At 56.4% G+C, this 56,810-nt stretch carries 51 protein-coding genes and 1 tRNA gene (2 of these 52 running past the window's edge); 38 read left to right on the forward strand and 14 right to left on the reverse strand.

What is annotated here, in order from left to right:
* Positions 1 to 544: the final stretch of an exodeoxyribonuclease V subunit alpha gene (recD, locus tag GM298_RS06160; RefSeq protein ID WP_266153791.1), read on the forward strand. 1,277 nt of this gene lie to the left of the window's left edge; only the last 544 of its 1,821 coding nucleotides appear in the window; its start codon lies off the left edge, out of view; its stop codon occupies positions 542 to 544.
* A gap of 34 nt (positions 545 to 578) precedes the next feature.
* Here the strand turns inward: recD and argA are convergent, their stop codons facing one another.
* Complete coding sequence (argA, locus tag GM298_RS06165) at positions 579 to 1,910, reverse strand: amino-acid N-acetyltransferase (protein WP_014885072.1); 1,332 nt, start codon at positions 1,908 to 1,910, stop codon at positions 579 to 581.
* Positions 1,911 to 2,137: 227 nt separating this feature from the next.
* On the opposite strand from argA, the gene amiC reads away from it, so the two are divergent.
* On the forward strand, positions 2,138 to 3,391 hold the full coding sequence (amiC, locus tag GM298_RS06170; protein WP_025760261.1) for an N-acetylmuramoyl-L-alanine amidase AmiC: 1,254 nt from the start codon (positions 2,138 to 2,140) through the stop codon (positions 3,389 to 3,391).
* 88 nt (positions 3,392 to 3,479) lie between these two features.
* Here amiC and GM298_RS06175 read toward each other — a convergent pair.
* Positions 3,480 to 3,556, reverse strand: a tRNA-Met gene (locus GM298_RS06175).
* 209 nt (positions 3,557 to 3,765) lie between these two features.
* Here GM298_RS06175 and mltA point away from each other — a divergent pair.
* Both mltA and tcdA read left to right on the forward strand, forming a co-directional pair.
* Positions 3,766 to 4,863, forward strand: coding sequence for a murein transglycosylase A (gene mltA / locus GM298_RS06180; RefSeq protein WP_025757038.1), 1,098 nt, complete (start codon positions 3,766 to 3,768; stop codon positions 4,861 to 4,863).
* A gap of 76 nt (positions 4,864 to 4,939) precedes the next feature.
* On the forward strand, positions 4,940 to 5,746 hold the full coding sequence (gene tcdA, locus GM298_RS06185) for a tRNA cyclic N6-threonylcarbamoyladenosine(37) synthase TcdA (RefSeq protein WP_006811804.1): 807 nt from the start codon (positions 4,940 to 4,942) through the stop codon (positions 5,744 to 5,746).
* Here tcdA and csdE read toward each other — a convergent pair.
* Together csdE and csdA are read right to left on the reverse strand one after the other, a co-directional pair.
* A complete protein-coding gene (gene csdE / locus GM298_RS06190; RefSeq protein ID WP_045286497.1) occupies positions 5,737 to 6,183 on the reverse strand; it encodes a cysteine desulfurase sulfur acceptor subunit CsdE in 447 nt (148 codons plus the stop codon). The two genes, tcdA and csdE, sit on opposite strands and share 10 nt — an antisense overlap.
* Positions 6,183 to 7,388 carry a cysteine desulfurase CsdA gene (csdA, locus tag GM298_RS06195; protein WP_262783972.1) on the reverse strand — a complete coding sequence of 402 codons (1,206 nt, stop codon included), beginning with the start codon at positions 7,386 to 7,388 and terminating at the stop codon, positions 6,183 to 6,185. The genes csdE and csdA overlap by 1 nt, the downstream gene beginning before the upstream one ends.
* 192 nt (positions 7,389 to 7,580) lie before the next feature.
* Between csdA and GM298_RS06200 the strand changes: the two genes are divergently transcribed.
* The 4 genes from GM298_RS06200 to rlmM all read left to right on the forward strand — a co-directional run bounded on the left by GM298_RS06200 (position 7,581) and on the right by rlmM (position 10,603).
* On the forward strand, positions 7,581 to 7,808 hold the full coding sequence (locus GM298_RS06200) for a YgdI/YgdR family lipoprotein (protein WP_008499648.1): 228 nt from the start codon (positions 7,581 to 7,583) through the stop codon (positions 7,806 to 7,808).
* A 349-nt stretch (positions 7,809 to 8,157) separates the two neighbouring features.
* Complete coding sequence (gcvA, locus tag GM298_RS06205) at positions 8,158 to 9,075, forward strand: glycine cleavage system transcriptional regulator GcvA (RefSeq protein WP_008499647.1); 918 nt, start codon at positions 8,158 to 8,160, stop codon at positions 9,073 to 9,075.
* A 39-nt stretch (positions 9,076 to 9,114) separates the two neighbouring features.
* Positions 9,115 to 9,510 (forward strand): DUF423 domain-containing protein, encoded by a 396-nt coding sequence (locus GM298_RS06210; protein WP_008499646.1) that lies wholly within the window; start codon positions 9,115 to 9,117, stop codon positions 9,508 to 9,510.
* Positions 9,503 to 10,603 carry a 23S rRNA (cytidine(2498)-2'-O)-methyltransferase RlmM gene (gene rlmM, locus GM298_RS06215; protein WP_025757041.1) on the forward strand — a complete coding sequence of 367 codons (1,101 nt, stop codon included), beginning with the start codon at positions 9,503 to 9,505 and terminating at the stop codon, positions 10,601 to 10,603. The genes GM298_RS06210 and rlmM overlap by 8 nt, the downstream gene beginning before the upstream one ends.
* A 541-nt stretch (positions 10,604 to 11,144) precedes the next feature.
* Here the strand turns inward: rlmM and xni are convergent.
* The 5 genes from xni to queF form a co-directional block, all read right to left on the reverse strand.
* Positions 11,145 to 11,900, reverse strand: coding sequence for a flap endonuclease Xni (xni, locus tag GM298_RS06220; protein ID WP_266153792.1), 756 nt, complete (start codon positions 11,898 to 11,900; stop codon positions 11,145 to 11,147).
* A gap of 112 nt (positions 11,901 to 12,012) precedes the next feature.
* On the reverse strand, positions 12,013 to 13,380 hold the full coding sequence (gene sdaB / locus GM298_RS06225; protein ID WP_025757043.1) for an L-serine ammonia-lyase II: 1,368 nt from the start codon (positions 13,378 to 13,380) through the stop codon (positions 12,013 to 12,015).
* A 65-nt stretch (positions 13,381 to 13,445) separates the two neighbouring features.
* On the reverse strand, positions 13,446 to 14,741 hold the full coding sequence (locus GM298_RS06230; protein WP_025757044.1) for an HAAAP family serine/threonine permease: 1,296 nt from the start codon (positions 14,739 to 14,741) through the stop codon (positions 13,446 to 13,448).
* A gap of 515 nt (positions 14,742 to 15,256) precedes the next feature.
* Positions 15,257 to 16,621 carry a nucleotide 5'-monophosphate nucleosidase PpnN gene (gene ppnN, locus GM298_RS06235; RefSeq protein ID WP_025757045.1) on the reverse strand — a complete coding sequence of 455 codons (1,365 nt, stop codon included), beginning with the start codon at positions 16,619 to 16,621 and terminating at the stop codon, positions 15,257 to 15,259.
* Between the two features lie 116 nt (positions 16,622 to 16,737).
* On the reverse strand, positions 16,738 to 17,580 hold the full coding sequence (gene queF, locus GM298_RS06240; protein ID WP_059384981.1) for an NADPH-dependent 7-cyano-7-deazaguanine reductase QueF: 843 nt from the start codon (positions 17,578 to 17,580) through the stop codon (positions 16,738 to 16,740).
* A 69-nt stretch (positions 17,581 to 17,649) separates the two neighbouring features.
* On the opposite strand from queF, the gene syd reads away from it, so the two are divergent.
* The 8 genes from syd (at position 17,650) to GM298_RS06280 (ending at position 26,003) form a co-directional block, all read left to right on the forward strand.
* Positions 17,650 to 18,195: a SecY-interacting protein gene (gene syd, locus GM298_RS06245; RefSeq protein ID WP_266153793.1), complete on the forward strand. Its 546-nt coding sequence runs from the start codon at positions 17,650 to 17,652 to the stop codon at positions 18,193 to 18,195.
* A gap of 630 nt (positions 18,196 to 18,825) precedes the next feature.
* A complete protein-coding gene (locus tag GM298_RS06250; protein WP_025757048.1) occupies positions 18,826 to 19,155 on the forward strand; it encodes a YqcC family protein in 330 nt (109 codons plus the stop codon).
* Positions 19,152 to 19,928, forward strand: coding sequence for a tRNA pseudouridine(65) synthase TruC (gene truC / locus GM298_RS06255; RefSeq protein ID WP_047959379.1), 777 nt, complete (start codon positions 19,152 to 19,154; stop codon positions 19,926 to 19,928). Before GM298_RS06250 ends, truC begins: the two co-directional genes overlap by 4 nt.
* Before the next feature lie 24 nt (positions 19,929 to 19,952).
* Positions 19,953 to 20,402, forward strand: coding sequence for a flavodoxin (locus GM298_RS06260; protein ID WP_262783969.1), 450 nt, complete (start codon positions 19,953 to 19,955; stop codon positions 20,400 to 20,402).
* Positions 20,403 to 20,737: 335 nt separating this feature from the next.
* Positions 20,738 to 22,093 (forward strand): MFS transporter, encoded by a 1,356-nt coding sequence (locus GM298_RS06265; RefSeq protein ID WP_095449220.1) that lies wholly within the window; start codon positions 20,738 to 20,740, stop codon positions 22,091 to 22,093.
* Entirely contained in the window at positions 22,093 to 23,433 is a 1,341-nt protein-coding gene (locus tag GM298_RS06270) for an enolase C-terminal domain-like protein (protein ID WP_025757052.1), read from the forward strand. The genes GM298_RS06265 and GM298_RS06270 overlap by 1 nt, the downstream gene beginning before the upstream one ends.
* 15 nt (positions 23,434 to 23,448) lie before the next feature.
* A complete protein-coding gene (gene gudD / locus GM298_RS06275) occupies positions 23,449 to 24,786 on the forward strand; it encodes a glucarate dehydratase (RefSeq protein ID WP_095449222.1) in 1,338 nt (445 codons plus the stop codon).
* Between the two features lie 77 nt (positions 24,787 to 24,863).
* Positions 24,864 to 26,003 carry a glycerate kinase gene (locus GM298_RS06280; RefSeq protein ID WP_025757054.1) on the forward strand — a complete coding sequence of 380 codons (1,140 nt, stop codon included), beginning with the start codon at positions 24,864 to 24,866 and terminating at the stop codon, positions 26,001 to 26,003.
* A 91-nt stretch (positions 26,004 to 26,094) separates the two neighbouring features.
* On the opposite strand, the gene barA is transcribed toward GM298_RS06280, so the two are convergent.
* Complete coding sequence (barA, locus tag GM298_RS06285) at positions 26,095 to 28,854, reverse strand: two-component sensor histidine kinase BarA (RefSeq protein WP_266153794.1); 2,760 nt, start codon at positions 28,852 to 28,854, stop codon at positions 26,095 to 26,097.
* A 57-nt stretch (positions 28,855 to 28,911) separates the two neighbouring features.
* Between barA and rlmD the strand changes: the two genes are divergently transcribed.
* From rlmD to eno, 5 genes are all read left to right on the forward strand, one after another.
* Positions 28,912 to 30,210, forward strand: a complete 1,299-nt coding sequence (gene rlmD / locus GM298_RS06290) for a 23S rRNA (uracil(1939)-C(5))-methyltransferase RlmD (RefSeq protein WP_266153795.1) — start codon at positions 28,912 to 28,914, stop codon at positions 30,208 to 30,210.
* A 51-nt stretch (positions 30,211 to 30,261) separates the two neighbouring features.
* On the forward strand, positions 30,262 to 32,493 hold the full coding sequence (relA, locus tag GM298_RS06295) for a GTP diphosphokinase (protein WP_045286483.1): 2,232 nt from the start codon (positions 30,262 to 30,264) through the stop codon (positions 32,491 to 32,493).
* Positions 32,494 to 32,561: 68 nt separating this feature from the next.
* A complete protein-coding gene (mazG, locus tag GM298_RS06300) occupies positions 32,562 to 33,353 on the forward strand; it encodes a nucleoside triphosphate pyrophosphohydrolase (protein WP_047959371.1) in 792 nt (263 codons plus the stop codon).
* Positions 33,354 to 33,576: 223 nt separating this feature from the next.
* A complete protein-coding gene (pyrG, locus tag GM298_RS06305; RefSeq protein WP_025757058.1) occupies positions 33,577 to 35,214 on the forward strand; it encodes a glutamine hydrolyzing CTP synthase in 1,638 nt (545 codons plus the stop codon).
* A gap of 82 nt (positions 35,215 to 35,296) precedes the next feature.
* The gene (gene eno / locus GM298_RS06310) at positions 35,297 to 36,595 is read left to right on the forward strand and encodes a phosphopyruvate hydratase (protein WP_025757059.1); all 1,299 of its coding nucleotides are present in this window, start codon (positions 35,297 to 35,299) and stop codon (positions 36,593 to 36,595) included.
* Positions 36,596 to 36,648: 53 nt separating this feature from the next.
* Here eno and GM298_RS06315 read toward each other — a convergent pair whose 3' ends face one another.
* Positions 36,649 to 37,758 (reverse strand): SDR family oxidoreductase, encoded by a 1,110-nt coding sequence (locus GM298_RS06315; RefSeq protein WP_266153796.1) that lies wholly within the window; start codon positions 37,756 to 37,758, stop codon positions 36,649 to 36,651.
* A gap of 358 nt (positions 37,759 to 38,116) precedes the next feature.
* Entirely contained in the window at positions 38,117 to 38,941 is an 825-nt protein-coding gene (locus tag GM298_RS06320) for a MurR/RpiR family transcriptional regulator (protein ID WP_025757061.1), read from the reverse strand.
* A 165-nt stretch (positions 38,942 to 39,106) separates the two neighbouring features.
* Between GM298_RS06320 and GM298_RS06325 the strand changes: the two genes are divergently transcribed.
* The 3 genes from GM298_RS06325 to queE are packed head-to-tail and all read left to right on the forward strand — an operon-like array spanning position 39,107 to position 42,099.
* Entirely contained in the window at positions 39,107 to 40,666 is a 1,560-nt protein-coding gene (locus GM298_RS06325; protein WP_045286498.1) for a maltose/glucose-specific PTS transporter subunit IIC, read from the forward strand.
* Positions 40,666 to 41,373 carry an N-acetylmannosamine-6-phosphate 2-epimerase gene (locus GM298_RS06330; RefSeq protein WP_104557084.1) on the forward strand — a complete coding sequence of 236 codons (708 nt, stop codon included), beginning with the start codon at positions 40,666 to 40,668 and terminating at the stop codon, positions 41,371 to 41,373. The genes GM298_RS06325 and GM298_RS06330 overlap by 1 nt, the downstream gene beginning before the upstream one ends.
* Positions 41,374 to 41,427: 54 nt before the next feature.
* A complete protein-coding gene (queE, locus tag GM298_RS06335; protein ID WP_023309006.1) occupies positions 41,428 to 42,099 on the forward strand; it encodes a 7-carboxy-7-deazaguanine synthase QueE in 672 nt (223 codons plus the stop codon).
* An 88-nt stretch (positions 42,100 to 42,187) separates the two neighbouring features.
* On the opposite strand, the gene queD is transcribed toward queE, so the two are convergent.
* Positions 42,188 to 42,550: a 6-carboxytetrahydropterin synthase QueD gene (queD, locus tag GM298_RS06340; RefSeq protein ID WP_025757064.1), complete on the reverse strand. Its 363-nt coding sequence runs from the start codon at positions 42,548 to 42,550 to the stop codon at positions 42,188 to 42,190.
* A gap of 305 nt (positions 42,551 to 42,855) precedes the next feature.
* On the opposite strand from queD, the gene cysJ reads away from it, so the two are divergent.
* The 3 genes from cysJ (at position 42,856) to cysH (ending at position 47,207) form a co-directional block, all read left to right on the forward strand.
* Positions 42,856 to 44,661: an NADPH-dependent assimilatory sulfite reductase flavoprotein subunit gene (cysJ, locus tag GM298_RS06345; protein ID WP_266153797.1), complete on the forward strand. Its 1,806-nt coding sequence runs from the start codon at positions 42,856 to 42,858 to the stop codon at positions 44,659 to 44,661.
* Complete coding sequence (gene cysI, locus GM298_RS06350) at positions 44,661 to 46,373, forward strand: assimilatory sulfite reductase (NADPH) hemoprotein subunit (RefSeq protein WP_266153798.1); 1,713 nt, start codon at positions 44,661 to 44,663, stop codon at positions 46,371 to 46,373. The genes cysJ and cysI overlap by 1 nt, the downstream gene beginning before the upstream one ends.
* 99 nt (positions 46,374 to 46,472) lie before the next feature.
* On the forward strand, positions 46,473 to 47,207 hold the full coding sequence (gene cysH, locus GM298_RS06355) for a phosphoadenosine phosphosulfate reductase (RefSeq protein ID WP_025757067.1): 735 nt from the start codon (positions 46,473 to 46,475) through the stop codon (positions 47,205 to 47,207).
* Between the two features lie 105 nt (positions 47,208 to 47,312).
* Here the strand turns inward: cysH and GM298_RS06360 are convergent, their stop codons facing one another.
* A complete protein-coding gene (locus tag GM298_RS06360) occupies positions 47,313 to 48,356 on the reverse strand; it encodes an aminopeptidase (protein ID WP_025757068.1) in 1,044 nt (347 codons plus the stop codon).
* A 238-nt stretch (positions 48,357 to 48,594) separates the two neighbouring features.
* Between GM298_RS06360 and cysG the strand changes: the two genes are divergently transcribed.
* The 11 genes from cysG to GM298_RS06415 all read left to right on the forward strand — a co-directional run.
* Entirely contained in the window at positions 48,595 to 49,953 is a 1,359-nt protein-coding gene (cysG, locus tag GM298_RS06365) for a siroheme synthase CysG (RefSeq protein ID WP_095441262.1), read from the forward strand.
* 9 nt (positions 49,954 to 49,962) lie between these two features.
* Complete coding sequence (gene cysD, locus GM298_RS06370; RefSeq protein WP_006811770.1) at positions 49,963 to 50,871, forward strand: sulfate adenylyltransferase subunit CysD; 909 nt, start codon at positions 49,963 to 49,965, stop codon at positions 50,869 to 50,871.
* A 9-nt stretch (positions 50,872 to 50,880) separates the two neighbouring features.
* Positions 50,881 to 52,305 (forward strand): sulfate adenylyltransferase subunit CysN, encoded by a 1,425-nt coding sequence (cysN, locus tag GM298_RS06375; protein ID WP_025757070.1) that lies wholly within the window; start codon positions 50,881 to 50,883, stop codon positions 52,303 to 52,305.
* Positions 52,305 to 52,910: an adenylyl-sulfate kinase gene (gene cysC, locus GM298_RS06380; protein ID WP_021241908.1), complete on the forward strand. Its 606-nt coding sequence runs from the start codon at positions 52,305 to 52,307 to the stop codon at positions 52,908 to 52,910. Before cysN ends, cysC begins: the two co-directional genes overlap by 1 nt.
* Positions 52,911 to 52,968: 58 nt before the next feature.
* Complete coding sequence (locus GM298_RS06385) at positions 52,969 to 53,295, forward strand: DUF3561 family protein (RefSeq protein ID WP_266153799.1); 327 nt, start codon at positions 52,969 to 52,971, stop codon at positions 53,293 to 53,295.
* A 166-nt stretch (positions 53,296 to 53,461) separates the two neighbouring features.
* Positions 53,462 to 53,773, forward strand: a complete 312-nt coding sequence (gene ftsB / locus GM298_RS06390; protein ID WP_008499609.1) for a cell division protein FtsB — start codon at positions 53,462 to 53,464, stop codon at positions 53,771 to 53,773.
* Between the two features lie 19 nt (positions 53,774 to 53,792).
* Positions 53,793 to 54,503, forward strand: a complete 711-nt coding sequence (ispD, locus tag GM298_RS06395; protein WP_025757072.1) for a 2-C-methyl-D-erythritol 4-phosphate cytidylyltransferase — start codon at positions 53,793 to 53,795, stop codon at positions 54,501 to 54,503.
* A complete protein-coding gene (gene ispF, locus GM298_RS06400) occupies positions 54,503 to 54,982 on the forward strand; it encodes a 2-C-methyl-D-erythritol 2,4-cyclodiphosphate synthase (protein ID WP_008499607.1) in 480 nt (159 codons plus the stop codon). The genes ispD and ispF overlap by 1 nt, the downstream gene beginning before the upstream one ends.
* Positions 54,979 to 56,028, forward strand: a complete 1,050-nt coding sequence (truD, locus tag GM298_RS06405; RefSeq protein WP_025757073.1) for a tRNA pseudouridine(13) synthase TruD — start codon at positions 54,979 to 54,981, stop codon at positions 56,026 to 56,028. Before ispF ends, truD begins: the two co-directional genes overlap by 4 nt.
* Complete coding sequence (surE, locus tag GM298_RS06410) at positions 56,009 to 56,770, forward strand: 5'/3'-nucleotidase SurE (RefSeq protein ID WP_266153800.1); 762 nt, start codon at positions 56,009 to 56,011, stop codon at positions 56,768 to 56,770. Before truD ends, surE begins: the two co-directional genes overlap by 20 nt.
* Positions 56,764 to 56,810, forward strand: the 5' portion of a protein-coding gene (locus tag GM298_RS06415; RefSeq protein ID WP_025757075.1) for a protein-L-isoaspartate(D-aspartate) O-methyltransferase. The gene runs 580 nt beyond the window's last position; the window shows 47 of its 627 coding nt (coding positions 1–47); its start codon is at positions 56,764 to 56,766; its stop codon lies off the right edge, out of view. The genes surE and GM298_RS06415 overlap by 7 nt, the downstream gene beginning before the upstream one ends.

The following is a 56,810-nucleotide window of genomic DNA, read 5'->3' on the forward strand; positions in this document are numbered from 1 at the left end:
ACCGGAGCAGGTGATTGCCGCGTTTGGCGAATATCAGTTGCTCTGTGCGCTGAGGGAAGGGCCCTTTGGCGTCAGCGGCCTGAACGACAGGCTGGAACAGCTGCTGGCGCAAAAGCGTAAAATACACCGTACCCCGCATTCGCGCTGGTATGAAGGAAGACCGGTGATGATCTCCCGCAACGACAGCGCGCTGGGGTTGTTTAACGGGGATATCGGGATTGCGCTCGATCGCGGTCAGGGGCTGCGCGTCTGGTTCCAGATGCCGGACGGCAGCGTGAAGTCTTTCCAGCCGAGCCGTTTGCCTGAGCATGAAACCGCATGGGCGATGACGGTGCATAAATCCCAGGGCTCTGAGTTTAACCATGCGGCGCTGATCCTGCCCACGCAGCTTTCACCCGTCATCACCCGCGAATTGATCTATACCGCCATTACGCGCGCGCGTCAGCGCCTGTCGCTGTATACCGATGAACGCGTGCTGGTGCAGGCTATCGCCACCCGCACGGAACGCCGAAGTGGGCTGAGCGCGATATTTGAGTCCCTCTGAACGAAAGCCCTCACCGGACGGTGAGGGCGTCGTCTCACCCCAGATCCGCCATCAGCACTTTGGAGCGCCGCTGATAGTTGTACATCTCTTTCTTCGTTTCCGGCAGCGAATCAATATCCACCGGCGTGAACCCACGCTCCTGGAACCAGTGAATGCTGCGCGTCGTCAGCACAAACAGCTTGCTCAGGCCCATCTGGCGCGCCTGCGCTGCCACGCGCTCAAGCAGCATTTCACCGCGTGACGAGCTGCGGTAGTCAGGATGCACCGCCACGCAGGCCATTTCGCCGATCTTCTCTTCCGGGAACGGATAGAGCGCGGCGCAGGCAATGGTCAGGTTATCACGCTGAATAATGGTGAATTTGTCGATCTCCATCTCCAGCTGCTCGCGCGAACGACGCACCAGAATCCCCTGCTGTTCGAGCGGGCGGATCAGCTCCAGAATGCCGCCGATGTCGTTAATGGTGGCGCGGCGGATCTGCTCCGCACTCTCCATCACAATCTGGGTGCCGATACCGTCGCGGGAGAACAGCTCCTGCAGCAGGGCACCGTCTTCCTGATAGCTGATCAGGTGGCTACGGCGCACGCCGCTGCGGCAGGCTTTCACGGCGCCACGCAGAAAACGCACGGTGCCGGAGTGGTAATCGCCTTCTGCTTCCAGCGCTTCCACGCGGGCCTGGGCTTCATTCGGGAAGAGCTCTGGCACGATAACCCCTTCGTCGTTCACCACCCCCTGGGAGGAGCAAAACCCAATCATTTTCTCCGCCTTCAGTTTGATCGCCAGCTGCGTGGCAATCTCTTCTGAAGTGAGGTTAAAGCTTTCACCGGTCACGGAAACCGCCACCGGGCCCATCAGTACGATGGCACCGCTGTCCAGCTGGCGGTGAATGGCTTCTTCATCAATACGACGAATGCGTCCGCTGTGGCAGTAATCGACGCCATCGTCCACACCGAGCGGCTGGGCAATGATAAAGTTGCCACTCACGACGTTGATATGCGCGCCCTGCAGCGGCGTGTTGTTCAGGCTCATCGACAGGCGAGCCGTAATATCCAGCTGCAGCAGGCCAGCGGCCTGTTTCACCAGTTCAAGGGTTTTCGCATCCGTTACGCGGGTGTGTTTGTGATAAATCGGCTCGTGGTGATGAGCGGCCAGGTTGGCATCGATCTGCGGACGTGCGCCATAGACCACCACCAGGCGGATCCCGAGGCTGTGCAGCAGGCCAATGTCATTGACGATGCTGGAAAAATTTTCATGCTCAATGGCTTCGCCGCCAAGCATGATGACAAACGTTTTTCCCCGATGGGCGTTGATATAGGGAACAGAATGGCGGAATCCCTGGACCAGTTCGGTTCTACGCTCCTTCACCATGGCACAACCCTTAATGAATGCTTATTCGTAATTTCTGTATTTTTATTCGATTGTGGCCGCGTGTGCAAGCGTAAATTTTCCGCGCCCCACAGAAATCGATAAGTAATCCGTGCGTTAGCACAGGATTGTTTACCCTTTTATAGATGACAGTTTATGCGTCATTCGTTAAAGTTTTCGGTCAATCTGGACATTTTGTATATCAGTCAGTGTTCTTGCTCGGGAGAAGCATGTCGGGATCCAATTCAGCAATAAGCCGCCGCCGTTTGTTAAAAGGGGCCGGGGCAATGTGGTTGCTTAGCGTCAGTCAGGTCGGTCTTGCCGCCACCAGTCAGGTCGTGGCGGTGCGCGTCTGGCCATCGTCAACGTATACGCGCGTGACGGTCGAATCCAACCGCGTACTGAAATATAAGCAATTTGCCCTCAGTAACCCTGAACGTGTGGTGGTGGATCTCGAAGGCGTAAACCTCAACTCCGTGTTGAAGGGGATGGCGGCACAGATCCGCGGCGACGATCCGTTTATTAAATCGGCGCGCGTGGGGCAGTTTGATCCGCAAACCGTGCGCATGGTGTTTGAGCTGAAGCAGAACGTGAAGCCGCAGCTGTTTGCCCTTGCGCCTGTGGCAACGTTCAAAGAGCGTCTGGTGATGGATCTCTACCCGGCGAATGCGACGGACATTCAGGATCCCCTGCTGGCGCTGCTGGAAGACTACAACCAGGGCAACCTTGAGAAACAGGTCCCTCCTGCGCAAAGCGGCCCGCAGCCGGGAAAAGCAGGGCGCGATCGCCCGATTGTGATCATGCTCGATCCTGGCCACGGCGGCGAAGACTCCGGCGCGGTGGGGAAATATCGCACGCGTGAAAAAGACGTGGTGCTGCAAATCGCCCGTCGTCTGAAGGCGTTGATTGATAAAGAAGGCAATATGCGCGCCTACATGACGCGCAATGAGGATGTGTTTATCCCGCTGAAGGTCAGGGTGGCGAAAGCGCAGAAGCAGCGCGCGGATTTGTTCGTGTCGATCCATGCGGACGCCTTTACCAGCCGTCAGCCAAGCGGCTCGTCGGTGTTTGCGCTGTCCACCAAAGGTGCGACCAGTACCGCGGCGCGATACCTTGCGGACACCCAGAACGCCTCGGACCTGATTGGTGGCGTGAGTAAAAGCGGCGACCGCTACGTCGACCACACCATGTTCGACATGGTGCAGTCGCTGACCATCAACGACAGCCTGAAGTTTGGTAAAGCGGTGCTGGGTAAGCTGGGTAACATCAACAAGCTGCATAAAAACAGCGTTGAGCAGGCCGGGTTTGCGGTACTGAAGGCGCCGGATATTCCGTCTATTCTGGTCGAAACGGCATTTATCAGTAACGTGGAAGAGGAGCGTAAGCTCAAAACGGCCAAATTCCAGCAAGAGGTCGCGGAGTCGATTCTGGCAGGGATCCGGGCGTATTTCTCTGACGGGGCGACGCTGGCACGACGCGGGTAAATCTTTCAAGCCGGGTGAACGCCCGGCAAATTCACAAATGACAAAAACAAAAAAACACCCTTAAGGGTGTTTATTGTTTTAGAAGTGTTGGTTGCGGGGGCCGGATTTGAACCGACGACCTTCGGGTTATGAGCCCGACGAGCTACCAGGCTGCTCCACCCCGCGTCCGTGGATGCGCACTATACTCGGATAGGTTTGTGATGCAACCCCTTTTTTACATAAATCATTAACTTTGTATGTAAATTGAACGGTGTTGCGACATTTGGACTATTTTTTGCTCAGAATTTGCCAAAGGGCATGCGATCGCATTTCATTAGCCCTGGCGGTTTGTTATCTTCATCACGCGGAAATGGGCAACTTAAAGACGAGATATAATGAAAGGACGTTGGGCGAAGTATCTGATGACGGGCGCAATGGTAGCCATTCTTGCCGCCTGCTCTTCTAAACCGACCGATCGCGGTCAACAGTATAAAGACGGGAAGTTATCCCAGCCTTTCTCGTTAGTTAATCAACCTGATGCCGTTGGCGCACCGATTAACGCCGGCGATTTTTCTGAGCAGGTTTACCAGATCCGCAACGCGTCGCCGCGTCTGTATGGCGCTCAGAGCAGCGTGTATAACGCGGTCCAGGACTGGCTGCGTGCAGGCGGTGATACACGCAATATGCGCCAGTTTGGTATCGATGCCTGGCAGATGGAAGGGGCGGATAACTACGGCAACGTCCAGTTCACCGGGTATTACACGCCTGTGATTCAGGCGCGACACACGCGCCAGGGCGAGTTCCAGTATCCTATTTATCGTATGCCGCCAAAACGAGGACGTCTGCCGTCGCGCGCTGAGATTTACGCCGGTGCGCTGAGCGAAAACTACGTTCTGGCCTACAGCAACTCCCTGATGGACAACTTCATCATGGACGTTCAGGGCAGCGGCTATATTGATTTTGGCGATGGTTCGCCGCTTAACTTCTTCAGCTATTCCGGCAAAAACGGCCACGCCTATCGCAGTATCGGTAAGGTGCTGATCGACCGCGGCGAAGTGAAGAAAGAAGACATGTCGATGCAGGCGATCCGCGAGTGGGGCGAAAAACACAGTGAAGCCGAAGTGCGTGAGCTGCTGGAGCAGAACCCGTCGTTTGTCTTCTTCAAACCGCAGAACTTTGCTCCGGTGAAAGGGGCGAGCGCCGTCCCGCTGATTGGCAGGGCGTCGGTGGCATCGGATCGTTCCATTATTCCTGCGGGCACCACGCTGCTGGCGGAAGTCCCGCTGCTGGACAACAACGGCAAATTCAACGGGCAGTATGAGCTGCGTCTGATGGTCGCGCTGGATGTCGGCGGGGCGATTAAAGGCCAGCACTTCGATATCTATCAGGGCATTGGCCCGGATGCCGGCCACCGTGCAGGCTGGTATAACCATTACGGGCGCGTATGGGTGCTGAAGGCCGCACCTGGCGCCGGAAGCGTATTCAGCGGCTGATTGTGGTATTCTGAGCGGAATACGGATTACTGTTCAGGGTGAGGAAAAACCTCACCCTTTTTACATCTGAGGTTTTATGTCTGTGGTAATCAGCGATGCCTGGCGCCAGCGTTTTGGCGGTACGGCACGTCTCTATGGTGAAAAAGCCCTGCAGCTGTTTGCGGATGCGCACGTCTGCGTCGTGGGCATTGGTGGTGTGGGCTCGTGGGCGGCAGAAGCGCTGGCGAGAACCGGTATTGGCGCAATCACGCTGATTGATATGGATGACGTATGCGTTACCAACACCAACCGTCAAATCCATGCCCTGCGTGATAACGTCGGTCTGGCAAAATCGGAGGTCATGGCAGAACGTATCCGCCTGATTAACCCGGAATGTCGGGTAACGGTGATTGATGATTTTGTGACGGCAGATAACGTCGCTGAATACATGAGCAAAGGCTACAGCTATGTGATTGACGCCATCGACAGCGTGCGTCCAAAAGCGGCGCTGATCGCCTACTGTCGTCGTTACAAGGTTCCCCTGGTGACGACCGGCGGCGCGGGCGGGCAAATCGATCCGACGCAGATTCAGGTAGCCGACCTGGCGAAAACCATTCAGGATCCGCTGGCCGCCAAATTGCGTGAACGGCTGAAGAGCGACTTCAACGTGGTGAAGAACAGCAAGGGCAAGCTGGGCGTTGACTGCGTATTTTCGACTGAAGCGCTGGTCTACCCGCAGGCGGACGGCTCAGTCTGCGCGATGAAAAGCACGGCGGAAGGGCCAAAACGGATGGATTGCGCCTCAGGTTTTGGCGCGGCCACCATGGTGACCGCCTCCTTTGGCTTTGTGGCGGTGTCTCACGCCCTGAAGAAGATGATGGCGAAGGCGGAACGTCAGGCCTGAACCTGACGCGCGGCATCCTGCACGGCTTCGCTCAGCGCGATAAGACCCTGACCGCGCGAGGCGCTAAGCTGTGCTCGCAGTCCCAGCTCATCAAAGAGCGCCAGCGGAGAGTGCGTCAGCAGCTCCGCCGCGCTTTTTCCCTCGATGGCGGTTAACAGTACCGCCAGCAGCCCGCGTACGATACGTCCTTCGCTGTCGCCAAAGAAATGCAGCTTCCCGTCGGAGACGCTCACGCCCAGCCAGACGCGATTCTCACAGCCTGCGATCTCTTTTGCCTGTGATTTCAGTTCGTCAGAGAGGGTCGGTAATTGCTTACCGAGCAGGATCAGCTGGCGATATTTATCCTCCCACTGTGAAAGCGGGGCGAAGGTCTGCTTTAACGTCTCTTCTGTGATGACGGTACCAAACGGATGTCCGGCTAAATCTGCGCGAGTCATTAATCCACCAGTATTTCAAGGGCGCGGTCGACAGCGGCAACCAGCGCGTCGACGTCGCTTTGCGTATTATAGGGCGCAAACGAGGCGCGCAGCGTACCGCTTACGCCAAGCGCCGCCAGAAGCGGCTGGGCGCAGTGCTGCCCGGCACGCAGGGCAATGCCATATCCGGCCAGCAGCGTCACCATGTCGCTATGGTGTACGCCCGCGAAATCAAAGGCGAGCAGGCTCGAGTCCTGCACACGGAACGAGCGGAAACCCGGGCGCTTTTTGAGTTCTTCCTCTGCCAGCGTCGCCAGTCCCCGGCTCCAGCTTTCAGCCTGAACAATGTCGGTTTCAGCGAGCCACTCGAGTGCGGCGCTCAGGCCAATGACGCCCGCCACATTTGGTGTACCCGCTTCCAGGCGGTAAGGGACCTCCTGCGTGTTAAAGCCCTCGAAGGTCACTTCCGTAATCATCTTGCCGCCACCGAGCCACGGCGTCATTTTTGCCAGCAGCTCTGGCTTACCGTACAACACCCCAATACCGGTTGGCCCGTAAAGCTTATGTCCTGAGAAGGCATAGAAGTCGATATCCAGCGCCTGCACGTCGGCGGGGAAATGCACCACGCCCTGCGCGCCGTCGACCATCACGACCATGCCGCTGGCATGCGCGATGCGAATCGCCTGCGCCAGGTCAGGGCAGCCGCCGGTGACGTTTGACATCTGTCCAAGCGCCAGAATGCGGCTGCGGGGGGTGATAAGCTCAGCCAGGCGTGCCACGTCGGGCAGAAGATCTGACCCCAGCGGGAGTTTTACCACGCGTGCACCGGTTTGACCGGCGACTATCAGCCACGGTACCAGGTTGGCGTGATGCTCCGCCTCACTGACGATAATCTCATCGCCCGGCTGAAGCAGCGGGCGCGCGTAGCATTGGGCCACCATGTTGATGGCTTCGGTCGTTCCGCGCGTCCAGACGATGTTTTTCCCGCTTTCGGCATTAATCAGGTGTGCGACCTGATCGCGCGCGGCTTCATAGCGCGCGGTTAACCGCTGCGCTTCGGCAAACTGGCTGCGATGCACATTGCCGGCACTCAGGCTGTAGAACTGCTGCGTCGCATCAATCACCGCCTGTGGCTTAAGGGCGGTGGCGGCGCTATCGAGATAAATACCAGCATCGGCCAGCGCCGGGAACTGGGCGCGGAACTGCGCAGGGCTGAAAGCGTTCATGGGATTCCTCATTTCAATACTGCGATCGTCGCGCAATTTCCGCGGCAGGGCAAGGAGGTTGATATCTATCAGAATTGTCTGCTTATCCGGATGGCCCTCAAAAAGCAGGTTATGCTAAATAGTGTTAGGCGGATGTTTTAGCCTGTTATAAATCGAGGTTTGAATAGCATTAATTGCTAAAGGAGAATAATCATGAATAAGACAGCTGCAATCATCTCTGCCTGTGCGTTTACTTTTGCCCTGAGCGCCTGTTCCGGTAATAACTACGTGATGCACACCAATGATGGTCGTTCCATTGTTTCGGAAGGGAAACCGACAACCGATAACGATACCGGAATGATTTCATACAAAGATGCTAACGGGAACAAGCAGCAGATCAACCGCACGGACGTGAAAGAGATGAAAGAGATCGAGCATTAACCGATCGCAGGCGAAAAAAAAGCACCGCAAGTTGGCGGTGCTACATTAATCACTATGGACAGACAGGGTAAATGTACAGGAAGTGAAAAATTGGTAGCGTTGCTACCGTGGTCTGAATCGCAGACCAATTGCAAACACAACAACACAACATCACAACCGTAAGCCAAAAGCCCTTCAGAACACGCATTCCGAAAAAAGCTCTTCGTTCCGGCTCAGGAAGTGCCGCCACTATAGGTATTTGCTGGTAGTTCCTCAACGGACAAATTATAATGGCTCAGATAAAAAAAACTAATAGGTTAAACGTTGTTTCCTGTTTGTTAAAATCCGTTAACATCTAAGCCAGATAACCATGTCAAAGCGATTGCCACCCCTCAATGCATTACGTGTTTTTGATGCAGCAGCACGTCACCTGAGCTTCACCCGCGCAGCAGATGAGCTTTTTGTGACACAGGCCGCAGTAAGTCACCAAATCAAGTCTCTGGAGGATTTTCTGGGCCTTAAGCTGTTTCGTCGACGCAACCGTTCGCTGCTGTTGACCGAAGAGGGGCAGAGCTATTTTCAGGATATTAAAGAGATTTTTTCCCAGCTTACGGAAGCCACGCGTAAGCTTCAGGCGCGTAGTGCAAAAGGTGCCCTGACTGTTAGTTTATTGCCCAGTTTTGCCATTCAATGGCTGGTGCCCAGACTCTCAAGCTTTAACTCAGCTTATCCGGGGATCGACGTTCGAATCCAGGCGGTGGATCGCCAGGAAGACAAACTGGCCGATGATGTGGACGTTGCCATTTTTTATGGGCGCGGTAACTGGCCGGGCTTGCGTGTCGAGAAATTATACGCAGAATATCTCCTGCCGGTCTGTTCTCCCTTACTGTTAACGGGCGACAAGGCGCTGAAGTCACCCGCTGACCTGGCTCAGCATACGCTTTTGCACGATGCTTCTCGCCGGGACTGGCAAACTTATACCCGTCAATTAGGTCTTACTCATATAAACGTGCAGCAGGGACCCATTTTTAGCCACAGCGCAATGGTGTTACAGGCTGCCATTCACGGGCAGGGCGTGGCGTTAGCGAACAACGTCATGGCGCAGTCCGAAATTGAGGCAGGCCGCCTGGTTTGTCCTTTTAATGATGTACTGGTCAGCAAGAATGCGTTTTATCTGGTTTGTCATGACAGTCAGGCAGAACTGGGTAAAATAGCCGCCTTCCGGCAGTGGATACTGGCGAAAGCGGCAAGTGAGCAAGAAAAATTCCGCTTCAGGTATGAACAATAACGTTTGTGTGCCGGGCACGCATCAATTCAGGACTTAAACATGACCAGCCGATTCATGCTGATTTTTGCCGCGGTGAGTGGCTTTATTTTTGTTGCACTGGGCGCTTTTGGCGCACACGTATTAAGCAAGTCGTTGGGCGCAGTGGAGATGGGCTGGATCCAGACCGGCCTTGAATATCAGGCGTTCCATACGCTGGCGATTTTTGGTCTGGCGGTGGCGATGCAGCGCCGTATCAGCATCTGGTTTTACTGGAGCAGCGTCTTCCTGGCGCTGGGTACGGTGCTTTTCAGCGGCAGCCTTTACTGTCTGGCACTTTCGCATTTACGCCTGTGGGCGTTTGTTACACCTGTCGGCGGCGTCAGCTTCCTGGCGGGTTGGGTATTAATGTTTATCGGAGCTATCCGTCTGAAACGCAAGGGCGTTGTTCATGAATAAGGTTGTTTTATATTGTCGCCCGGGGTTTGAGAAAGAGTGCGCCGCGGAAATTACCGATAAAGCGGCGAAGCGCGACGTCTTCGGCTTTGCCCGCGTGAAAGAGAACGCGGGGTATGTGGTATTCGAATGCTATCAGCCTGAAGATGCCGATAAGCTGGCGCGTGAGCTGCCGTTCAGCTCATTGATCTTCGCTCGCCAGATGTTTGTTGCGGGTGAGTTGCTCAAAGATCTTCCGCCGGAAGACCGCATCACGCCGATTGTCGGCATGCTGCAGGGCGTGGTGGAGAAGGGGGGCGAGCTGCGCGTTGAAGTCGCGGATACCAACGAAAGCAAAGAGCTGATGAAGTTCTGCCGCAAATTTACCGTGCCGCTGCGCGCGGCACTGCGCGATGCGGGTGTGCTGACGAACTACGAAACGCCGAAGCGCCCGGTGGTGCATATCTTCTTTATTGCGCCGGGCTGCTGCTATACAGGTTACTCCTACACCAACAATAACTCCCCGTTCTTTATGGGGATCCCGCGCCTTAAGTTCCCTGCCGATGCGCCGAGCCGATCCACCCTGAAACTGGAAGAGGCGTTCCATGTCTTTATTCCGGCGGATGAGTGGGATGAGCGTCTGGCAAACGGTATGTACGCTGTCGATCTTGGCGCATGCCCGGGTGGCTGGACCTATCAGCTGGTGAAACGCAATATGTGGGTCTCTTCTGTCGATAACGGCCCGATGGCGCAAAGCCTGATGGATACCGGACAAGTTACCTGGCTGCGTGAAGATGGCTTCCGTTATCGCCCGACCCGTAACAATATCTCCTGGATGGTGTGCGACATGGTTGAGAAACCGGCAAAAGTGGCCGCGCTGATGGCCTCCTGGCTGGTGAACGGCTGGTGTCGCGAGACGATTTTCAACCTCAAGTTGCCGATGAAAAAGCGCTACGAAGAGGTGTCGCAGAACCTGGCCTATATTCAGGAACAGCTGGATGAACACGGCATTAACGTGGAAATCCAGGCGCGTCAGCTGTATCACGACCGTGAAGAGGTGACGGTGCATATTCGTCGCTGGTGGGCGGCTGTGGGCGGGCGTCGCGACGAGCGGTAGTTCCCCCTCACCCCGGCCCTCTCCCCAAAGGGGCGAGGGAGAAAAGACAGCACCGAGCGATCCCCTCTCCCCAAAGGGACGAGGGAGAAAAGACAGCACCGAGCGATCCCCTCTCCCCAAAGGGGCGAGGGAGAAAAGACAGTACCGAGCGATCCCCTCTCCCCAAAGGGGCGAGGGAGAAAAGACAGCACCGAGCGATCCCCTCTCCCCAAAGGGGCGAGGGAGAAACGACAGTACCGAGCGATCCCCTCTCCCCAAAGGGGCGAGGGAGAAAAGACAGTACCGAGCGATCCCCTCTCCCCAAAGGGGCGAGGGAGAAAAGACAGCACCGAGCGATCCCCTCTCCCCAAAGGGGCGAGGGAGAAACGACAGTACCGAGCGATCCCCTCTCCCCAAAGGGGCGAGGGAGAAAAGACAGTACCGAGCGATCCCCTCTCCCCAAAGGGGCGAGCGATCCCCTCTCCCCAAAGGGGCGAGGGAGAAAAGACAGCACCGAGCGATCCCCTCTCCCCTATGGGGAGAGGGTTAGGGTGAGGGGGCGTTAACGCTCTAACCTCAACTGCTGCAAATTCCCGTCCAGCTGCAAATCCGTCTGTAGCGTTGCCACCTCCCGGCAGATAAACGCCATCTCTTTGTGCGCTTCCAGCTTCTTGCGCCATTTTTCTGGCACCTCGTCCAGACGGGCGTAAATACCTTCCAGACTCTGAAAATCCGTCAGCAGCTGCGCGGCACTCTTCGGCCCTATGCCCGCCACACCCGGAACCTTCGAGCTACTTATCCCTGCCAGACCCCAGTAGTCAGGCAACTGTTCTGGCGAGACGCCAAATTCACCGGCAATAAACGGGGCGTCGAGCCAGCGTTTCTGGAAGTAATCGCGGATGCGGATGGTGGGAGAGAGCAGCTGGCAGTAGCCTTTATCGGTTGAGACGATCGTCGCCTGATGCCCGGCGCTGGCAACCTTCACCGCCAGCGTGGCCGCCAGATCGTCAGCTTCATTGCCCTCAGCACCCCAGCAGGGCACGCCACGCTGCTCGAATGCCGAGCGGATCATCGGCATTTCTGCATGCAAATCGTCCGGCATCGGGGCGCGTCCGGCTTTATAGTCCGGTAAACGCTGGTGTCGCCAGCCGCTGTTGCGTGCTTCGTCATCAAACACCGCCACGACATGCGTCGGTTCGCTGTGGCGAATGAGTTGCTCCAGCGCATGCAGACAGGTGTCCTTACAGGGCGTGCCTTGCACCGCGTGGATCCGGCGAATCAGGTTGAGCGCGTCGACGATGAGCAAATGAACAGCCACAGATAATCTCCCTTCTATCTAATGCAAGAAGGGTAACACTGTCAGCAGCATGAAACTATGAATGGTGGGGAAAACAGGAAGAAGCCTCGCAAAACGAGGCTTCCTGGGAGGCTTAATCGCAGGTAACGATCTTCATCGCCAGGCCCCCGCGCGAGGTTTCGCGGTATTTGGCGTTCATATCTTTACCGGTTTCATACATGGTTTCGATAACCTTATCGAGACAGACACGCGGCTCGCTGGTGCGGCGCAGCGCCATACGCGCCGCGTTAACCGCCTTCACGGAGGCGATCGCGTTACGCTCGATGCACGGAACCTGTACCTGTCCGGCTACCGGGTCACAGGTCAGCCCCAGGTTGTGTTCCATACCGATTTCGGCCGCAATGCACACCTGCGCCGGGCTTGCGCCCAGCAGCTCTGCCAGACCTGCAGCAGCCATGGAGCACGCCACGCCAACTTCCCCCTGGCAACCCACTTCCGCGCCGGAAATCGAGGCGTTCATCTTATACAGAGAACCAATCGCACTGGCGACCAGCAGGTAGCGCGCCAGAGAGTTAGCGTTCACTTCACGGATAAACTTGTCGTAGTACGCCAGCACCGCCGGAACAATGCCGCAGGCACCGTTGGTCGGCGCAGTGACCACCCGGCCCCCGGCAGCGTTCTCTTCGTTTACCGCCAGAGCGAACATGTTGATCCAGTCCACGACGGCCATCGGGTCCGTGGTCGTTTTGTCGGTGCTCACCAGCATACGACGCAGCGCGGCGGCACGACGCGGTACACGAAGCTTGCCCGGCAGGACGCCTTCGGTGGTGATCCCGCGCTCAATACCACCGCGCATCACTTCCCAGACGTTTGCAAAGTGCTGTTCCAGCTCTTCTTTACTGTGCAGGGCCAGCTCGTTTTTCATCATCAGACCGGAGAGGGAAAGTCCCGTCTCCTGGCAGTGACGCTGGAGATCCGCCGCCGTTTTGTACGGATACGGCACTTCTACAGAGGAGGTGCTGGTTTGACCAAAGTGGTCTTCGTCGACGATAAAACCGCCGCCGATAGAGTAGTAAGTCTGGCTGTATACCGCGTTATCGCCTGCCAGCGCGGTAATACGCATACCGTTTTCGTGCAGCGACAGGTTGTCGGCATGGAAATTCATGCAGCGATCAACCGGGAATTCCACTTCGTGTTCGCCGTTTGCCAGCAGCAGGCGACCGTGGGTGTTAACGTCCTGGATGAAGCCAGGGATCGCATCAATATCAACGGTATCCGGCAGGTTTCCCGCCAGGCCCATGATAATGGCGATATCGGTATGGTGACCTTTCCCGGTCAGGGAAAGCGAGCCGTACACATCGACAACCACGCGGGTGACGTCGTGCAGAATGCCGCGTGCAATCAAGTCATCCGTGAACTGCTTACCGGCTTTCATCGGTCCGACGGTGTGAGAGCTGGAAGGACCAATACCGATTTTGAAGATATCGAATACGCTAATCATGATGCGTCCATTGCTTTCAGTCAGAGAGGAAGGAGTGCGCCGTCCAGGGACGGCGCGGGTGATAATCAGAACATGGTGTACAGGGAGTAGAAGATCGCAGAGATAGCGATAAGCCCCATGATAACCACAAAGACGTTGCTCACATGACCGCTGTATTTACGCATAGCAGGGACTTTCTGAATCGCGTACATCGGCATCAGGAACAGAATCATCGCGATAACCGGGCCGCCCAGGGTTTCAATCATGCCCAGGATGCTTGGGTTCAGGGTGGCAACAGCCCAGGTGGTCACCAGCATGAACAGCGCAGTGATTTTGTTCAGCTTGCTGATTTCAATGCTCTTACCTTTACCGCGCAGAGATTTAATCACCATACCGTTGAAGCCTTCACGTGCGCCCAGGTAGTGGCCGAGGAAGGATTTGGTGATGGCGATCATCGCGATGATCGGAGCCATCCACGCAATCAGCGGTGCGTTAAAGTGGTTTGCCAGGTAAGACAGAATAGAGATGTTCTGCTCTTTCGCTGCCGCCAGATCCGCCGGGGAGAGGCTCAGTACGCAGCTGAATACGAAGAACATAACGGTCAGCACCATCATGATGTGAGCGCGTGCCAGAATGCTGGAGCACTTCTTCTCAGCACCATTACCGTACTCTTCACGTTTCGCCACAGCGAAAGAAGAGATGATTGGAGAGTGGTTGAAGGAGAAGACCATTACCGGGATTGCCAGCCACAGGGTCATCAGCAGGCCGTTACCGGTTGCAGATGCGCTGCTCAGGGACAGGGTTTCCAGCGCGGCACCGTTCCACTGTGGGATCAGGTAGCAGGCCAGTAACATCAGCGCAGCCACAAACGGGAACACCAGCACGCTCATCGCTTTAACAATCATCTGCTCACCAAAGCGCACAATGGTCATCATGCCCACAATCAGGATCAGAGACAGAATCGCACGTGGTGGTGGCGTCATGTGCAGCTGGTGCGTCATGAAGCTTTCAACGGTGTTGGTGATCGCCACGCTGTAGACCAGCAGGATAGGGTAAATCGCGAAGAAGTAGAGCAGGGTAATCAGTTTACCTGCACCCACGCCGAAATGTTCTTCAACCACTTCAGTGATGTCTTCACCCGGATTTTTACCGGACAGCACGAAGCGGGTCAGTCCGCGGTGTGCGAAGAAGGTCATCGGGAAAGCAATGATTGCCATAATGATCAGCGGGATCAGACCGCCGACGCCTGCGTTGATAGGAAGGAACAGTACACCAGCGCCGATTGCTGTGCCGTAAAGGCCAAGCATCCACATGGTATCCGTTTTGCGCCAACCACTTCGGGATTCAATCGAAGCAACGGTGCTGGTTTGAGTGGTTTCCATCTGTATCTCCTGGAGGAAGCGAATTGTCAGGTTTTTAGTCAAATCCGATGAAAAAGTGCCTGACGGTAATATGAAATTCGTTCAGTGACGGTTTTTTAATAATTTTCACCCGTAACTATTGGCGGGCGGAAAGATACATTCTAGTTATGAATCTATCAGTGATCCTGATCCCAAATGCAATAATCCACTTATGATGTGGGCATCTTTAGACCATTTATCTGTTAAAAAAACATCAAAGAGAATTTACGGGCGCGAAGGCTACCACCAACGACATGTGGGCTGAAAGACTGGCCCGTGATATAGGTGTCTTTAGCTGTAAAGAAGCAGGTTTTTAGGATTTTCTGGCAGGTAATTTGGATTAAGGCTGATAATTTACGGTCGCAAAAACGAAGTAATCGTTTGCGTATGTGAAAACTTTGTAAATCACATAAGGGATATATATGAATTGCTTCGGTAATAAAAAAAGCCGGGATACGCGACAGGGCGACCCGGCTTTGGTGAGACGCTGCTAAGCGTTATGTGCAGATTTCGTAGCAAGGAATGTAGGCTGAGCCAGGCAGCTTCATGCGGTGCTGCGCAACAAAGCCCTGCAGCATGTCGTCCATGCGGCGCATCATTTCCGGATCGCCGTGGATCTTGTACGGACCATGCTGCTCGATAGCGCGAATACCTACCTCTTTAACGTTACCCGCCACAATGCCGGAGAAGGCACGACGCAGGTCGGCCGCCAGCACTTCCACCGGCTGATCCGGATACAGTTTCAGGTTTGCCATATTCTCATGCGTTGGCTCGAACGGGATCTGCAGGTCCGGCGCAATGCGGATTGACCAGTTAAAGCTGTAGGCATCCCCGGTATCACGGCGGTTTTCTTTCACCAGCGGCATCGCTTTTTTCATCTGACGCGCCACTTCCGCGGCATCATCAATGATGATGCGATAGTGGCGGCGCGCGGTTTCGCCCAGCGTATGCACGATAAACTCGTCCAGCACGCGGAAGTAGTCGGCGCTCTCTTTTGGCCCGGTCAGGATCAGCGGTAGCACCTGATCTTTGTTAGCCGGGTTCATCAGGATCCCCAGCAGATAGAGCAGCTCTTCCGCCGTTCCTACGCCGCCCGGGAAGATGATAATGCCATGGGCGATACGGACAAACGCCTCAAGACGTTTCTCGATATCCGGCATGATAATCAGCTCGTTAACCAGTGGGTTAGGTGGTTCAGCGGCGATGATTGACGGCTCGGTCATGCCGATAAAGCGTCCCTCTTTGTAACGCTGCTGAGCATGCCCCACCGCGGCACCTTTCATTGGCGCCTCCATGGCGCCCGGGCCGCAACCGGTACAGATATTCAGCTCACGCAGGCCGAGTTGTGTTCCCACCCGACGGGCATAAAGATATTCGGTTTCGTTAATAGAGTGGCCGCCCCAACAGACGACCATATTGGGTGCTTCGCCAACGTGCAGGGCACGGGCGTTGCGCAAAATGGAGAACACCAGGTTGGTGATATGGACTGAGCTTTCCAGGTCGAGATGCTGGAAGCGGCCGGCGTTGTGGATCTGCCCGTTAACAAACAGGATGTCGCGCAGCACGGCAAACAGGTTAGCCTGAAGTGAACGAATGATACGTCCGTCGACGAAGGCCTCTTCCGGTGGATTGATGACTTCAAGCTTCACGCCACGCTCGCGTCGCAGCACGTTGATATCAAAGCTTTCGAAGCGGGACAGCAGTTCTTTACTGTTATCTGTCAGGCTTCCGGAGTTCAGTACGGCAAGTGAACAGTTACGAAACAGTTGATAAAGATCGCTGCTGGCCGTGCGTTTAAGCATGTCCACTTCCAGCTGCGACAACATATCCATTGAGCCAAGTGGGCTAATATGTGTAATCAAGTGAGCTCCTTACGGGACGATTATCGTCTTTCCCTGTTGATTACAATAGCCCTGGCGCGTGACGTTTCACAACCTAAAGCGCGGAACAAACCGCGCATATTGTGAAAATAGTTATCTTACTGACGCACCAGCCGGCCCGTCGCAGGCACAAAATCGGTATTGGTCCGCCACGGGTTAATGTCCAGACCGCCACGGCGGGTGTAGCGCGCATATACGCTCAGTTTTTCTGGCTGGCAGAAACGCTGGATGTCGCTGAAGATGCGCTCCACGCACTGCTCGTGGAATTCGTTGTGATGGCGGAACGACACCAGATAGCGCAGCAGCTTTTCCCGGTCGATTTTCGGGCCGCGATACTGGATCTGCACCGAGCCCCAGTCAGGCTGGTGGGTAATCAGGCAGTTGGATTTCAGCAGATGGCTGACCAGCGTCTCGTCGACCACCTTTCCGCTTGCCGCGTTTTCGAGGTAGTCGGCGCTGAATTCATAGTTCTCCACCTCGATGTCCTGATCGTCGATGCAGGTCCCGTTGAAGTGGGCAATCGGCTGCCCTTCCAGCTCGTGCAGGCGATACAGTGAAACGCTTACCTTGCCCTGCGCACAGGCGCTTAAATCACGTTCCAGCGTGTGCTGAACGTCGTCCCAGCTGTTGAATCTGGTCTGGTTAAAGCTGTTGAGATAGAGCTTGAAGCTTTTGGATTCCACTAGATTCTGGCTGGCGTAATCCAGCTCAACGTGGCCCACCGCCACCTGCGGTAGCCCACGGGCGTTGAGCCACGAGAGTTCGTACAGCGTCCAGATATCCCCGCCGACAAACGGCAGCGCGTCCGCATGCAGACCCAGCGGATCGCGATTCAGGCTGCGCGGTACGCCCTGCAGCAGGCTGGCATCGTAGGTATCGCGGTAGTCGGTCGATTTACCCAGCGTTAAGCCGGTTAACGCCTGATGATTTTCGTAAGACATGTTTCATAGCCACTTTACAGGTACACTTATGCCCTGAGTTTATCCTGTCTGACAAGAAGAGAGAAATCGGTGGACATCGAAACTGCAAATGCCCTGACTACCTTCACCACCCGCTATTGCGATGCCTGGCATGAAAAGCACGGTACATGGCCGCAAAGTGCTGATTTATACGGTGTACCCTCACCCTGCATTATCTCTTCGCCCGACGATTACGTGATCTGGCAGCCGAAGCCCAATACCGGCGAGCAAAATGTAAATGCGGTTGAACGGGCAATGGACATTGTGGTAAAACCAGCGGTTCATGCGTTTTATGCCACGCAGTTTGCAGGGGATATGCCTGCGCGCTTTGCGAACATGACGCTGACGCTGTTGCAGACCTGGAGCGAAGACGATCTGCTGCGTGTTCAGGAAAACCTGATTGGTCATCTGGTCACGCAAAAACGCCTTAAGCTTTCTCCGACGCTCTTTATCGCCACACTCGACAGCGAACTGGATGTTATCTCCGTCTGTAACCTGTCCGGAGAAGTGATTAAAGAGACCATCGGCACCCGCAATCGCGAGACTCTCGCCCCCTCTCTTGCGGATTTCCTCACCCGACTTGAGCCGCTTCTGTAATCCATGATGCTACACCGCGTGTGAGAGATCTCTTACAAGGTTTGTGAGAGATCGCTGGATCATTCAGTATTGCCTTATTCAATTAAGATTAATATCACGCTGTATTTCAACGGATTACTGGATCATCGCTTCTGATTTCGCGGTTTCTTACGGCTTACACTCCTGACAGGGTGGGTTGTAAGACGAAGCGGAATAGCGGATTCTATCTCCGTCGACAGGACGCCGACACAAGAAACGAACATCAGGATGATGACGTTTCTTACACAGGACACGTCAGGATGGCGCTGCAGGAAGGCTTCAGGATGAAGCAAGTGGATAACGCAGGAAGCGTAAGGGACACCTCCAGGAAGGAGAACGAGAACCGGTCAGGATGGTCGGTGGGTCAGGAAGGCCAGGACGTTTCAGGATGAAACAGACACGTCAGGAAGATGTGTGCAGGATGCATCGGTTTACGGATGACCAGGCCTTCGGGCTTCAGGAAAAGTTGTCACGGATGAGCAGGGAGCACGAATTGTAGCTGGAATGCTGCGAAACGAACCGGGAGCACTGTTTTTACAGTGCTCCCTTTTTTTATTTCTGCCTTCCGCAATGCTATGCTGCGCGCCGTTCACTTTTTCAGTTGAGGTTACTATGACGCATTACGATAGCGTTCGTGCTCAGTTGCACGCCATCGAAGCCCTTTTGCGCCAACATCAGCTGTGGCAGGAGACCGCGCCGCAGCCAGAAGCGTTCGCGAGCACCCAGCCCTTCTGCCTGGATACGCTGGCACCGTTCGAGTGGCTCCAGTGGGTTTTACTTCCGCGAATGCACGCGTTGCTTGAGGGCGGACACCCGTTGCCGCAGGCGTTTGCTGTTTCTCCCTATTATGAAATGGCGCTGGAGGCGACGCACCCTGCTCGCGACGTGATGCTGGTCGAACTGGAAAAACTGGATGCCCTGTTTGCCGGTGAAGATGCATGACGCTTGAGATCCTTTATCAGGATGAATGGCTGGTGGCGGTGAATAAACCGTCAGGCTGGCTGGTGCACCGAAGCTGGCTGGATCGCGACGAGAAAGTGGTGGTGATGCAAACCGTGCGCGACCAGATTGGTCAGCATGTGTTTACTGCCCATCGTCTCGACAGGCCGACCTCCGGCGTGCTGCTGATGGGGCTTTCCAGCGAAGCAGGGCGTCTGCTGGCGCAGCAGTTCGAACAGCACCAGATCCAGAAACGCTACCACGCCATCGTCCGTGGCTGGCTGACCGACTCCGCCACCCTGGACTATCCGCTGGTGGAGGAACTGGACAAAATCGCCGATAAATTTGCCCGCGAGGATAAGGGCCCGCAGCCTGCCGTGACGGATTATCGCGGTATGGCGACCACCGACATGCCGGTCGCCACCGGCAAATTTCCCTCCACGCGTTACAGCCTGGTGGAGCTTTTGCCAAAAACCGGGCGTAAACACCAGCTTCGCCGACACCTGAAGCATCTGCGTCATCCGATTATTGGTGACAGCAAACACGGTGATTTGCGCCAGAATCGCAGCGCGGCCGAACATTTTGGCTGCAACCGTTTGATGTTACACGCCAGCGAGCTCAGCCTGACGCACCCGTTTACCGGCGAACCGCTGACTATCCGCGCGGGGCTGGATGACGTCTGGATGCAGGCGCTGTCACAGTTTGGCTGGCTGGGACAACTCCCCGAAAATGAAAGGGTTGAGTTTGTATCAGGCAACGTTCAGGATGAACAATAAGCGTATTCAAAAAGGGAAAATATCATGGCTGAAGTAGGCATTTTTGTCGGCACAATGTACGGCAACTCGCTGCTGGTCGCGGAAGAGGCTGAGGCGATTCTGGCAGGCAAGGGCCATAAAGCCACGGTCTATGAAGACCCGGTGCTGGCGGACTGGGAAAAGTATAAAGATAAATACATTCTGGTGGTGACCTCCACCACCGGGCAGGGCGATCTGCCGGACAGCATCGTGCCGCTGTTCCAGGGCATTAAAGAGCAGCTTGGCTATCAGCCTGACGTTCACTACGGCATCATTGCCCTCGGCGACAGCTCGTACGCCAACTTCTGCGGCGGCGGCAAGCAGTTCGATGCGCTCCTCCAGGAGCAGAGCGCCCAGCGCGTTGGCGAGATGCTGATGATTGACGCGGGCGAACACCCTGAACCTGAGAGTGAATCAAACCCGTGGGTGGAAAACTGGGCCTCACTTCTCAAATAACACTCTACCTGGCGGCGCTTCGCTTGCGCGGGCCTACGGGTTTTCCTGGCCGGGTCAGGCGTAGCCGCCACCCGGCATTACACCCCGCACCAAACGCCATTTCCGTGAACCACCTTCCACTCCTCTGGGCTTATGCCCTAAACAACCTCCCTCACACTCTTTAATACTGTGTTTTTGCACGGTGAGAGAACGTGTCACTCCTTCATATACTTTTCCGGTCACGATAAAACGGCTGCAGGCCGTACCAAAACGACAAAACATAAATCTCATTCTGATTACCCTACCGGTGCTGTACAGAATGAACCTGGCGAAAGCTATGTTTCAGGAGTGCAACAATGAGTACATTAAGCCACGCAGCGAGCCGCGCTGAAAAGCGCACCAATGCCCGCTACTGGATAGTGGTGATGCTGTTTATCGTCACATCCTTTAACTATGGTGACCGCGCCACGCTGTCGATTGCCGGCTCGGAAATGGCGAAAGACATCGGCCTTGATCCCGTGGGCATGGGTTACGTTTTCTCTGCGTTCTCATGGGCCTACGTCATCGGGCAGATTCCTGGCGGCTGGCTGCTGGACCGTTTTGGCTCGAAACGGGTCTATTTCTGGTCCATCTTCATCTGGTCTGCCTTCACCCTGTTACAGGGCTTCGTCGATGTGTTCAGCGGCTTTGGCATCATCGTCGCGCTCTTCACGCTGCGCTTCCTGGTGGGCTTAGCGGAAGCCCCTTCTTTCCCCGGCAACAGCCGCATTGTGGCCGCCTGGTTCCCGGCGCAGGAGAGGGGAACGGCGGTGGCGATTTTTAACTCCGCACAGTACTTCGCCACGGTGATCTTTGCCCCCATTATGGGCTGGCTGACGCATGAGGTGGGCTGGTCGCACGTGTTCTTCTTTATGGGCGGGCTGGGGATCGTGATCAGCTTTGTCTGGCTGAAAGTGATCCACGAACCCAGCCAGCACCCTGGCGTGAATAAAAAAGAGCTGGAGTACATCGCAGAAGGTGGCGCGCTGATCAATATGGATCAAAAATCGGCGACGGCGAAAGTCCCGTTCAGTCAGAAATGGGCGCAGATCAAACAGCTCGTTGGCTCCAGGATGATGATCGGGATCTATCTGGGTCAGTACTGCATTAACGCCTTAACCTACTTCTTCATCACCTGGTTCCCGGTGTACCTGGTGCAGGCCCGCGGCATGTCGATTCTGAAGGCGGGATTTGTTGCCTCGGTCCCGGCAATCTGCGGCTTCGTAGGGGGCGTGCTCGGCGGGGTGATCTCTGACTGGCTGATGCGCCGCACGGGATCACTGAACATCGCGCGTAAAACGCCGATTGTGCTCGGTATGCTGCTCTCCATGACCATGGTGTTCTGTAACTACGTAAATGCGGAATGGATGATTATCGGCTTTATGGCGATGGCCTTCTTCGGCAAAGGTATCGGCGCGCTCGGCTGGGCAGTGATGGCGGATACGGCACCGAAGGAGATCAGCGGCCTGAGCGGCGGTCTGTTCAATATGTTCGGCAATATCTCCGGGATTGTTACGCCAATTGCTATCGGTTACATCGTCGGCACGACCGGATCTTTCAACGGTGCGCTGATTTATGTGGGGGTGCATGCGCTGGTCGCGGTGCTGAGCTATCTGGTGCTGGTGGGCGATATCAAACGCGTCGAGCTTAAACCTGTTGCGGAGCGTGGCTGATGACAACGCAATCGAGCCCAATCGTCACGGAGATGAAGGTTATCCCGGTGGCTGGCCAGGACAGCATGCTGCTCAATATTGGCGGCGCCCATAACGCCTGGTTTACCCGCAATATCGTGGTGCTGAAAGACAGCGCAGGGCATACCGGCATGGGTGAAGCCCCTGGCGGTGAGGTCATTTACCAGACGCTGGTCGATGCCATCCCGCAGGTAGTGGGCCAGGAGATTGCCCGTCTGAATAAGGTGGTTCAGCGGGTGCATAAGGGCAATCAGTCGGCAGACTTTGACACGTTCGGGAAAGGCGCCTGGACGTTCGAACTGCGCGTCAATGCGGTCGCCGCACTGGAGGCCGCCCTGCTCGACCTGCTGGGCCAGGCGCTGAATGTTCCGGTTTGCGAGCTGCTGGGGCCGGGTAAACAGCGTGATGCGGTGACGGTGCTGGGCTATCTGTTCTACGTGGGCGATCGTAATAAAACCGATCTCCCTTATCTGGCGCGATCCACGGGCGACCATGACTGGTATCACCTGCGCCACCAGGAGGCGCTCTCCGGGGAGGCCGTGGTGCGTCTGGCCGAGGCCGCGCAGGATCGCTACGGCTTTAAGGATTTCAAACTGAAGGGCGGTGTGCTACCCGGCGAGCAGGAGATTGAAACGGCACGGGCGTTGAAAAAGCGCTTTCCGGAGGCACGCATTACCGTTGACCCGAACGGCGCATGGCTGCTGGAGGAAGCGATTAGCCTGTGCAAAGGGCTGCAGGATGTTCTGACCTATGCGGAAGATCCTTGCGGAGCGGAGCAGGGCTTCTCGGGCCGTGAAGTGATGGCCGAGTTTCGTCGTGCCACCGGGCTGCCGGTGGCGACCAATATGATCGCCACCAACTGGCGTGAAATGGGGCATGCGGTGATGCTGAACGCCGTCGACATCCCGCTGGCAGACCCCCACTTCTGGACGCTTTCAGGCGCGGTGCGCGTGGCGCAGCTGTGCGATGAGTGGGGCCTGACCTGGGGCTGTCACTCGAACAACCACTTCGATATTTCGCTGGCGATGTTTACCCACGTTGGCGCGGCGGCGCCGGGTAATCCGACCGCCATCGACACCCACTGGATTTGGCAGGAGGGAGAAGCCCGCCTGACGAAAAATCCGCTGGAAATCAAACAGGGCAAGATTGCCGTACCGGATGCGCCGGGCCTGGGCGTGGAGCCTGACTGGGATCAGATCCACAAAGCCCATGAGGCGTATAAAAAATTGCCGGGCGGCGCGCGTAACGACGCGGGCCCAATGCAGTACCTTATTCCCGGCTGGACATTTGACCGTAAGCGCCCTGTTTTCGGACGTCACTGATAAAAGGATTGAACGATGAGTACTTTTTCTACCCCTGTCGTCACCGCCATGCAGATCGTACCGGTTGCGGGCCATGACAGCATGTTGATGAACCTGAGCGGCGCACATGCGCCATTCTTTACCCGCAATATTGTGATTATCAAAGACAATGCCGGCCACACCGGCGTGGGGGAAATTCCGGGCGGGGAGAAGATCCGCAAAACGCTGGAAGAGGCCATTCCGCTGGTGGTGGGCAAAACGCTGGGTGAGTACAAAAATGTTCTCAATACCGTGCGTAACACCTTTGCCGACCGCGATGCCGGTGGTCGTGGTCTGCAGACGTTCGATCTGCGCACCACCATTCACGTGGTAACCGGCATTGAAGCCGCGATGCTGGATCTGCTGGGCCAGCATCTGGGGGTTAACGTTGCCTCGCTGTTGGGCGAGGGTCAGCAGCGCAGCGAAGTGGAAATGCTGGGCTATCTGTTCTTTGTCGGCGACCGCAAGCTGACGCCTCTGCCCTATCAGAGCCAGGCGGATGACAAATGCGACTGGTACCGGCTCCGCCACGACGAGGCGATGACCCCGGACGCGGTGGTGCGTCTGGCGGAAGCCGCGTACGAAAAATATGGCTTCAACGATTTCAAACTGAAGGGCGGCGTGCTGGCCGGAGAGGAAGAGGCGCAAGCCATCACCGCGCTGGCAAAACGTTTCCCGCAGGCGCGCGTGACGCTGGATCCGAATGGTGCCTGGTCGCTTAATGAAGCGATCGCCATCGGCAAGCAGCTGAAGGGCGTGCTGGCCTATGCGGAGGATCCGTGCGGGGCTGAACAGGGCTTCTCTGGCCGGGAAGTGATGGCCGAGTTCCGTCGTGCCACGGGGCTGCCGACCGCGACCAACATGATTGCCACCGACTGGCGTCAGATGGGACACACCCTGTCACTGCAGTCTGTCGACATTCCACTGGCGGACCCGCACTTCTGGACAATGCAGGGGTCGGTTCGCGTGGCGCAGATGTGCCATGAGTTTGGCCTGACCTGGGGCTCGCACTCCAACAATCACTTCGATGTGTCGCTGGCGATGTTCACCCACGTTGCCGCCGCCGCGCCGGGCACGATCACCGCTATCGATACGCACTGGATCTGGCAGGAAGGGAATCAGCGCCTGACCAAAGCGCCGTTTGAGATCAAAGGTGGCATGGTGCAGGTACCTTCCACGCCGGGGTTAGGCGTTGAGCTGGATATGGACCAGGTCATGAAGGCCCACGAGCTGTATCAGAAACACGGTCTGGGCGCCCGCGACGACGCGATGGCGATGCAGTACCTGATCCCAGACTGGGCATTCGACAATAAACGTCCGTGCATGGTACGATAAACGCAATGGGACCGCTCCCACGAGCGGTTCTTTACGTGGTGTATGCTTAACGTAACGACTATGCGTAAGGATGGCTTATGAAAATTGTTATCGCACCGGACTCGTATAAGGAAAGTTTAAGTGCGCTCGAGGTCGCGACAGCGATAGAGCGTGGTTTCCGCGAGATCTTTCCCGAGGCGGTTTACGTCAAGCTGCCGGTTGCGGACGGTGGCGAAGGCACGGTTGAGGCGATGATCGCGGCAACGCAGGGGCGAATGGTGCATGTTCCGGTGACCGGTCCCCTGGGCGAGCGGGTGGAAGGGTTTTACGGGATCTCGGGTGACGAGCAGAGCGCCTTTATTGAAATGGCGGCGGCAAGCGGTCTGGAGCTCGTTGCGCCTGCGCAGCGCGATCCGCTGAAAACGACCTCCTGGGGCACGGGGGAACTTATCCGCCACGCTCTGGATGCAGGCGTTAAGCATATCATCATCGGGATCGGGGGAAGCGCGACCAACGACGGCGGAGCCGGAATGGTGCAGGCGCTGGGCGCGAAACTGCTGGATGCCAGTGGAGAGTCCCTTGGCCTGGGCGGGCGCGAGCTGGGAAAACTCGCGCGAATCGACCTGAGTGGTCTGGATCAACGTCTGGCGGAGTGCCGGATTGAGGTCGCCTGCGACGTCACCAATCCCCTGACCGGAAAGGAGGGGGCGTCAGCCATATTTGGTCCGCAAAAGGGGGCCACACCCGAAATGATCGTCACCCTGGACAACGCGCTTGCTCAGTATGCGCGAGTCATTGCCCGGGATCTGGATATCGACGTGCTGAACCTGGCAGGTGGTGGCGCGGCGGGAGGCATGGGGGCCGCACTGTACGCCTTTTGCGGCGCGCAGTTGCGCCAGGGTATTGAGATTGTGACCGACGCGCTACATCTGGCCGATCAGGTGGCCGATGCGGATCTGGTGATCACGGGGGAAGGGCGTATTGATAGCCAGACGATCCACGGCAAAGTCCCGGTGGGCGTGGCGAAAGTGGCGAAACGCTTTAACAAACCCGTCATCGGAATCGCAGGGAGCCTGACGGCGGACGTTGGCGTGGTACACGATCACGGCATTGATGCGGTGTTCAGCGTGATCTACACCATCTGCTCGCTGGAAGACGCACTGGAAAATGCCAGCGAGAACGTCAGGATGGCGGCAAGGAATATCGCGGCGGTGCTGAAAGTGGGGCAGGGAATGTAGTTTCCCCCCTCACCCTAACCCTCTCCCCAAAGGGGAGAGGGGACTTTATACACCCTCGCCGGGGTGAGGGGAAAATCAAGCCGCACCCACCTCAGTTCCCTAACACCTTCATCGCTTCCCGCGTCACATTATCCATTTCATCCAGTAACTCCAGGAACTCCGGTTCAAGCTCTGATTCCGGGGTCCCTGCACGCAACTGCTGCTCCAGCAACTGGCAGAGGTTTTTCAGCCGCGGCACACCGCTGTAGCCGCAGCTGCCGTGCAGCTTGTGGATCGCTTCCAGCAGCGCTTCCGGGTTTTCACCCACCAGTTGCTCTTCAACCTTGTTGCGAATTTCCGGCAGAAACGCGACCAGCATTTGCAGCATTTCGCGGGCTAAATCGGGTTTACCTGCCGCCTGGCGCAGCGCAAGCTGCCAGTCAAACGTCGCGTTCTGATTGACGCTGAGCTCAACCGGCTCACTGGACACCGTGTACGTTCCGCCAATATGACCCGGCTGATAGCGTAACAGCAGGTTGTGAAGTTTCTCTTCATCGATTGGCTTCGCCAGATAATCATTCATCCCGGCGCTCAGCAGCTTCTCTTTCTGGCCAGCCATCGCATGGGCGGTGACCGCAATCACCGGGGTTTGCTGCTGGTGCGGCAGCTGGTGGATCAGCTCGCAGGCACGAATGCCATCCATGCCCGGCATCTGAATATCCATCAGGATTAAATCAAACTGCATCTGCTTAGCCTGTTCAACCGCCTGCGCGCCGCTGGTACACAGCTCAACATGCTGTACCTGGTCTTCAAGCAGTGCGCCAATGAGCTTCAGGTTGGCCGGATTATCATCTACCGCCATCACGCTCATCGGCAGTTTTTGCTCTTCGTCAATCAGCGGAAGGGCATGCTGGCTAAGACGGCAATACTCCGTAAGCGCGGGCAGCAGGCGGGTCGAGGTGAGCGGCTTAAGCAGACACGCGGCGGCGCCGTCATTTTTCAACTCTTCGGCATTGAGCTGGGCATGGCAGGGCAGCGCCAGCAGCAGATAGTCAGTCATCGACGCGGCCTTCGCCAGCCGCTCCTGCTGCATGGTCAGTTCGCCGGTGAAGGTGACCGGGATGCCCATTAGCAGAATGTCGTAGTGCTCAACGGCAAGGGCGGAGAAGGTGGGGCTGTAGATCACCTCCAGCGGCGTGGTGCTTAAAATATCGAGCGCACACTGCGCTGCTGCCGCGTTCGGCTCAACGTAGGCCAGACGCTTCCCTTTCAGACAGTCCGTCACCGGGCCATCGGTCAGCACGTTCGGGTTGAGGTCCAGATTGATATGGAACCAGAAGGTTGAGCCACGGTTCGGCTGGCTGTGGAAAGAGATATCGCCCCCCATCTCGTTCACCAGTCGTTGCGTGATCACCAGACCCAGGCCAGTACCGCCATGACGGCGGGAGATACTGGCGTCGGCCTGTAGGAACGCCTGGAACAGACGCGACTGATCCCGCTCCGGAATACCGATGCCCGTATCGCGGATCTGGACTTCAATCTGCACCTTGTTGCTGCTGATCGAGCGCTTTTCGACCAGGATGTCGATGTTGCCGCTTTCAGTGAACTTAATGGCATTCCCGACGAGGTTGGTAATGACCTGCTGCAGGCGCAGCGGATCGCCAATGACGTTATCCGGCACGTCGTTTTTAATGTTCAGCGTCAGCTCAAGGCCTTTATCGTGGGACGAGTGCGCGAGCAGCGTCACCACTTCATCAAGCGTACTGCGCAGCGGGAACGGAATACTCTCCAGGATAAGCTTGCCCGCTTCCAGCTTGGAGAAGTCCAGTACGTCGTTGATGATTGCCAGCAGGTTGTTGGCCGAGCGTTCAATGGTGTGCAGGTGATCGCGCTGAGTCGGGTTCAGCTCGCTTTTCAGGGTCAGGCGGGTAAAGCCGATCACGCCATTGAGCGGTGTACGCAGCTCGTGCGACATATTGGCAAGGAATTCTGATTTAATACGTGCCGCTTCCTGAGCACGCTTTTTCGCCAGATCCAGCTCAACGTTCTGGATCTCCATCTGCTCCAGCGTTTCGCGCAGGTCGGACGTGGCCTGGTCCACATTATGCTGCATCTCTTCGTGGTACGCCGCCAGCGACATCGCCATTGAGTTGATGCCGTTTTTCAGCATATCCAGCTCGCCCAGCATAAAGCCTTCCACCCGGCTGTCGAGCTGTCCCCGGCGGATGCGGTCAACCGTGTTGACCATGTTACGGATAGGCCCCGTCACATCGCGCATCAGGCGCCAGCCGAAGATCAGCGCAATGCCGATGCAGAACAGCATCATCACGCCAGAGATAAAAATTTCTTTGTACTGCTGTAGCCGGACCGACTTGAGATCCAGCTCCAGCGCCACATATCCCAGCATGTTATCGCTGGATTTGGCATCGGATTGCGCGGACTCATCCGGGGAATAGCTTTCCGACACGATGGGCGTACGCAGGATCATGATATCGCCGCGCCGCAAAACGGTGAGATGGCGCGGGAAGGGCGTACCGTCCGGGATCTTCAGGGCCGCCGGATCAAGATGAAAATTCGAGGTGACAAACAGCCGGTTGTGTTCGTCGTAAACGGAAATGGCGCGTACGATGTCTGAGTGCCGGCGGTGGAGTACGCTGATTAACTGACCAATGGATTCGCGGTTTTGCAGGTTCATGCCGTACTCGCTGGAGACGGCAAGCGGTTCGATGATGCTGGCGCCTGCATCTTCCAGTTGTCGCTGCAAATCGTTATAGCGGTGCACCACAAAAAAGATACTCAGCAGCAAACCGATGAGAACGGTGGGGGCGAGGATCAAAATCATCATGCGCGCGCGCAGGCTGTAGTTGGTCATGGCGTTCCGTTATGGGACAATTAAGATAATTATGTTTATGTGAGAAAAATCTCGGCGATGGCGCAATTCTACTCTGCAAAGCGACGCGTGACGACGCGTCAAATCATCACTGTTGAAGCCACGGACCTGGATCCGTTTGGCCAGGGTGTGGCGCGTCACAATGGTAAGGCTCTGTTTATAACAGGTTTACTGCCAACAGAACGAGCAGAAATTACACTGACGGAAGACAAACGTCAGTTCGCACGGGGGCAGATTAAGCGTCGTCTCAACGACAGCCCGGAGCGTGTGAAGCCTCGCTGTGCGCATTTTGGCGTCTGTGGCGGCTGCCAGCAACAGCATGCAAGCACAGAATTACAGCAAAAAAGTAAAAGCAACGCCCTGGCGCGTCTGCTTAAACATGAAGTGAACGAGGTCATTGCCGGTGAGCCATGGGGCTACCGCCGCCGTGCACGTCTGAGTCTGAGCTATCAGCCAAAAACGGCGCATCTGGAGATGGGGTTTCGCAAGGCCGGATCCAGCGACATCGTTGACGTGAAGCAGTGCCCCATTTTGGTGCCCCAACTTGAGGCATTGCTGCCGGACGTGCGCACCTGCCTCTCCGGGCTGGACGGCGTTCGTCACCTCGGGCATGTCGAACTGGTTATGGCAAACAATGGCCCGCTGATGGTGCTGCGCCATACGGCGCCGTTATCGAAAAAAGACCGCGAAAAACTGGAACGCTTTTCGCATTCCCACGACCTGGCGCTTTTCCTTGCACCACAAAGCGAGATACTTGAGCAGGTTACCGGTGATGCACCCTGGTATGCGTCAAACGGGCTACGCTTAACGTTCAGTCCACGGGATTTCATTCAGGTGAATGATGGCGTTAACCAGCAGATGGTCGAGAAAGCGCTGGGGTGGCTGGATGTTCAGAAAAGCGATCGGGTGCTTGACCTGTTCTGCGGAATGGGCAACTTCACCCTGCCGCTGGCCCGCAACGCGGCCAGCGTCGTGGGCGTCGAAGGTGTCGAGGCGCTGGTGGCGAAAGGGCGGGAGAACGCACAACAGAACGGCTTGCAAAATGTGACATTCTTTCATCAAAATCTTGAGGAAGATGTCACTCAACAGCCGTGGGCTAAGCAGGGCTTTGATAAAATTCTTCTCGACCCGGCGCGTGCAGGCGCCCCGGGTGTAATGCAGCATATTATTAAACTCGCGCCAAAGCGTGTGGTCTATGTTTCCTGTAACCCGGCAACGCTTGCCCGTGATAGCGAGGCATTAGTCAGCGCGGGTTACCAGATTCAGCGTCTGGCAATGATGGACATGTTCCCGCACACTGGGCATCTGGAATCCATGGTGTTGTTCGAACATATATAATGAGTTTGGCTTGTCGACTTCGACAGGCCCAGGTCCCTAAAGGAGAGGACAATGGTTGCGGTAAGAAGTGCACATCTCAATAAAGCTGGGGAATTTGACCCACAAAAATGGATCGCAAGTCTGGGAATTTCCAGCCAGCAGTCGTGTGAACGCTTAACCGAAACCTGGGCCTATTGTCTGCGCACCACGCAGGGGCATCCTGACGCCGATCTTCTCCTGTGGCGCGGCGTGGAGATGGTTGAAATTTTGTCTATGTTGAACATGGACATCGAAACGCTGCAGGCCGCGCTGCTCTTCCCCCTTGCCGATGCGGACGTGGTCACCGAAGAGGTGCTGCGCGACAGCGTCGGAAAATCCGTTGTCGCGCTGATCCACGGCGTGCGAGATATGGCGGCCATCCGCCAGCTCAAAGCCGCGCATACTGACTCCGTCTCCTCAGAACAGGTCGATAACGTCCGCCGGATGCTGCTGGCCATGGTGGATGATTTCCGCTGCGTGGTCATCAAGCTCGCCGAGCGTATTGCCCACCTGCGCGAGGTCAAGGATGCGCCGGAAGACGAGCGCGTGCTGGCGGCCAAAGAGTGTACCAACATCTATGCTCCTCTGGCGAACCGCTTAGGGATTGGTCAGCTCAAATGGGAGCTGGAAGACTACTGCTTCCGTTACCTGCATCCGGCGGAATACAAACGCATTGCCAAACTCCTGCACGAGCGCCGTATCGACCGCGAGCACTATATTGAGGATTTTGTCGGCGGTTTACGCCAGGCGATGAAAGAAGAGAACGTGCGCGCCGAAGTCTACGGCCGTCCTAAGCACATCTATAGCATCTGGCGCAAAATGCAGAAGAAACACCTCGCCTTTGACGAGCTGTTTGACGTGCGCGCCGTGCGTATCGTGGCGGAGCGTCTGCAGGACTGCTACGCCGCGCTGGGGATAGTGCACACTCACTTCCGCCATCTGCCGGACGAGTTCGATGACTATGTCGCCAACCCCAAACCGAACGGCTACCAGTCTATCCATACTGTTGTGCTTGGTCCGGGTGGGAAAACGGTCGAGATTCAGATCCGCACCAAACAGATGCACGAAGACGCTGAGCTGGGCGTCGCCGCGCACTGGAAGTACAAAGAAGGCACCTCCGGTGGGGCGCGTTCTGGTCACGAAGACCGTATTGCCTGGTTGCGTAAGCTGATTGCGTGGCAGGAAGAGATGGCCGACTCCGGCGAGATGCTCGACGAAGTGCGCAGCCAGGTCTTTGACGACCGGGTGTATGTCTTTACCCCGAAAGGGGACGTTGTCGACCTGCCGGCCGGCTCTACGCCGCTCGATTTTGCCTACCACATCCACAGCGATGTGGGGCACCGCTGCATCGGGGCCAAAATTGGCGGACGCATCGTACCGTTCACCTATCAGCTGCAGATGGGCGACCAGATTGAAATCATTACCCAGAAGCAGCCCAACCCGAGCCGGGACTGGCTTAACCCAAACCTGGGGTATGTCACCACCAGCCGCGGGCGCTCGAAGATTCACGCCTGGTTCCGTAAACAGGATCGTGACAAGAATATCCTTGCCGGTCGCCAGATCCTTGACGACGAGCTGGAGCACATCGGGATAAGCCTGAAAGAGGCGGAGAAATTCCTGCTGCCGCGCTACAACTTCAACGAGCTTGATGAGCTGTTAGCGGCCATTGGCGGCGGTGATATCCGTCTGAATCAAATGGTGAATTTCCTGCAGGCGCAGTTTAATAAGCCAAGCGCGGAAGAGCAGGACGCGGCGGCGCTGAAGCAGCTGCAGCAAAAAACCTATGCGCCGCAGCAGCGCAGCAAAGACAACGGTCGCGTGGTGGTCGAGGGCGTGGGCAATCTGATGCACCACATTGCCCGCTGCTGCCAGCCTATTCCGGGTGACGACATCGTCGGTTTTATCACTCAGGGGCGCGGGATCTCGATTCACCGTTCCGACTGCGATCAGCTTGCCGAGCTGCAGTCTCACGCACCGGAGCGCATTGTGGAAGCGGTCTGGGGCGAGAGCTATTCCGCCGGTTACTCGCTGGTGGTTCGCGTCACCGCGAACGACCGCAGCGGTCTGTTGCGCGACATTACCACCATTCTTGCCAACGAGAAGGTCAACGTGCTGGGCGTCGCCAGCCGCAGCGATACCCGCGAGCAGCTTGCCACCATTGATATGACCATCGAAATCTACAACCTGCAGGTGCTGGGCCGCGTGCTCGGTAAACTGAACCAGGTGCCGGATGTGATTGACGCGCGTCGTCTGCACGGCGGTTAACTGCACTTTCTTATGTAGGCCGGGTAAGGCTTTGCCGCCACCCGGCTTGTTTTTTAATGGAACAGATTATGACGCAAATCGACCGCCTGCTCGGCATCATGAAACGCCTGCGCGACCCGGAAAACGGCTGCCCGTGGGACAAAGAGCAGACTTTCGCCACCATCGCTCCGTACACCCTTGAAGAGACCTACGAGGTACTGGACGCCATTTCCCGTGAAGATTTTGACGACCTGCGCGGCGAGCTGGGCGATCTACTGTTCCAGGTGGTGTTCTATGCGCAAATGGCGCAGGAAGAAGGGCGCTTTAACTTTGACGATATCTGCGCCGCCATCAGCGACAAGCTGGAGCGCCGTCATCCCCATATTTTCGGTGACGCCACGGCAGGGAACAGCAGCGAAGTCCTGGCCCGCTGGGAGCAAATCAAAAGCGCCGAACGGGCAGAAAAATCCCAGCACTCTGCGCTGGATGACATCCCGATGAGCCTGCCCGCGCTGATGCGCGCGCATAAAATTCAAAAACGCTGCTCCGCCGTCGGTTTTGACTGGACCTCGCTTGGCCCGGTGCTGGACAAAGTGCACGAAGAGATTGACGAAGTGATGCACGAAGCGCAGCAGGCGGTGGTGGATGAAGCAAAGCTCGAAGAGGAGATGGGCGACCTGCTGTTTGCGACCGTCAACCTTTCGCGCCACCTGGGTGTAAAAGCGGAAACCGCCCTGCAAAAAGCGAACATAAAATTCGAACGACGCTTTCGCGAAGTCGAGCGGATTGTGGCCTCGCGGGGCCTGGAAATGAGCGGAATTGACCTCGAAGCCATGGAAGAAGTCTGGCAGGAAGTAAAACGCCAGGAATCTGATCTCTAACGGAATTTTGCGATCAAGCGCAATTTGTGTGATTTTTTAAATGACAAGCGCTTGATTTACGTCAAAAACATTTACCCAAAAGGGGCTATTTTCTCACTCCTTATGTTTGTCATGGCCTGGAATGGAGACGGAGAATGAAAGTTTGTGGCGCTCGCCGTGTTCGGGTATACTACTTTCCCGTCCTGGTTATTCCATCGTTTCACCCTAACTTCTCAGGTTCAGCATGACAACGAACTATATTTTTGTGACCGGCGGGGTCGTATCCTCTCTGGGTAAAGGCATTGCCGCAGCCTCCCTCGCAGCCATTCTTGAAGCCCGTGGCCTCAATGTGACCATGATGAAACTGGATCCGTACATCAACGTCGATCCGGGCACCATGAGCCCAATCCAACACGGGGAAGTGTTCGTTACTGAAGACGGCGCTGAAACCGATCTGGATCTTGGCCACTACGAGCGTTTCATCCGCACCAAAATGACCCGTCGTAACAACTTCACGACGGGCCGTATTTACTCCGACGTTCTGCGTAAAGAGCGCCGTGGTGACTACCTGGGTGCCACCGTTCAGGTTATTCCGCACATCACTAACGCTATCAAAGAACGCATTGTGGCGGGTGGCGAAGGCCACGACGTGGTGCTGGTTGAAATCGGCGGGACCGTGGGTGACATCGAATCCCTGCCGTTCCTGGAAGCGATTCGTCAGCTGGCGGTAGACATTGGCCGTGAACACGCGCTGTTCATGCACCTGACCCTGGTGCCTTACATGGCCGCTGCAGGTGAAGTGAAAACCAAGCCGACGCAGCACTCTGTAAAAGAACTGCTCTCCATTGGTATTCAGCCAGACATCCTGGTTTGCCGTTCTGACCGTGCGGTTCCGGCGAACGAACGTGCGAAAATTGCATTGTTCTGTAACGTGCCAGAAAAAGCCGTTATTTCAATGAAAGATGTCGATTCCATTTATAAAATCCCGGGCCTGTTGAAATCGCAGGGCCTGGACGATTATATTTGTAAACGATTCAGCTTGAACTGTCCGGAAGCTAACCTGTCTGAATGGGAACAGGTTATTTACGAAGAAGCCAATCCGGCAGGCGAAGTGACTATCGGTATGGTTGGCAAGTACATCGAGCTGCCAGATGCCTATAAGTCAGTGATTGAAGCGCTGAAACACGGTGGTCTGAAGAACCGTGTCTCCGTGAACATCAAGCTGATTGATTCACAGGATGTTGAAACGCGTGGCGTTGAAATCCTGAAAGATCTGGATGCTATCCTTATCCCTGGCGGCTTCGGCTACCGTGGTGTAGAAGGCAAGATCGCCACCGCGCGCTATGCGCGTGAAAACAATATTCCATACCTCGGCATCTGTCTGGGTATGCAGGTTGCGCTGATCGAATTTGCGCGCAACGTAGCGGGAATGGAAAACGCGAACTCTACGGAATTTGTGCCAGACTGTAAGTACCCTGTGGTGGCGCTTATCACTGAATGGCGTGACGAAGAAGGTAACGTCGAAGTCCGTACCGAGAAGAGCGATCTGGGTGGCACCATGCGTCTTGGCGCACAGGCGTGCCAGCTGACTGACGATAGCGTGGTTCGCAAGCTGTATGGCGAGCCGGTCATCACCGAGCGCCATCGTCACCGCTATGAAGTCAACAACATGTTGTTGAAACAAATTGAAGCTGCGGGTCTGCGTGTTGCGGGCCGCTCCGGGGATGATCAGTTAGTCGAGATCATCGAAGTGCCAAATCATCCGTGGTTTGTTGCCTGCCAGTTCCACCCGGAATTTACTTCAACGCCACGCGACGGGCATCCGCTGTTTGCAGGCTTCGTGAAAGCCGCCAGCGACTACCAGAAGCGTCAGGCGAAGTAAAAAAAGTTAGAACGGCAACGCGTACCTTTGGTACGCGTTGTTTGTCTGGAGTTTTAGTTTAACTTGTACTGAGGAAAATCTAATGTCCAAAATCGTTAAAGTCATCGGTCGTGAAATCATCGACTCCCGTGGTAACCCGACCGTTGAAGCCGAAGTTCACCTGGAAGGTGGTTTCGTTGGTATGGCTGCTGCTCCATCAGGTGCTTCTACCGGTTCCCGCGAAGCGCTGGAACTGCGCGATGGCGACAAATCTCGCTTCCTGGGTAAAGGCGTACTGAAAGCGGTTGGCGCTGTAAACGGTCCGATTGCTCAGGCAATCATTGGCAAAGACGCCAAAGACCAGGCTGGCATCGACAAGATCATGATCGATCTGGACGGTACTGAAAACAAATCTAACTTCGGTGCAAACGCCATTCTGGCGGTTTCCCTGGCGAACGCCAAAGCGGCTGCAGCTGCTAAAGGTATGCCACTGTTCGAGCACATCGCTGAGCTGAACGGCACCCCAGGCAAATACTCCATGCCTGTACCAATGATGAATATCATCAACGGTGGTGAGCACGCAGACAACAACGTTGATATTCAGGAATTCATGATTCAGCCAGTTGGCGCGAAATCCCTGAAAGAAGCGGTTCGTATGGGTTCTGAAGTATTCCACAATCTGGCGAAAGTGCTGAAAGCGAAAGGCATGAACACCGCTGTGGGTGACGAAGGTGGCTATGCGCCAAACCTGGGTTCTAACGCAGAAGCTCTGGCTGTTATCGCAGAAGCGGTAAAAGCAGCGGGCTACGAGCTGGGCAAAGACATCACCCTGGCGATGGACTGTGCAGCATCTGAATTCTACAAAGACGGTAAATACGTTCTGGCTGGCGAAGGCAACAAAGCGTTCACCTCCGAAGAGTTCACTCACTTCCTGGAAGACCTGACCAAACAGTACCCAATCGTGTCTATCGAAGACGGTCTGGACGAGTCTGACTGGACTGGTTTCGCATACCAGACCAAAGTACTGGGCGACAAAATCCAGCTGGTTGGTGACGACCTGTTCGTAACCAACACCAAGATCCTGAAAGAAGGCATCGAGAAAGGCATCGTTAACTCCATCCTGATCAAATTCAACCAGATCGGTTCTCTGACCGAAACTCTGGCTGCGATCAAAATGGCGAAAGACGCTGGCTACACCGCTGTTATCTCTCACCGTTCTGGCGAAACTGAAGACGCTACCATTGCCGACCTGGCTGTGGGTACTGCTGCAGGCCAGATCAAAACCGGTTCTATGAGCCGTTCTGACCGTGTTGCTAAATACAACCAGCTGATTCGTATCGAAGAAGCGCTGGGCGAAAAAGCACCATACAACGGCCGTAAAGAGATCAAAGGCCAGGCATAATTGCTTAAGCCTTAGAATGAAAATGCCAGTCGAATGACTGGCATTTTTTTTGTCTATTTGAAGTCGACCGCCATTTGTTCCGGTATGCTCAGCCCCCGGGTGGTTTGCACGCAGCGGGCGATATAATCCGTAAACCGGGGTGGTTTCGGCATCCCCATGCTTAACAGCTTGTCGTTGCTAAAGCGCACGTTAAGCGTGGCGAACGCACCGTATAACCGCATGGCTTTGAGCATCAGACGTTCATTGCACGGGCCAAAAATGTCCTTCAGCTCGCGGCGCATTCTGACCAGCGTTTCGTAGCTGACCTGCGCATATTTATCACCCACGGGGGCTTTCTCCAGCGCCTGCGCCATCGCATTATCAATATCCGCAAAGCGAACGCTGTTCTCTTCACCCGCCGAAATATGCACCACTTCCCCCGAACGAGCGTTGCTGTGAAGCAGCATTAACAACGCATCGGCGCAGTAGTCCACCGGAACAACGTCGATTCGGTCTTCCATGGAGCACATAAACTTCTGCAGCATCAGACCCATGCTAAAGACCCAGAAAATGCTGCTCGATGGCGTGCAGCCGTGGCGGGTATGGCCGACAACGATGGACGGACGGGCAATAAGCAGCGGCAGGTCTGGACACGCCTGGCGCATCAGCTGTTCGATGGTTGACTTCGACCAGGTGTATTCCACCAGATGTTCAGCATTCTCTCTGAATTCAGCGCTTTCGGCGACCAGGGAATCCTGTTCTGGCGTGCATGACATAGCCGTGCCGACGTGGAGGAAACGCTGTAGCGTTGAAACCTGCTCCATGCGGCGCGCCAGCGCCAGGGTACCTTCTACGTTGACCTTCCAGATCAGCGGGTTATTTCCAAATGAGGCAACGGCCGCACAGTTAACGACATGTGTGACCTGATCTAGACGCGGATCGTTCAGAAAGGCTTCCGGCTGGCTGAGATCTCCAATAAGGATATTCTCCACACTCAGGGAGGCCAGTTTATCTTCGGGAACGTTAAACTTGCGCAGGTTCTCCAGCACCCGCTCCAGCCCGCTCTGCGCATCGCCGGCTCGCGCGAGCAAAAGCAGTTTCACGGATTGATCGCCGGTTAGCACTTTTTCCAGTACTGCACCGCCCAGAAACCCCGTCACGCCTGTAATCATTAACATCTTCATTAATACCGTCTCATTATGATTGATGAGGCGGATTGTAGGCGTGCAAAAGTAAACGGCATTTAAATAATAAAACGCCGAAACCGACGGCCTCTTAAGCTTATTTTAAGGAAAAGAAATCAGGTGGAGATATTGGACATTGCGGCTGGGATAAAAATTCAATTTATTAATTATTATCTTTTAATTGTTTGATATTAAAGTGATTTAAATGGTTTTGTCAGCGTGTTAAGCATAATTCAAAATGTAATTAATAAAATAGTTTGTTACACCAAACATTTACCGGATAAATCATTTAAATAGAGCTTAACGCAAATCAGATGATATTAACCGCAGGCTATTTTATTTAGCCTGCGAAGGGTTTTCAGAGTAACAGAGGAAGCGTGGCGCTGGCGGTTTGCTGGCTAACGTCCCCGTAATGACCGTCCAGCGCAATCATGGATGTGGTCAGCAGCTCAACCAGCAGCATAACCCCAACCTTAGCATTGAGCGCACCTGCGCTCAGTGGTCCCTCCGGTTTGGCGGCCACCAATTGCATATCGCTCAGGGACGCCAGCGGGCTACGTGGCGTATTGCTGAGCGCCAGCACCGTAACGCCGCGCTTGCGGGCCAGTTTCACCACGTGGAGCAAATCCCGCGTTGAACCGGAGCTGGAGATGGCCACCACCAGGGTCTCTTTTGAAAGCGTGGTCGCATTCATGGCCGCGCGGTGCATATCGCTAAACAGCTGCGCCGGTTTGCCCAGCCGCAGCAGCTTATAGTGCAGATACTCCCCGAGTATGGCGCTGGCCGCAACGCCGTAAATCTGCACGGACTGTGCCTGATGCAGCGCCAGCGCGGCCTTTTCCAGCAGCGCGCGGTCGAGGAGTCGGGCGGTATCCTGCAAAGCCTGCACCGATTCCTCCACGACGTTATCAATTTCGTCCCCGGCCTGACGCGCGGGCTGGCCCTGCTGAATATCCAGCGCAAGCGCCATCTTAAATTCGTTATAGCCCTTGCAGCCCAGCGTGCGGCAAAGACGCGTGACGCTGGCCTCGCTGGTATGGCTTTCGCGGGCCAGCTCGGTGATCGTCAGGTAGAGCACCCGGGCAGGATCGCTGAGGACAAACTCACCGAGTTTTTGTTGTGTTGGGCTGTACCCGGAAGCCTCCTGGCGGAGCTTCAGCAGCAGGTTTTCATGATCCGACATGCCACGTCCTTAATGCGTTTCTCTGCGCCTAGTGTGGCGGAAAGCGGGGGAAAGATGCCAGTCATTTCGAAAAAGTATGATCGGGCTCCTGGTTTATGATGATAATTTTCACTAGTAAATATTAATATGGTAAAAATTTTCATCTATAAAAAGAGGGATGAAAAAATGATGCAAATGTTCAGTGGGGCTTCTTCGGGCGGATGGTTTGAAAAAGCGCAGCGCTTTGGCAAATCCTTCATGTTGCCCATCGCCGTGTTGCCTGCGGCGGGTCTGCTGCTGGGAATCGGCGGCGCGCTATCGAATCCTAATACGCTGACGGCTTATCCGTTTTTAGATGTGGGCTGGCTACAGGCGATTTTCACCATCATGAGCAGCGCAGGTTCAATCGTCTTTGCGAACCTCCCGGTGCTGTTTGCCGTTGGGGTGGCCGTCGGGCTGGCCAAAAGTGATAAGGGTACGGCTGGGCTGGCGGCGTTACTCGCATTTCTGGTGATGAATGCCACCATCAACGCGCTGCTGATCCTCACCGGCAAGCTGGCGCACGAGAACCCGGGAGCCGTGGGACAGGGCATGACGCTGGGCATTCAGACGCTGGAAACCGGCGTGTTTGGCGGCGTGGTGATTGGACTGGTGACCTGCGCGCTTCATCATCGGTTTAATAAGATTGCGCTTCCGCAGTTTCTCGGGTTCTTTGGCGGCTCACGTTTTGTTCCCATTATCAGCTCCCTGGCGGCGATCCTCGTCGGGGCCGCAATGACCGTGGTCTGGCCGCATTTTCAGAAACTGATTTTTGGTCTGGGCGGGCTGGTGGATGCCACCGGTTATCTGGGGACGCTGCTGTACGGCTTTATTCTACGCATGCTGGGCCCGTTTGGGCTGCACCACATCTTCTATCTGCCGTTCTGGACCACCGCGCTCGGCGGCAGTGAGATGGTCAACGGTCACCTTGTAGAAGGCACACAGCGAATTTTCTTCGCCCAGCTGGCCGACCCTGCGACGCGTCAGTTCTATGAAGGTACGTCACGCTTCATGTCCGGGCGCTTTATTACGATGATGTTTGGCCTGCTCGGAGCATGTCTGGCGATGTACCACACGGCAAAACCCGAGAACAAAAAACGCGTTGCCGGGCTGTTACTTTCAGCGGCGTTGACCTCGTTCCTGACCGGGATCACTGAGCCCATCGAGTTCTCCTTCCTGTTTATCGCACCGGTGCTGTACGTCATCCATGCGCTGTTTGACGGGCTGGCATTCATGCTGGCGCACATGCTGCATATCACCATCGGGCAAACCTTCTCCGGCGGTTTTATCGACTTCGTGCTGTTCGGCATTTTGCAGGGGGAGGCCAAAACCCACTGGATGTTCGTTCCGCTGGTCGGCGTGCCGTGGTTCTTCCTCTACTACTTCACGTTCCGCTACCTGATTAACCGCTTTGATTTTGCCACGCCGGGCCGTGAAAAGGAGACGATGTCTGACGAGGTGACTCTCCCGCAAAGCGATCGCGCCGCGGCGGTGATTGCCGGATTAGGCGGAAAAGACAATCTGGAAGAGGTGGACTGCTGTGCCACGCGTCTTCGCGTCACGGTAAAAGACGGCAGCAAAGTGAATGACGCGGCGCTGAAAGCCACCGGCGCGCGCGGCGTTATCGTGCGCGGAAACGGTGTTCAGGTCATCTATGGCCCGCACGTCACGATTATCAAAAACGAAGTGGAAGAGATCTTATCGTAATGAAAACTGTACTGGATACCCTGAAGGGAAAACTGGTCGTCTCCTGTCAGGCGCTGGAAAACGAACCCCTGCATAGCCCGTTTATTATGTCGCGAATGGCGCTGGCAGCGGCGCAGGGCGGAGCCGCCGCCATACGCGCCAACAGCGTAGTGGATATCGTGGCCATTAAACAGCAGGTGTCGTTGCCGGTTATCGGCATCATCAAGCGGGATTATGCCAACAGCGAGGTGTTTATCACCGCGACGATGACAGAAGTGGATGAGCTTATGACCGTCTCTCCGGAGATCATCGCGCTTGATGCGACGGCGCGGGCACGCCCCGGCGGTGAATCGCTGGAAGCCCTGGTCACGCGTATCCGCGCACGCTACCCCACGGTATTGCTGATGGCGGATATTTCCTCAACAGCGGAAGCCGTAACGGCGCAGGCGTTAGGTTTTGATTGCGTCGGCACCACGCTTTATGGCTATACGGCGGACACCGCGGGCCATGCTCTTCCGGAAAATGACTGTGCGTTCCTCAAGGCGGTGCTGGCGGCCGTCACGATTCCCGTGGTGGCTGAAGGCAACGTGGATACGCCCGAGCGTGCGGCCAGGTGTCTGGCGCTGGGCGCGCATACGGTTGTCGTCGGCGGCGCGATCACCCGCCCACAGCAAATTACCGAACGGTTTATGGCGGCGATTGACGCGCAAAGCACCGATGGAGCATGACCATCCGGCGGGGATCTGCGATACTTATCGTTTATCCCCTTTACTGAGATGACTATGCAGTACCCGATTAACGAGATGTTCCAGACCCTGCAAGGCGAGGGTTACTTTACCGGCGTTCCCGCTATCTTTATCCGTTTACAGGGATGCCCGGTTGGCTGTGCCTGGTGTGATACCAAACATACGTGGGATAAGCTCGCAGATCGGGAAGTGTCGCTGTTTAGCATTCTGGCGAAAACCAAAGAGAGCGATAAGTGGGGCGCGGGCAGTTCAGAAGATCTGCTGGCCATCATTGGTCGTCAGGGCTGGACGGCGCGCCACGTGGTGATCACCGGCGGCGAACCCTGCATTCACGATCTGACCCCGCTGACCGAGCTGCTCGAAAAGAACGGCTACAGCTGTCAGATTGAAACCAGCGGCACCCATGAAGTGCGTTGCTCGCATACCACCTGGGTGACGGTATCGCCGAAAGTGAATATGCGCGGCGGATACGATGTGCTGTCTCAGGCGCTGGAGCGCGCGGATGAGATTAAGCATCCGGTGGGACGCGTGCGTGATATCGAAGCGCTGGATGAACTGCTGGCGACGCTGACGGATGAAAAGCAGCGGGTGATCGCCCTGCAGCCTATCAGCCAGAAAGAGGACGCGACGCGCCTGTGCATTGAAACCTGCATTGCGCGCAACTGGCGCCTGTCGATGCAGACGCACAAATATCTGAATATCGCCTGAAAAAAAGCCCGGTGGCGTTAGCGCTTTCCGGGCCGGGGTTTCGAGGCTTTCGTAGGCCGGGTAAGGCGAAGCCGCCACCCGGCAAGCATCACTCGCCGCGATACACGCAGCCTGCCGTACAGGTCTCTTTGATCATCACCGCGCTCAGCAGCGGAACCTGCGGTTTCATCTGATCCCAAATCCATTTCGCCAGCACTTCGCTGGTCGGGTTTTCAAGACCCGGGATATCGTTCAGGTAGTAGTGATCCAGACGATCGTAAGTCGGTTTGAATGCAGCCTTCAGCTCGGCAAAATCCATGATCCAACCGGTATGCGGATCAACTTCACCGGTGATCTCAAGACGCACCATAAACGAATGCCCGTGCAGTCGGCCGCATTTGTGTCCTGCAGGAACATGCGGGAGGTGGTGGGCAGCTTCGAAGGTGAAATCTTTAAACAGTGTGGTGGACATGATCGCTCTCAGTAATGCGGAAAAAACCGCCGCATAGTACCGGAAAGCACAATTTTTCGCATTAACTAAAACGGCTCTGAAGCCTGAGCTTGCATTAACAGCGGTTTTATATGGTTTTTATTTAACAATTTCAAAAAGTTACTTAATCGGTTTTATCGCTAAGAATGATAACTAAAACAGGTTAGTCCATTTGGTTATTTATTATTTCCATCCCTTCTTTAATTGTTATTATCCTCGCCGTTAACCTTATCTCTAGTTTGGTCTTTTTGCATAAATTCCGCTTTGCTACTGGAACATAACGACGCATGACAACACAGGCCCCACCTTCAAATTTGCTTCCCCTGAACCCGGAGCAACTGGCGCGTCTTCAGGCTGCCACCTCTGACTTTTCTCCCACTCAGCTTGCCTGGGTCTCCGGTTATTTCTGGGGAATGCTCAATCAGCAGCCTGGCGCTGTGGCGGGGGCACCGGCAACAGCCGTTGAAATTCCGGCCATTACCCTGATTTCCGCTTCGCAAACAGGCAATGCCCGCCGCGTGGCTGAAGCACTGCGTGACGACCTGCTGGCCGCCAAACTGAACGTGAACCTGGTCAACGCCGGGGATTATAAATTTAAGCAAATCGCGTCGGAAAAACTGCTGGTGGTTGTCGCCTCTACCCAGGGTGAAGGTGAACCCGCTGAAGAAGCGGTGGCGCTGCATAAGTTCCTGTTCTCGAAAAAAGCCCCAAAACTGGACGGCACGGCGTTTGCCGTATTTGGCCTGGGCGATACCTCCTATGAATTCTTCTGCCAGTCCGGGAAAGATTTCGACAGTAAGCTGGCGGAGCTCGGCGCGGAGCGCCTGCTGGACCGCGTTGACGCAGATGTCGAATACCAGACCGCCGCAGCAGAATGGCGTGCCCGTATCGTAGAGGTGCTGAAAGCCCGCGTGCCAAAAGCGACGTCGGCGCAGGCGGCGTTCACCGCGACGGGGGCGGTCAACGACATTCACACCAGTCCGTACACCAAAGAGGCGCCGCTGACCGCAAGCCTGTCGGTGAACCAGAAAATTACTGGCCGCGATTCTGAAAAAGACGTGCGCCATATCGAAATCGATCTCGGTGATTCTGGCCTGCGCTACCAGCCTGGCGATGCGCTGGGGGTCTGGTATCAGAACGATCCGGCGCTGGTGAAAGAGCTGGTTGAGCTGCTGTGGCTGAAAGGCGACGAGCCGGTCACCGTGGAAGGCAAAACGCTGCCCCTCTCTGAAGCGTTGCAGTGGCATTTCGAGCTGACGGTCAACACGCCGAACATCGTCGAAAATTACGCCACCTTAACCCGCAGTGAATCCCTGCTGCCGCTGGTGGGCGACAAAGCGAAGCTGCAGCATTACGCGGCGACGACGCCGATTGTTGATATGGTGCGTTTCTCTCCGGCGCAGCTGGATGCCGGGGCGCTGGTCGGCCTGCTGCGTCCGCTGACCCCACGCCTGTACTCCATTGCCTCGTCTCAGGCCGAGGTGGAGAGCGAAGTGCATATCACCGTGGGCGTGGTGCGCTACGACATCGAAGGCCGCACCCGTACGGGTGGAGCATCGGGCTTCCTGGCTGACCGCGTAGAAGAAGAGGGCGAAGTGCGCGTCTTTATCGAGCACAACGACAACTTCCGCCTGCCGGCGAATCCGGAAACGCCGGTCATCATGATTGGCCCGGGGACCGGTATTGCGCCGTTCCGCGCCTTTATGCAGCAGCGTGCGGCAGACGGTGCGCCGGGTAAAAACTGGCTGTTCTTCGGGAACCCGCACTTTACGGAAGATTTCCTCTACCAGGTGGAGTGGCAGCGCTATGTCAAAGAAGGCGTACTGACCCGCATCGATCTGGCCTGGTCTCGCGATCAGAAAGAAAAAGTATACGTACAAGACAAACTGCGCGAACAGGGCGCAGAGCTGTGGCGCTGGATCAATGACGGTGCCCACATTTATGTCTGCGGCGATGCCAATCGCATGGCGAAAGACGTTGAGCAGACATTGCTGGAAGTGATTGCCGAGTTCGGCGGTATGGATGCCGAAGCGGCGGATGAATTTTTAAGTGAGCTGCGCGTTGAGCGCCGTTATCAGCGAGATGTCTACTAATGAGCGAAAAACATCCAGGGCCACTGGTGGTCGAAGGTAAACTGACAGACGCCGAGCGCATGAAGCTGGAAAGCAACTACCTGCGCGGCACCATTGCTGAAGATCTGAATGACGGTCTCACCGGCGGTTTCAAAGGCGACAACTTCCTGCTGATCCGTTTCCACGGCATGTACCAGCAGGATGACCGTGATATTCGTGCCGAGCGTGCGGAACAGAAGCTGGAGCCGCGTCATGCGATGCTGCTGCGCTGCCGTCTGCCGGGTGGGGTAATCACCACCAAACAGTGGCAGGCCATCGACAAGTTTGCCGGTGAAAACACGATCTACGGCAGCATCCGTCTGACCAACCGTCAGACCTTCCAGTTCCACGGCATTCTGAAGAAGAACGTGAAGCCGGTGCACCAGATGCTGCACTCCGTCGGGCTGGACGCGCTGGCGACCGCGAACGATATGAACCGTAACGTGCTCTGCACCTCTAACCCGTATGAGTCCGAGCTGCATGCCGAAGCGTACGAGTGGGCGAAGAAGATCTCCGAGCACCTGCTGCCGCGTACCCGCGCGTATGCAGAGATCTGGCTCGATCAGGAAAAAGTCGCGACCACGGACGAAGAGCCGATCCTCGGCCAGACCTACCTGCCGCGTAAGTTCAAAACCACGGTAGTGATCCCGCCGCAGAACGATATTGATCTGCACGCCAACGATATGAACTTCGTGGCGATTGCCGAAAACGGCAAGCTGGTGGGCTTTAACCTGCTGGTGGGCGGTGGCCTGTCCATCGAACACGGTAACAAGAAAACCTACGCCCGCACCGCGAGCGAGTTCGGCTTCCTGCCGCTCGAGCATACGCTGGCCGTGGCGGAAGCGGTGGTTACGACCCAGCGCGACTGGGGTAACCGTACCGACCGTAAAAACGCGAAAACCAAATACACCCTGGAGCGCGTGGGCGTGGAGACGTTCAAAGCGGAAGTGGAGCGTCGTGCGGGCATCAAATTTGAGCCGATTCGCCCTTACGAATTCACCAGCCGCGGCGATCGTATTGGCTGGGTTAAAGGCATCGACAATAAATGGCATCTGACGCTGTTTATCGAAAACGGCCGTATTCTGGACTATCCGGGGCGTCCGCTGAAAACCGGTCTGCTGGAAATCGCGAAGATCCATAAAGGTGAGTTCCGCATTACGGCTAACCAGAACCTGATCATTGCCGGCGTGCCGGAAAGCCAGAAAGCGAAGATCGAGAAGCTGGCGCGCGAACACGCCTTGATGGATGCGGTGAAGCCGCAGCGTGAAAACTCGATGGCCTGCGTGTCATTCCCGACCTGCCCGCTGGCGATGGCTGAAGCGGAGCGTTTCCTGCCGTCCTTCACTGACAAAGTGGAAGCGATTCTGGAAAAACACGGCATTCCGGACGAGCATATTGTTATGCGCGTCACCGGCTGCCCGAACGGCTGCGGTCGCGCGATGCTCGCCGAGCTGGGCCTGGTGGGGAAAGCGCCGGGGCGCTATAACCTGCACCTGGGCGGTAACCGTATCGGCACGCGTATTCCGCGTATGTTCCGCGAGAACATCACCGAGTCGGAAATTCTTGATTCCATCGACGAGCTTGTCGGGCGCTGGGCGAAAGAGCGCGAAGCGGGTGAAGGCTTCGGCGACTTTACGGTGCGTGCGGGCATCATTCGCCCGGTGCTCGATCCCGCCAGGGATTTCTGGGAGTAACCCATCCTTTGCCCGGTGGCGCTTCGCTTACCGGGCCTACGGGTTTTGTAGGCCGGGCAAACGCAGTGCCGCCCGGCAAAACAGGCAAACGAGGTTCTTATGTCCGTACTCGATCTAAACGCGCTTAACGCATTGCCGAAAGTCGAACGCATTCTGGCACTCGCAGAAACCAACGCTCAGCTGGAGAAGCTCGACGCCGAAGGGCGTGTGGCGTGGGCGCTGGAAAACCTGCCGGGAGACTACGTGCTGTCGTCGAGCTTTGGTATTCAGGCGGCGGTCAGTTTGCATCTGGTGAATCAGATCCGCCCGGACATTCCGGTGATCCTCACCGATACCGGCTACCTGTTCCCGGAAACCTACCAGTTTATTGACGAGCTGACGGACAAGCTCAGGCTGAACCTGAAAGTCTACCGCGCGGCTGAAAGCGCGGCCTGGCAGGAGGCGCGCTACGGCAAGTTGTGGGAGCAGGGTGTTGAGGGCATTGAGAAATACAATGAGATCAACAAGGTTGAGCCGATGAACCGGGCGCTAAAAGAGCTGAACGCGCAGACGTGGTTTGCGGGGCTGCGCCGTGAGCAGTCCGGCAGCCGCGCCACGCTGCCGGTGTTGGCGGTTCAGCGCGGGGTGTTTAAAGTGCTGCCGATCATCGACTGGGATAACCGGACGGTGTACCAGTACCTGCAAAAACACGGGCTGAAGTACCATCCGCTGTGGGATCAGGGCTACCTGTCAGTGGGAGATACCCACACCACGCGCAAATGGGAACCGGGAATGGCGGAAGAAGAGACGCGATTCTTTGGGCTGAAGCGCGAGTGCGGGTTGCACGAAGGGTAATTTCATTCACTCCCCCTCACCCCAGCCCTCTCCCCAAAGGGGAGAGGGTGTAATCGTCCCCTCTCCCCTTTGGGGAGAGGGTTAGGGTGAGGGGAAAATACCGCTCTACGCTTTCCCCGCTTTTGCCAGCTCTTTCACCAGCGGCAGCATCACTTTCACCACATCCCGGCTGCGGTGCTCTATGCGCTGCGGCAGGGCGCTATCAATGTGCTGTTGATTATCCAGCATCACGTTATGCCAGCTTGTCCCGTCCGGAAAGGCTTTCGATTTAGTCCGCTGCTGATAGCCATCTTTCTTGCCCAGCGACCAGTTTGTCGCTTCCACGTACAGTACCGGAATGCCGGCCTTATCGAACACTTCGCCGTCGTTACAGCAGCCCGTTCCTCGCGGATAGCTGGCGTTCCCGCCAGGATTGGTCGTGGCATAAACGCCATGGCTGCGGGCAATCGCCAGCGCCCGGTCACGGGTCAGTTTCCGCACGGTACCTGGCGTACTCTGTCCGCTATTGAAATAGAGCTTATCGCCGACGATTAAATTATCGAGGTTAATCACCAGCAGCGTATTTTTCTTCTCCTCTGCGCTCATGCGCTTAAGGAGATTCTCAGCGCCAAGCTTGCCTTCCTCTTCGCCGCTGGTCGCCACAAAGCGAATACCATATTTTGTCGGGATGTCTTTCATCCGCTCGGCCAGCTCAAGCATCACGCCCAGGCCTGCGGCGTTATCGTCCATGCCCTGCAGCGTCAGCCCACCGAGGTTGTTATCCGAATCTGCGTCACTCTGCGGGGCGTAGGTATCAAGGTGCGCCATAATAATGATCTGCTCAGCCGCGCGACCTTCATGCGCCGCGATAACCGTACTGCCGGTCACGTTATGCCAGTTTTTGGTTTTATTTCTGGAGGTATAAACGTAGCGGCTGTGAAACGAACGGATATCACTCTGGTAACCCATATCGGCAAACTGCTGACGAATATAGTCGGCGGAGAGCATTTCCGCCGGAGAGCCGGTCATGCGTCCGGGGAAGACGGTAGCAATATGCCGCGCCTGCATATTGGCGATTTCACCATACGGTTGATTTTTTGCCTGAGCCGGAAGGATGAAGCAAACGCCGAGCGCCAGGGCAGCAATACGGTGGCGCGTTGCGGAAAACATAGGGAGTCCTTAAAAAACAGAGCAAAATTTTAACCCGCCTAGTATGAAACTGTGATCGCCCATACACAATTTGAATTGCTCTTAAATGCCCGAAATTTCGCGTGTTAAGCACTTTTTGATATTTGCTTTTTCATTGCGTTATTCCATTGAGTAACTACTCATTCCAATTCGTAATTTCATTCGGTCTAAGCCGCCCCCTATAGTCCCTCTATTCCTTGTTGTGAGTGAGTTGTTGCTTGTGGACTATCTGCCCTTATTTGCCGCGATTAAAGAGAAACCGGTGCTGGTTGTTGGTACCGGTGACATTGCCGATCGCAAAATCGCGTTTCTGCAGCGTGCGGGCGCGCAGGTGCAGACCGTCGCAGAGGCAGATTTTGACGAATCACAGATCGACAGCGTGGTGCTGGTGATTGCGGCAACGGAAAATCGCGAACTCAACCGGCGGATCTCCGAGGCCGCGCAGGCGCGTTACCGCCTGGTGAACGTGGTCGACGACCAGCCTTTATGCTCGTTTATCTTCCCCTCAATCGTCGACCGATCGCCGCTGCTGGTGGCTATCTCTTCTGGCGGCACCGCACCGGTGCTGGCGCGCGTGCTGCGGGAAAAAATCGAAGCGCTGTTGCCAACCAGCCTTGGACGAATGGCGGAGAAAGCCAGCTACTGGCGCAACCATCTGAAAACCCGCCTGACCAGCGTGACGGAACGCCGTCGCTTCTGGGAGCGCGTGTTTCGCGGCCGCTTTGCCAGCCTGATGCATGCCGGTAATGAGACGGCGGCGCAAAAAATTCTCGAAGACGAACTGGATAACCCCGGCAGCACGGGCGGGGAAATCATTCTGGTGGGGGCCGGGCCAGGTGATGCCGGACTCCTGACGCTGCGTGGCCTGCAGGTACTGCAGGATGCGGACGTGGTGTTCTATGACCATCTGGTCACCGACGGCGTGCGCGAACTGATCCGTCGCGATGCGGAGCAAATCTGCGTCGGCAAACGGGCAGGCGAGCACTCTGTCCCCCAGCATGACACCAACCAGATGCTGATTGCGGCCGCCAGAGCGGGCAAAACCGTGGTGCGCCTGAAAGGCGGCGATCCGTTTATTTTTGGTCGCGGCGGTGAAGAGCTGCAGGCGGCAGCCGAAGCGGGCGTGCCGTTCCAGGTGGTGCCAGGCATCACGGCAGCCTCTGCGGTAACGGCCTACGCCGGTATTCCGCTCACGCATCGCGATTACGCCCAGAGCGTGACCTTTGTGACCGGCCACTACAAGGCGGACAGTACGCCGTTTGACTGGTCGCACCTCGCCCAGAGCCGACAGACGCTGGCTATCTACATGGGCACCATGAAGGCGGCGGACATCAGCGAACAGCTTATTCAGCACGGCCGTGAGGCGACGACGCCAGTCGCCGTGATTTCCCGCGGTACGCGCGTCGATCAGCACGTTGCTGTCGGCACACTTCAGGAACTTGCAACCCTGGCGAAAGACGCCCCGATGCCCGCCCTGATTGTGGTTGGGGAAGTGGTGCAACTGCACAGCACGCTCGCCTGGTTTCAGCACACAACCGACACAGAAGGCTTCGGTGCTTCTGTCATAAATTTGGCTTAAGGAACGGTTATGGACCAAAAACGTCTTACTCACCTGCGACAGCTTGAAGCGGAAAGTATCCATATTATCCGCGAAGTGGCCGCCGAGTTTTCTAACCCGGTGATGATGTACTCCATCGGTAAAGATTCCAGCGTCATGCTGCATCTGGCGCGTAAAGCGTTTTATCCGGGTACGCTGCCTTTCCCGCTCCTGCACGTAGATACCGGCTGGAAATTCCGCGAGATGTATGAGTTCCGCGACCGTACCGCGAAAGCCTACGGCTGTGAGCTGCTGGTGCATAAAAACCCGGAAGGAGTGGCGATGGGCATTAACCCGTTCGTGCACGGCAGCGCCAAACACACCGATATCATGAAAACCGAGGGGCTGAAGCAGGCGCTGAATAAATACGGTTTTGATGCGGCCTTCGGCGGCGCGCGCCGTGACGAAGAGAAATCCCGCGCCAAAGAGCGCATCTACTCCTTCCGCGACCGCTTCCACCGCTGGGATCCCAAAAACCAGCGTCCGGAGCTGTGGCACAACTACAACGGTCAGATCAACAAAGGCGAAAGCATTCGTGTCTTCCCGCTCTCCAACTGGACCGAGCTGGATATCTGGCAGTACATCTATCTGGAAAATATCGAGATCGTTCCGCTGTATCTGGCGGCTGAACGCCCGGTGCTGGAGCGCGACGGCATGCTGATGATGATCGACGACGATCGTATCGACCTGCAGCCGGGGGAAGTGATCAAAAAACAGATGGTGCGTTTCCGTACCCTGGGCTGCTGGCCGCTGACCGGCGCGGTGGAATCCAGCGCGCAGACGCTGCCGGAGATCATCGAAGAGATGCTGGTGTCGACCACCAGCGAGCGACAGGGGCGCGTGATCGACCGCGACCAGGCAGGCTCGATGGAGCTGAAGAAACGTCAGGGTTATTTCTAAGGAGCCGCCATGAACACCACTATTGCTCAACAAATTGCCAAAGAAGGCGGCGTGGAAGCGTATCTGCACGCGCAACAACATAAAAGCCTGCTGCGTTTTCTGACCTGCGGCAGCGTGGATGACGGGAAAAGTACCCTGATTGGCCGCCTGCTGCACGATACGCGCCAGATTTATGAAGATCAGCTCTCTTCCCTGCATAACGACAGTAAGCGTCACGGTACCCAGGGCGAAAAACTCGACCTGGCGCTGCTGGTAGATGGCCTGCAGGCGGAGCGCGAGCAGGGCATCACCATCGACGTGGCCTATCGTTATTTCTCCACCGAGAAGCGCAAATTTATTATCGCCGACACCCCGGGGCACGAGCAGTACACCCGCAATATGGCGACCGGTGCGTCGACCTGTGACCTGGCGATCCTGCTGATCGACGCCCGTAAAGGCGTGCTGGATCAGACCCGTCGCCACAGCTTTATCTCCACGCTGCTGGGGATCAAACACCTGGTGGTGGCCATCAATAAGATGGATCTGGTGAGCTTCAGCGAAGAGACGTTCGACGCGATCCGCCAGAGCTACCTGACCTTTGCTGAACAGCTGCCGGGCAACCTCGACATTCGCTTTGTGCCGCTCTCGGCGCTGGAAGGGGACAATGTCGCCTCCCAGAGCGCGAACATGCCGTGGTACAGCGGCCCGACGCTGCTGGAAGTGCTGGAGACCGTTGAGATCCAGCGCGTGGTCGACACCCAGCCGATGCGCTTCCCGGTGCAGTACGTCAACCGTCCGAACCTCGATTTCCGCGGGTTCTCCGGTACCCTCGCTTCGGGTGTCGTGAAGGTGGGGCAACGCGTCAAGGTGCTGCCATCCGGTGTGGAATCAACCATTGCCCGTATCGTTACTTTTGACGGTGACCTGCAGGAAGCGGGCGCCGGTGAAGCGGTAACGCTGGTACTGAAAGACGAGATTGATATCAGTCGCGGAGACCTGCTGGTGGATGCCCAGGAAACGCTGGCGGCCGTGCAGGGTGCTTCCGTGGACGTGGTATGGATGGCGGAGCAGCCGCTGACCGCGGGTCAGAGCTATGACATCAAAATTGCCGGCAAGAAAACCCGCGCCCGCGTGGACGGCATTCAGTTCCAGGTGGACATTAACAACCTGACCCAGCGCGAGGTCACCGAGCTGCCGCTGAACGGCATTGGTCTGGTCGATCTAACCTTCGACGAACCGCTGGTGCTGGATCCGTATCAGCAGAACCCGGTGACGGGCGGGCTGATCTTTATCGACCGCTTGACGAACGTTACCGTCGGCGCGGGTATGGTGCGCGAGCCAAACGAGCAGGCGAGCGTGGCCTCGGAATTCAGCGCCTTTGAGCTGGAGCTGAACGCGCTGGTGCGTAAGCACTTCCCGCACTGGGGCGCACGCGATCTGCTGGGAGGTAAGTAATGGCCGCCCATGATGAGAACGTCGTCTGGCATCCTCATCCGGTCACCGTCGCCCAGCGCGAACAGCTCCACGGCCACCGTGGGGTTGTGCTGTGGTTTACCGGGCTCTCTGGCTCCGGTAAATCCACGGTCGCCGGGGCGCTGGAAGAGGCGTTGCATCAGCAGGGAGTAAGCACCTACCTGCTGGATGGCGACAACGTGCGCCACGGCCTGTGCAGCGATTTGGGGTTCAGCGATGACGATCGTAAAGAGAACATCCGCCGGGTCGGGGAGGTCGCCAGCCTGATGGCGGACGCCGGGCTGGTGGTGCTGACGGCGTTTATCTCACCGCACCGCGCCGAGCGCCAGATGGTGCGCGAACGTGTGGGTCAGGATCGCTTTATCGAAGTGTTTGTCGACACCCCGCTGGAGGTTTGCGAAGCTCGCGATCCGAAAGGGCTGTACAAAAAAGCCCGTGCCGGTGAACTGCGCAACTTCACCGGCATTGACGCGGTCTACGAAGCGCCTGAATCGCCTGAGATTCACCTGGAAGGTCAACAATTGGTAACAAATTTAGTAAGCCAATTATTAGACCTGCTCAGACGGGACGATATTATCAGATCCTGAGACGGTATCGTTCGGGAGCTGTCTTCCCGAACGATGAGTCACGGTCACAGGATTAGCTATGCGCAACAGTGAAAATTACATCATCACCACCGGGTCGGAGCCGCTTGCGACCGACGACGAGACGACCTGGTCATTTCCTGGGGCCATCATTGGCTTCGTCTCATGGTTGCTGGCGCTTGGCATTCCGTTTCTCATCTACGGCGGTAACACGCTGTTCTTCTTTCTCTACACCTGGCCTTTCTTCCTGGCGTTAATGCCCGTGGCGGTGGTTGTCGGCATTGCGCTGCACTCGCTGCTCAATGGCCGCCTCCTGTACAGTATCGCGATCACGATTGTGACGGTGGTTCTGATGTTTGGCCTGTTATTTTTGTGGCTCATGGGCTAACTTCAGCCATAATTCAAACCGTAACCAACTGTGTGGCGATATTGTGCAGGACGATTCTGCGGAAAAAATGTGGTACATTTGCCCGCGATGTTGCGGCATCTCTGTTACCCCGGCGTTGTGCTCTGGGGAAGTCTTGGGATGAGGATGCCGTTTTTCAGGGGGCAGGATGGGTAAACTAACGCTGCTGTTGCTGGCTTTGCTAATCTGGCTGCAATATTCGCTGTGGTTCGGTAAGAACGGACTGCACGACTATAGCCGGGTGAGTGATGACGTCGCGGCTCAGCAGGCAACAAACGCCAAACTTAAGGCGCGAAACGATCAACTCTTCGCTGAAATTGATGACCTCAATGGCGGGCAAGAGGCGATTGAAGAACGCGCACGCAATGAACTCAGTATGACTAAGCCGGGCGAAACCTTTTATCGTCTGGTTCCGGATGCGTCTAAACGCAATCAGGGCTCAGCACAAAACAATCGATAATCAGGCCCAGGATTACGACATGGCAGTAACTTTTTCGGACGTATGCGCCGTGGTGCCGGCCGCAGGTTTTGGCCGGCGCATGCAGACAGAATGTCCCAAGCAATACCTCTCTATTGGCGATAAAACGATCCTCGAGCACGCCGTGGCGGCGCTGCTGGCGCACCCACGGGTGACGCGGGTGATCATCGCCATCAGCCCGGGCGATGCGCGCTTCGCGCAGTTACCGCTGGCCAATCACCCACAGATTACCGTTGTCGATGGCGGTGCCGAGCGCGCCGATTCCGTGCTGGCAGGCATTCAGGCTGCCGGAAACGCGCCGTGGGTGCTGGTACATGACGCGGCGCGTCCGTGTCTGCATCAGGACGATCTCGCTCGCCTGCTGGCGTTGAGTGAAACCAGTCGGGTGGGTGGCATTCTGGCTGCCCCTGTGCGTGACACCATGAAGCGTGCCGAGCCGGGCAAAGCGGCGATCGCCCACACTGTTGAGCGCGTCGATTTATGGCACGCGCTGACGCCACAATTTTTCCCCCGCGAATTACTCCATGACTGCTTAACGCGAGCGCTGAATGAAGGGGCGACCATTACGGACGAGGCCTCGGCGCTGGAGTATTGCGGTTTCCACCCAACGCTGGTTGAAGGACGTGCTGATAATATAAAAGTGACGCGTCCGGAAGATTTACAGCTCGCGGAATTCTATCTTACCCGTTCGACCCATCAGGAGAAGGCATAATGCGAATTGGACACGGTTTTGATGTACACGCCTTTGGCGGAGAAGGCCCAATTATCATTGGCGGCGTGCGCATTCCTTATGAAAAAGGGCTGCTGGCGCATTCTGATGGCGACGTGGCGCTGCATGCGCTTACCGACGCCTTACTGGGCGCTGCGGCGCTGGGCGATATTGGCAAACTGTTCCCGGACACCGACCCGGCCTTTAAAGGGGCGGACAGCCGCGAGCTGCTGCGCGAAGCGTGGCGCCGCATTCAGGCGAAAGGCTACACCCTCGGCAACGTTGACGTCACGATTATTGCCCAGGCACCGAAAATGCTGCCGCATATTCCGCAGATGCGCGTGTTTATTGCTGAAGATCTGGGCTGCCATATGGACGACGTCAACGTCAAAGCGACGACCACCGAGAAGCTGGGCTTTACTGGCCGCGGTGAAGGTATTGCCTGTGAAGCCGTGGCGCTGCTGGTGAAGGCGAGCAAATGACAGATTTCGACAACCTGACCTACCTGCACGGTAAACCGCAGGGGCATGGGGTGCTGAAAGCCAGCCCTGAAGACTTCCTCGTGGTGGAGGATCTGGGCTTTGAGCCGGATGGCGAAGGCGAACATATCCTGGTGCGCATTCTTAAAAATGGCTGCAATACCCGTTTTGTGGCCGACGCTCTGGCAAAATTCCTCAAAATTCATGCCCGCGAAGTGAGCTTTGCTGGTCAGAAAGATAAACATGCCGTCACGGAACAGTGGCTCTGCGCCCGCGTGCCCGGCAATGCGATGCCTGATTTAAGCAAATTTGAACTTGAGGGCTGTAAGGTACTGGAATATGCCCGTCACAAGCGCAAATTGCGTCTGGGGGCGTTGAAAGGTAACGACTTTACGCTGGTGCTGCGTGAAGTGACCGACCGCGATGACGTGGAGAAACGCCTGAATGCCATCAGCGCGCAGGGCGTGCCGAACTACTTTGGCGCGCAGCGTTTTGGGATCGGCGGCAGTAACCTGCAGGGCGCATTGCGCTGGGCACAAAGCGATGCGCCGGTTCGTGACAGGAATAAACGCAGTTTCTGGTTGTCGGCGGCCCGCAGTGCGTTGTTTAATCAGATTGTGAGCGAAAGGCTGAAAAAACCGGACGCGAATCAAGTTGTTGTTGGCGATGCGCTACAATTAGCGGGACGCGGAAGCTGGTTTGTGGCAACGGCCGAAGAGATGGCCGATGTACAGTCGCGCGTGGACGCCAAAGCGCTGATGATTACCGCTGCGTTGCCCGGTACAGGCGACTGGGGAACCCAGGGCGAAGCCCTGACGGCGGAGCAGTCTGCCGTTGCGGATGCGCAGGCATTACAATCCTTGCTGGTGCGGGAAAAAGTCGACGCAGCACGCCGCGCGATGCTGCTTTATCCGCAGCAGTTAAGCTGGAACTGGTGGGATGACGTGACCGTCGAGTTACGTTTCTGGCTGCCGGCAGGTAGCTTTGCCACCAGTGTTGTCAGGGAACTTATCAACACGTCGGGTGATTATGCGAATATTGCTGAGTAACGATGACGGGATCCACGCGCCAGGCATTCAGACGCTGGCGAAACACCTCCGCGAATTCGCGGATGTGCAGGTCGTGGCTCCCGATCGTAACCGCAGTGGAGCGTCTAACTCGCTGACGCTGGAGTCGTCGCTTCGCACCTTTAGGTTTGAAAATGGCGATATTGCCGTGCAGATGGGCACGCCAACCGACTGCGTTTTTCTGGGGGTGAACGCGCTAATGCGGCCGCGTCCGGATATTGTCGTCTCCGGTATTAATGCCGGGCCTAACCTCGGCGATGACGTGATTTACTCCGGTACCGTGGCGGCGGCAATGGAAGGGCGTCACCTCGGGTTTCCGGCGCTGGCGGTCTCGTTAAACGGCCACACCCACTACGATACCGCCGCCGTGGTGACCTGTTCGATCCTGCGGGCCCTCAGCCGCGAGCCGCTGCGCACCGGACGCATCCTCAATATCAACGTGCCGGATCTGCCCCTGAGTGAGATTAAAGGCATTCGCGTCACCCGGTGCGGAAGCCGTCATCCGGCCGATCAGGTGATCCCGCAGCAAGATCCGCGCGGCAACACGCTTTACTGGATTGGTCCTCCCGGCGAGAAGTGCGATGCGGGCCCGGATACCGACTTTGCCGCCGTGGATGAAGGTTATGTTTCGGTGACGCCGTTGCACGTAGATTTAACCGCGTATAGCGCGCATGATGTGGTGTCGGGCTGGCTGGATCGCGCAGGAGTGAACGCGCAATGGTAAACAAACGTGTACAAACTCTTCTGGAGCAACTCCGCGCGCA

The organism is Enterobacter sp. HSTU-ASh6 (assembly GCF_026319105.1).
In the GTDB taxonomy this organism is placed as follows: domain Bacteria; phylum Pseudomonadota; class Gammaproteobacteria; order Enterobacterales; family Enterobacteriaceae; genus Enterobacter; species Enterobacter sichuanensis.

What these genes read in the sequence shown, in the direction of transcription:
- argA (WP_014885072.1), bottom strand. Translation starts at nt 1,910, where the DNA reads ATGGTGAAGGAGCGTAGAACCGAACTGGTCCAGGGATTCCGCCATTCT.
- amiC (WP_025760261.1), top strand. Translation starts at nt 2,138, where the DNA reads ATGTCGGGATCCAATTCAGCAATAAGCCGCCGCCGTTTGTTAAAAGGG.
- mltA (WP_025757038.1), top strand. Translation starts at nt 3,766, where the DNA reads ATGAAAGGACGTTGGGCGAAGTATCTGATGACGGGCGCAATGGTAGCC.
- tcdA (WP_006811804.1), top strand. Translation starts at nt 4,940, where the DNA reads ATGTCTGTGGTAATCAGCGATGCCTGGCGCCAGCGTTTTGGCGGTACG.
- csdE (WP_045286497.1), bottom strand. Translation starts at nt 6,183, where the DNA reads ATGACTCGCGCAGATTTAGCCGGACATCCGTTTGGTACCGTCATCACA.
- csdA (WP_262783972.1), bottom strand. Translation starts at nt 7,388, where the DNA reads ATGAACGCTTTCAGCCCTGCGCAGTTCCGCGCCCAGTTCCCGGCGCTG.
- GM298_RS06200 (WP_008499648.1), top strand. Translation starts at nt 7,581, where the DNA reads ATGAATAAGACAGCTGCAATCATCTCTGCCTGTGCGTTTACTTTTGCC.
- gcvA (WP_008499647.1), top strand. Translation starts at nt 8,158, where the DNA reads ATGTCAAAGCGATTGCCACCCCTCAATGCATTACGTGTTTTTGATGCA.
- GM298_RS06210 (WP_008499646.1), top strand. Translation starts at nt 9,115, where the DNA reads ATGACCAGCCGATTCATGCTGATTTTTGCCGCGGTGAGTGGCTTTATT.
- rlmM (WP_025757041.1), top strand. Translation starts at nt 9,503, where the DNA reads ATGAATAAGGTTGTTTTATATTGTCGCCCGGGGTTTGAGAAAGAGTGC.
- sdaB (WP_025757043.1), bottom strand. Translation starts at nt 13,380, where the DNA reads ATGATTAGCGTATTCGATATCTTCAAAATCGGTATTGGTCCTTCCAGC.
- GM298_RS06230 (WP_025757044.1), bottom strand. Translation starts at nt 14,741, where the DNA reads ATGGAAACCACTCAAACCAGCACCGTTGCTTCGATTGAATCCCGAAGT.
- queF (WP_059384981.1), bottom strand. Translation starts at nt 17,580, where the DNA reads ATGTCTTACGAAAATCATCAGGCGTTAACCGGCTTAACGCTGGGTAAA.
- GM298_RS06250 (WP_025757048.1), top strand. Translation starts at nt 18,826, where the DNA reads ATGACGCATTACGATAGCGTTCGTGCTCAGTTGCACGCCATCGAAGCC.
- truC (WP_047959379.1), top strand. Translation starts at nt 19,152, where the DNA reads ATGACGCTTGAGATCCTTTATCAGGATGAATGGCTGGTGGCGGTGAAT.
- GM298_RS06260 (WP_262783969.1), top strand. Translation starts at nt 19,953, where the DNA reads ATGGCTGAAGTAGGCATTTTTGTCGGCACAATGTACGGCAACTCGCTG.
- GM298_RS06265 (WP_095449220.1), top strand. Translation starts at nt 20,738, where the DNA reads ATGAGTACATTAAGCCACGCAGCGAGCCGCGCTGAAAAGCGCACCAAT.
- GM298_RS06270 (WP_025757052.1), top strand. Translation starts at nt 22,093, where the DNA reads ATGACAACGCAATCGAGCCCAATCGTCACGGAGATGAAGGTTATCCCG.
- gudD (WP_095449222.1), top strand. Translation starts at nt 23,449, where the DNA reads ATGAGTACTTTTTCTACCCCTGTCGTCACCGCCATGCAGATCGTACCG.
- GM298_RS06280 (WP_025757054.1), top strand. Translation starts at nt 24,864, where the DNA reads ATGAAAATTGTTATCGCACCGGACTCGTATAAGGAAAGTTTAAGTGCG.
- barA (WP_266153794.1), bottom strand. Translation starts at nt 28,854, where the DNA reads ATGACCAACTACAGCCTGCGCGCGCGCATGATGATTTTGATCCTCGCC.
- rlmD (WP_266153795.1), top strand. Translation starts at nt 28,912, where the DNA reads ATGGCGCAATTCTACTCTGCAAAGCGACGCGTGACGACGCGTCAAATC.
- relA (WP_045286483.1), top strand. Translation starts at nt 30,262, where the DNA reads ATGGTTGCGGTAAGAAGTGCACATCTCAATAAAGCTGGGGAATTTGAC.
- mazG (WP_047959371.1), top strand. Translation starts at nt 32,562, where the DNA reads ATGACGCAAATCGACCGCCTGCTCGGCATCATGAAACGCCTGCGCGAC.
- pyrG (WP_025757058.1), top strand. Translation starts at nt 33,577, where the DNA reads ATGACAACGAACTATATTTTTGTGACCGGCGGGGTCGTATCCTCTCTG.
- eno (WP_025757059.1), top strand. Translation starts at nt 35,297, where the DNA reads ATGTCCAAAATCGTTAAAGTCATCGGTCGTGAAATCATCGACTCCCGT.
- GM298_RS06315 (WP_266153796.1), bottom strand. Translation starts at nt 37,758, where the DNA reads ATGAAGATGTTAATGATTACAGGCGTGACGGGGTTTCTGGGCGGTGCA.
- GM298_RS06320 (WP_025757061.1), bottom strand. Translation starts at nt 38,941, where the DNA reads ATGTCGGATCATGAAAACCTGCTGCTGAAGCTCCGCCAGGAGGCTTCC.
- GM298_RS06325 (WP_045286498.1), top strand. Translation starts at nt 39,107, where the DNA reads ATGATGCAAATGTTCAGTGGGGCTTCTTCGGGCGGATGGTTTGAAAAA.
- GM298_RS06330 (WP_104557084.1), top strand. Translation starts at nt 40,666, where the DNA reads ATGAAAACTGTACTGGATACCCTGAAGGGAAAACTGGTCGTCTCCTGT.
- queE (WP_023309006.1), top strand. Translation starts at nt 41,428, where the DNA reads ATGCAGTACCCGATTAACGAGATGTTCCAGACCCTGCAAGGCGAGGGT.
- queD (WP_025757064.1), bottom strand. Translation starts at nt 42,550, where the DNA reads ATGTCCACCACACTGTTTAAAGATTTCACCTTCGAAGCTGCCCACCAC.
- cysJ (WP_266153797.1), top strand. Translation starts at nt 42,856, where the DNA reads ATGACAACACAGGCCCCACCTTCAAATTTGCTTCCCCTGAACCCGGAG.
- cysI (WP_266153798.1), top strand. Translation starts at nt 44,661, where the DNA reads ATGAGCGAAAAACATCCAGGGCCACTGGTGGTCGAAGGTAAACTGACA.
- cysH (WP_025757067.1), top strand. Translation starts at nt 46,473, where the DNA reads ATGTCCGTACTCGATCTAAACGCGCTTAACGCATTGCCGAAAGTCGAA.
- GM298_RS06360 (WP_025757068.1), bottom strand. Translation starts at nt 48,356, where the DNA reads ATGTTTTCCGCAACGCGCCACCGTATTGCTGCCCTGGCGCTCGGCGTT.
- cysD (WP_006811770.1), top strand. Translation starts at nt 49,963, where the DNA reads ATGGACCAAAAACGTCTTACTCACCTGCGACAGCTTGAAGCGGAAAGT.
- cysN (WP_025757070.1), top strand. Translation starts at nt 50,881, where the DNA reads ATGAACACCACTATTGCTCAACAAATTGCCAAAGAAGGCGGCGTGGAA.
- cysC (WP_021241908.1), top strand. Translation starts at nt 52,305, where the DNA reads ATGGCCGCCCATGATGAGAACGTCGTCTGGCATCCTCATCCGGTCACC.
- GM298_RS06385 (WP_266153799.1), top strand. Translation starts at nt 52,969, where the DNA reads ATGCGCAACAGTGAAAATTACATCATCACCACCGGGTCGGAGCCGCTT.
- ftsB (WP_008499609.1), top strand. Translation starts at nt 53,462, where the DNA reads ATGGGTAAACTAACGCTGCTGTTGCTGGCTTTGCTAATCTGGCTGCAA.
- ispD (WP_025757072.1), top strand. Translation starts at nt 53,793, where the DNA reads ATGGCAGTAACTTTTTCGGACGTATGCGCCGTGGTGCCGGCCGCAGGT.
- ispF (WP_008499607.1), top strand. Translation starts at nt 54,503, where the DNA reads ATGCGAATTGGACACGGTTTTGATGTACACGCCTTTGGCGGAGAAGGC.
- truD (WP_025757073.1), top strand. Translation starts at nt 54,979, where the DNA reads ATGACAGATTTCGACAACCTGACCTACCTGCACGGTAAACCGCAGGGG.
- surE (WP_266153800.1), top strand. Translation starts at nt 56,009, where the DNA reads ATGCGAATATTGCTGAGTAACGATGACGGGATCCACGCGCCAGGCATT.